This window comes from Streptomyces sp. NPDC058239, from assembly GCF_042882185.1.
Classification (GTDB): domain Bacteria; phylum Actinomycetota; class Actinomycetes; order Streptomycetales; family Streptomycetaceae; genus Streptomyces.
This window is the reverse complement of sequence record NZ_JBHVWS010000004.1, coordinates 293498-348375: the sequence shown is the minus strand read 5'-3', so window position 1 is coordinate 348375 and position 54878 is coordinate 293498. Positions and strand designations below refer to the sequence as shown.

51 protein-coding genes and 3 pseudogenes are annotated in these 54878 nt (G+C 69.9%); 17 read left to right on the top strand and 37 right to left on the bottom strand.

Annotated features, from left to right (window positions below; all coding sequences use genetic code 11):
* Positions 1-65: 65 nt before the first annotated feature.
* From ACFVYE_RS08675 to ACFVYE_RS08645, 7 genes are all read right to left on the bottom strand, one after another.
* A complete protein-coding gene (locus ACFVYE_RS08675) occupies positions 66-851 on the bottom strand; it encodes an ABC transporter ATP-binding protein (RefSeq protein WP_383976620.1) in 786 nt (261 codons plus the stop codon).
* A complete protein-coding gene (locus tag ACFVYE_RS08670) occupies positions 844-1773 on the bottom strand; it encodes an ABC transporter permease (protein ID WP_383976618.1) in 930 nt (309 codons plus the stop codon). Before ACFVYE_RS08670 ends, ACFVYE_RS08675 begins: the two co-directional genes overlap by 8 nt.
* Before the next feature lie 107 nt (positions 1774-1880).
* Entirely contained in the window at positions 1881-2753 is an 873-nt protein-coding gene (locus ACFVYE_RS08665) for a glycosyltransferase family 2 protein (protein WP_383976621.1), read from the bottom strand.
* Positions 2754-2761: 8 nt separating this feature from the next.
* Positions 2762-3547, bottom strand: a complete 786-nt coding sequence (locus tag ACFVYE_RS08660; protein ID WP_382226947.1) for a CDP-alcohol phosphatidyltransferase family protein — start codon at positions 3545-3547, stop codon at positions 2762-2764.
* On the bottom strand, positions 3525-4586 hold the full coding sequence (locus ACFVYE_RS08655; protein WP_383976616.1) for an iron-containing alcohol dehydrogenase family protein: 1062 nt from the start codon (positions 4584-4586) through the stop codon (positions 3525-3527). Before ACFVYE_RS08655 ends, ACFVYE_RS08660 begins: the two co-directional genes overlap by 23 nt.
* A complete protein-coding gene (locus ACFVYE_RS08650) occupies positions 4574-5311 on the bottom strand; it encodes a sugar phosphate nucleotidyltransferase (protein ID WP_389604725.1) in 738 nt (245 codons plus the stop codon). Before ACFVYE_RS08650 ends, ACFVYE_RS08655 begins: the two co-directional genes overlap by 13 nt.
* Positions 5308-7092, bottom strand: coding sequence for a DUF5941 domain-containing protein (locus ACFVYE_RS08645; RefSeq protein ID WP_383976612.1), 1785 nt, complete (start codon positions 7090-7092; stop codon positions 5308-5310). Before ACFVYE_RS08645 ends, ACFVYE_RS08650 begins: the two co-directional genes overlap by 4 nt.
* A gap of 274 nt (positions 7093-7366) precedes the next feature.
* On the opposite strand from ACFVYE_RS08645, the gene galE reads away from it, so the two are divergent.
* From galE to idi, 4 genes are all read left to right on the top strand, one after another.
* Complete coding sequence (galE, locus tag ACFVYE_RS08640; protein WP_383976610.1) at positions 7367-8347, top strand: UDP-glucose 4-epimerase GalE; 981 nt, start codon at positions 7367-7369, stop codon at positions 8345-8347.
* A 167-nt stretch (positions 8348-8514) separates the two neighbouring features.
* A complete protein-coding gene (locus tag ACFVYE_RS08635) occupies positions 8515-9456 on the top strand; it encodes a cation diffusion facilitator family transporter (protein WP_383976608.1) in 942 nt (313 codons plus the stop codon).
* A gap of 207 nt (positions 9457-9663) precedes the next feature.
* Positions 9664-10932 (top strand): bifunctional class I SAM-dependent methyltransferase/N-acetyltransferase, encoded by a 1269-nt coding sequence (locus ACFVYE_RS08630; protein WP_383976607.1) that lies wholly within the window; start codon positions 9664-9666, stop codon positions 10930-10932.
* Between the two features lie 147 nt (positions 10933-11079).
* Positions 11080-11673, top strand: a complete 594-nt coding sequence (gene idi, locus ACFVYE_RS08625) for an isopentenyl-diphosphate Delta-isomerase (protein ID WP_327271596.1) — start codon at positions 11080-11082, stop codon at positions 11671-11673.
* A 39-nt stretch (positions 11674-11712) separates the two neighbouring features.
* On the opposite strand, the gene ACFVYE_RS08620 is transcribed toward idi, so the two are convergent.
* Both ACFVYE_RS08620 and ACFVYE_RS08615 read right to left on the bottom strand, forming a co-directional pair.
* Positions 11713-12168 (bottom strand): ATP-binding protein, encoded by a 456-nt coding sequence (locus tag ACFVYE_RS08620; RefSeq protein ID WP_383979655.1) that lies wholly within the window; start codon positions 12166-12168, stop codon positions 11713-11715.
* Positions 12169-12302: 134 nt separating this feature from the next.
* A complete protein-coding gene (locus ACFVYE_RS08615) occupies positions 12303-12926 on the bottom strand; it encodes an HdeD family acid-resistance protein (RefSeq protein ID WP_383979657.1) in 624 nt (207 codons plus the stop codon).
* An 80-nt stretch (positions 12927-13006) separates the two neighbouring features.
* On the opposite strand from ACFVYE_RS08615, the gene ACFVYE_RS08610 reads away from it, so the two are divergent.
* Entirely contained in the window at positions 13007-13765 is a 759-nt protein-coding gene (locus ACFVYE_RS08610) for an enoyl-CoA hydratase/isomerase family protein (protein WP_389604721.1), read from the top strand.
* A gap of 11 nt (positions 13766-13776) precedes the next feature.
* Here ACFVYE_RS08610 and ACFVYE_RS08605 read toward each other — a convergent pair whose 3' ends face one another.
* Together ACFVYE_RS08605 and ACFVYE_RS08600 are read right to left on the bottom strand one after the other, a co-directional pair.
* Positions 13777-14415, bottom strand: coding sequence for a DJ-1/PfpI family protein (locus tag ACFVYE_RS08605; protein ID WP_383973911.1), 639 nt, complete (start codon positions 14413-14415; stop codon positions 13777-13779).
* Positions 14416-14434: 19 nt separating this feature from the next.
* Positions 14435-15397, bottom strand: coding sequence for a GlxA family transcriptional regulator (locus ACFVYE_RS08600; RefSeq protein WP_383973913.1), 963 nt, complete (start codon positions 15395-15397; stop codon positions 14435-14437).
* Positions 15398-15530: 133 nt separating this feature from the next.
* Here ACFVYE_RS08600 and ACFVYE_RS08595 point away from each other — a divergent pair, with 133 nt between their 5' ends.
* Positions 15531-16394 (top strand): hypothetical protein, encoded by an 864-nt coding sequence (locus tag ACFVYE_RS08595; RefSeq protein WP_383973915.1) that lies wholly within the window; start codon positions 15531-15533, stop codon positions 16392-16394.
* Positions 16395-16518: 124 nt separating this feature from the next.
* Positions 16519-18942: a Tex family protein gene (locus ACFVYE_RS08590; RefSeq protein ID WP_383973917.1), complete on the top strand. Its 2424-nt coding sequence runs from the start codon at positions 16519-16521 to the stop codon at positions 18940-18942.
* Between the two features lie 125 nt (positions 18943-19067).
* On the opposite strand, the gene ACFVYE_RS08585 is transcribed toward ACFVYE_RS08590, so the two are convergent.
* The 4 genes and pseudogenes from ACFVYE_RS08585 to ACFVYE_RS08570 all read right to left on the bottom strand — a co-directional run.
* Entirely contained in the window at positions 19068-20705 is a 1638-nt protein-coding gene (locus tag ACFVYE_RS08585) for an ABC-F family ATP-binding cassette domain-containing protein (protein ID WP_383973919.1), read from the bottom strand.
* Positions 20706-20845: 140 nt separating this feature from the next.
* Positions 20846-22612 (bottom strand): BCCT family transporter, encoded by a 1767-nt coding sequence (locus ACFVYE_RS08580; protein ID WP_383973921.1) that lies wholly within the window; start codon positions 22610-22612, stop codon positions 20846-20848.
* 74 nt (positions 22613-22686) lie between these two features.
* Complete coding sequence (locus tag ACFVYE_RS08575) at positions 22687-23994, bottom strand: M14 family metallocarboxypeptidase (RefSeq protein WP_389604717.1); 1308 nt, start codon at positions 23992-23994, stop codon at positions 22687-22689.
* Positions 23991-24800, bottom strand: a pseudogene (locus tag ACFVYE_RS08570) (CocE/NonD family hydrolase C-terminal non-catalytic domain-containing protein); the annotation flags it as partial. The pseudogene ACFVYE_RS08570 and the gene ACFVYE_RS08575, both read right to left, overlap by 4 nt.
* A 240-nt stretch (positions 24801-25040) precedes the next feature.
* Between ACFVYE_RS08570 and ACFVYE_RS08565 the strand changes: the two are divergent.
* Positions 25041-26534 (top strand): M1 family metallopeptidase, encoded by a 1494-nt coding sequence (locus tag ACFVYE_RS08565; RefSeq protein WP_383973925.1) that lies wholly within the window; start codon positions 25041-25043, stop codon positions 26532-26534.
* Positions 26535-26694: 160 nt separating this feature from the next.
* Positions 26695-27744, top strand: coding sequence for a LacI family DNA-binding transcriptional regulator (locus ACFVYE_RS08560; protein WP_383973927.1), 1050 nt, complete (start codon positions 26695-26697; stop codon positions 27742-27744).
* Here ACFVYE_RS08560 and ACFVYE_RS08555 read toward each other — a convergent pair.
* On the bottom strand, positions 27707-28624 hold the full coding sequence (locus ACFVYE_RS08555; protein WP_389604714.1) for an oxygenase MpaB family protein: 918 nt from the start codon (positions 28622-28624) through the stop codon (positions 27707-27709). The genes ACFVYE_RS08560 and ACFVYE_RS08555 overlap by 38 nt on opposite strands.
* A 290-nt stretch (positions 28625-28914) precedes the next feature.
* Here ACFVYE_RS08555 and ACFVYE_RS08550 point away from each other — a divergent pair, with 290 nt between their 5' ends.
* Positions 28915-29865 (top strand): oxygenase MpaB family protein, encoded by a 951-nt coding sequence (locus ACFVYE_RS08550; RefSeq protein WP_389604712.1) that lies wholly within the window; start codon positions 28915-28917, stop codon positions 29863-29865.
* A gap of 179 nt (positions 29866-30044) precedes the next feature.
* Here the strand turns inward: ACFVYE_RS08550 and ACFVYE_RS08545 are convergent, their stop codons facing one another.
* The 3 genes from ACFVYE_RS08545 to ACFVYE_RS08535 all read right to left on the bottom strand — a co-directional run bounded on the left by ACFVYE_RS08545 (position 30045) and on the right by ACFVYE_RS08535 (position 32040).
* A complete protein-coding gene (locus ACFVYE_RS08545) occupies positions 30045-30677 on the bottom strand; it encodes a TetR/AcrR family transcriptional regulator (protein WP_383973932.1) in 633 nt (210 codons plus the stop codon).
* A 637-nt stretch (positions 30678-31314) separates the two neighbouring features.
* The gene (locus ACFVYE_RS08540) at positions 31315-31791 is read right to left on the bottom strand and encodes a macro domain-containing protein (RefSeq protein ID WP_383973936.1); all 477 of its coding nucleotides are present in this window, start codon (positions 31789-31791) and stop codon (positions 31315-31317) included.
* A 45-nt stretch (positions 31792-31836) separates the two neighbouring features.
* Complete coding sequence (locus ACFVYE_RS08535; RefSeq protein ID WP_383973938.1) at positions 31837-32040, bottom strand: hypothetical protein; 204 nt, start codon at positions 32038-32040, stop codon at positions 31837-31839.
* A gap of 167 nt (positions 32041-32207) precedes the next feature.
* Here ACFVYE_RS08535 and ACFVYE_RS08530 point away from each other — a divergent pair, with 167 nt between their 5' ends.
* Entirely contained in the window at positions 32208-32939 is a 732-nt protein-coding gene (locus ACFVYE_RS08530; protein ID WP_383973940.1) for a MerR family transcriptional regulator, read from the top strand.
* Between the two features lie 22 nt (positions 32940-32961).
* Here the strand turns inward: ACFVYE_RS08530 and ACFVYE_RS08525 are convergent, their stop codons facing one another.
* The 5 genes from ACFVYE_RS08525 to ACFVYE_RS08505 are packed head-to-tail and all read right to left on the bottom strand — an operon-like array spanning position 32962 to position 39743.
* Complete coding sequence (locus ACFVYE_RS08525; protein ID WP_383975432.1) at positions 32962-35133, bottom strand: 3-hydroxyacyl-CoA dehydrogenase NAD-binding domain-containing protein; 2172 nt, start codon at positions 35131-35133, stop codon at positions 32962-32964.
* A gap of 38 nt (positions 35134-35171) precedes the next feature.
* The gene (locus ACFVYE_RS08520) at positions 35172-36386 is read right to left on the bottom strand and encodes an acetyl-CoA C-acetyltransferase (protein WP_383975435.1); all 1215 of its coding nucleotides are present in this window, start codon (positions 36384-36386) and stop codon (positions 35172-35174) included.
* A 36-nt stretch (positions 36387-36422) separates the two neighbouring features.
* Positions 36423-37565, bottom strand: a complete 1143-nt coding sequence (locus ACFVYE_RS08515; protein WP_383975438.1) for an acyl-CoA dehydrogenase family protein — start codon at positions 37563-37565, stop codon at positions 36423-36425.
* A gap of 10 nt (positions 37566-37575) precedes the next feature.
* The gene (locus ACFVYE_RS08510; RefSeq protein WP_383975441.1) at positions 37576-38601 is read right to left on the bottom strand and encodes an LLM class F420-dependent oxidoreductase; all 1026 of its coding nucleotides are present in this window, start codon (positions 38599-38601) and stop codon (positions 37576-37578) included.
* Positions 38601-39743: a CaiB/BaiF CoA transferase family protein gene (locus ACFVYE_RS08505; RefSeq protein ID WP_383975444.1), complete on the bottom strand. Its 1143-nt coding sequence runs from the start codon at positions 39741-39743 to the stop codon at positions 38601-38603. The genes ACFVYE_RS08510 and ACFVYE_RS08505 overlap by 1 nt, the downstream gene beginning before the upstream one ends.
* Positions 39744-39947: 204 nt before the next feature.
* Here ACFVYE_RS08505 and ACFVYE_RS08500 point away from each other — a divergent pair, with 204 nt between their 5' ends.
* Both ACFVYE_RS08500 and ACFVYE_RS08495 read left to right on the top strand, forming a co-directional pair.
* A complete protein-coding gene (locus tag ACFVYE_RS08500; protein WP_389604708.1) occupies positions 39948-41138 on the top strand; it encodes a saccharopine dehydrogenase family protein in 1191 nt (396 codons plus the stop codon).
* Positions 41074-41289: pseudogene (locus ACFVYE_RS08495) on the top strand (peptidoglycan-binding protein); the annotation flags it as partial. The gene ACFVYE_RS08500 and the pseudogene ACFVYE_RS08495, both read left to right, overlap by 65 nt.
* Before the next feature lie 76 nt (positions 41290-41365).
* Here the strand turns inward: ACFVYE_RS08495 and mmpA are convergent.
* From mmpA to ACFVYE_RS08480, 3 genes are all read right to left on the bottom strand, one after another.
* Complete coding sequence (gene mmpA, locus ACFVYE_RS08490; protein ID WP_383975449.1) at positions 41366-41509, bottom strand: morphogenic membrane protein MmpA; 144 nt, start codon at positions 41507-41509, stop codon at positions 41366-41368.
* Positions 41510-41558: 49 nt separating this feature from the next.
* Positions 41559-42236, bottom strand: a complete 678-nt coding sequence (locus ACFVYE_RS08485) for an endonuclease V (RefSeq protein ID WP_383975451.1) — start codon at positions 42234-42236, stop codon at positions 41559-41561.
* A gap of 125 nt (positions 42237-42361) precedes the next feature.
* Positions 42362-43462, bottom strand: a complete 1101-nt coding sequence (locus ACFVYE_RS08480) for a WD40/YVTN/BNR-like repeat-containing protein (RefSeq protein WP_389604705.1) — start codon at positions 43460-43462, stop codon at positions 42362-42364.
* 184 nt (positions 43463-43646) lie between these two features.
* Here ACFVYE_RS08480 and ACFVYE_RS08475 point away from each other — a divergent pair, with 184 nt between their 5' ends.
* The 3 genes and pseudogenes from ACFVYE_RS08475 to ACFVYE_RS08465 all read left to right on the top strand — a co-directional run bounded on the left by ACFVYE_RS08475 (position 43647) and on the right by ACFVYE_RS08465 (position 46292).
* A complete protein-coding gene (locus ACFVYE_RS08475) occupies positions 43647-44063 on the top strand; it encodes an SsgA family sporulation/cell division regulator (RefSeq protein ID WP_389604703.1) in 417 nt (138 codons plus the stop codon).
* A gap of 297 nt (positions 44064-44360) precedes the next feature.
* Positions 44361-45080, top strand: a pseudogene (locus ACFVYE_RS08470) (ATP-binding cassette domain-containing protein); the annotation flags it as partial.
* Between the two features lie 237 nt (positions 45081-45317).
* Complete coding sequence (locus tag ACFVYE_RS08465; RefSeq protein WP_383975457.1) at positions 45318-46292, top strand: acyl-ACP desaturase; 975 nt, start codon at positions 45318-45320, stop codon at positions 46290-46292.
* Positions 46293-46417: 125 nt separating this feature from the next.
* Here the strand turns inward: ACFVYE_RS08465 and ACFVYE_RS08460 are convergent, their stop codons facing one another.
* From ACFVYE_RS08460 to ACFVYE_RS08450, 3 genes are all read right to left on the bottom strand, one after another.
* Positions 46418-46918, bottom strand: a complete 501-nt coding sequence (locus tag ACFVYE_RS08460; protein WP_383975460.1) for a tetratricopeptide repeat protein — start codon at positions 46916-46918, stop codon at positions 46418-46420.
* Between the two features lie 113 nt (positions 46919-47031).
* A complete protein-coding gene (locus tag ACFVYE_RS08455) occupies positions 47032-47286 on the bottom strand; it encodes a WhiB family transcriptional regulator (RefSeq protein WP_351072723.1) in 255 nt (84 codons plus the stop codon).
* Positions 47287-47359: 73 nt separating this feature from the next.
* Positions 47360-48160, bottom strand: a complete 801-nt coding sequence (locus tag ACFVYE_RS08450) for a VOC family protein (RefSeq protein ID WP_383975464.1) — start codon at positions 48158-48160, stop codon at positions 47360-47362.
* A 219-nt stretch (positions 48161-48379) separates the two neighbouring features.
* Between ACFVYE_RS08450 and ACFVYE_RS08445 the strand changes: the two genes are divergently transcribed.
* Entirely contained in the window at positions 48380-48871 is a 492-nt protein-coding gene (locus ACFVYE_RS08445) for a hypothetical protein (protein WP_383975466.1), read from the top strand.
* A gap of 61 nt (positions 48872-48932) precedes the next feature.
* On the opposite strand, the gene ACFVYE_RS08440 is transcribed toward ACFVYE_RS08445, so the two are convergent.
* The 7 genes from ACFVYE_RS08440 to ACFVYE_RS08410 all read right to left on the bottom strand — a co-directional run bounded on the left by ACFVYE_RS08440 (position 48933) and on the right by ACFVYE_RS08410 (position 54805).
* Complete coding sequence (locus ACFVYE_RS08440; RefSeq protein WP_383967799.1) at positions 48933-50006, bottom strand: LLM class flavin-dependent oxidoreductase; 1074 nt, start codon at positions 50004-50006, stop codon at positions 48933-48935.
* Between the two features lie 4 nt (positions 50007-50010).
* Positions 50011-50898 (bottom strand): ABC transporter substrate-binding protein, encoded by an 888-nt coding sequence (locus tag ACFVYE_RS08435; RefSeq protein WP_383967796.1) that lies wholly within the window; start codon positions 50896-50898, stop codon positions 50011-50013.
* Positions 50899-51654 carry an ABC transporter ATP-binding protein gene (locus ACFVYE_RS08430; RefSeq protein WP_389604699.1) on the bottom strand — a complete coding sequence of 252 codons (756 nt, stop codon included), beginning with the start codon at positions 51652-51654 and terminating at the stop codon, positions 50899-50901. It lies immediately after the preceding gene.
* Entirely contained in the window at positions 51651-52481 is an 831-nt protein-coding gene (locus ACFVYE_RS08425) for an ABC transporter permease (protein ID WP_383967790.1), read from the bottom strand. Before ACFVYE_RS08425 ends, ACFVYE_RS08430 begins: the two co-directional genes overlap by 4 nt.
* Positions 52478-53500, bottom strand: a complete 1023-nt coding sequence (locus ACFVYE_RS08420) for an NrtA/SsuA/CpmA family ABC transporter substrate-binding protein (RefSeq protein WP_383967788.1) — start codon at positions 53498-53500, stop codon at positions 52478-52480. Before ACFVYE_RS08420 ends, ACFVYE_RS08425 begins: the two co-directional genes overlap by 4 nt.
* Positions 53501-53514: 14 nt before the next feature.
* Positions 53515-54543 carry an ABC transporter substrate-binding protein gene (locus ACFVYE_RS08415; RefSeq protein WP_383967785.1) on the bottom strand — a complete coding sequence of 343 codons (1029 nt, stop codon included), beginning with the start codon at positions 54541-54543 and terminating at the stop codon, positions 53515-53517.
* A 151-nt stretch (positions 54544-54694) separates the two neighbouring features.
* Entirely contained in the window at positions 54695-54805 is a 111-nt protein-coding gene (locus tag ACFVYE_RS08410; protein WP_383967782.1) for a putative leader peptide, read from the bottom strand.
* Positions 54806-54878: the final 73 nt, after the last annotated feature.

Genomic DNA, 54878 nt, shown 5'->3' with positions numbered 1-54878 from the left:
CCCCCCCCCCCCCCCCCCACCCCCCGGCCCCCCCCCCCCCTCGCTGTCACGGGACCCGGGAGCAGCTATTTCCCGGTCTCGCGCTCGTACGCCTTGAGGACCTCGTCCGTCGGTCCGTCCATCAGCAGCTCGCCCTTTTCCAGCCACAGCACCCGGTCACAGGTGTCCCTGATGGACTTGTTGCTGTGGCTGACCAGGAAGACGGTGCCCGCCTCCTTGCGGAGCTCCCTGATGCGCTTCTCGGAGCGGATCTGGAACTTGCGGTCACCGGTCGCCAGCGCCTCGTCGATCATGAGCACGTCGTGGTTCTTCGCGGCGGCGATGGAGAAACGCAGCCGGGCAGCCATACCGGAGGAGTACGTCCGCATCGGAAGGGTGATGAAGTCGCCCTTCTCATTGATGCCGGAGAAGTCGACGATGCCCTGGTAGCGCTCGCGGATCTCCTCGCGCGACATACCCATCGCGAGACCGCCGAGCACCACGTTGCGCTCGCCGGTCAGATCGCTCATCAGCGCCGCGTTCACGCCGAGCAGCGACGGCTGGCCGTCGGTGTACACCTTGCCGTGCTCGGTCGGCAGCAGACCGGCGATGGCCCGCAGCAGGGTCGACTTGCCGGAGCCGTTGGTCCCGATGAGACCGATGGCCTCGCCGCGGTAGGCGGTGAAGGAGACACCGCGGACGGCGTGCACCTTCCGCACCCCGCGCGACTCGCCCTTGCCGCGGCGCAGTATCCGGCTCAGCGCCGCGGTGGCGCTGCCCCTGCCTCCGCCCGCGCCATTGACCCGGTACACGATGTGCACATCGTCGGCGATGACGGTGGGGACGCGCCCCGAAGTGTTGTCCTCAGCCACGGCCGTACCGTTCCTCTGCCTTCCAGAAGTACACAAAGCCCACGACGCCGACGAGGACCGCCCAGGCGAGCGCCACGACCCAGACGTGCGACGGCAGGTTCTCCGAGCCGTAGCCGTCGATCAGCGCGAAGCGGATCAGGTCCATGTAGATGGCCGCCGGGTTGTACTGGAGCACGTTGGCGATCCAGTCCGGCTTGTCCTTGAGCATCACCGGGATGGAGAACATGACGCCCGACGCGTACATCCAGGTCCGCATGACGAACGGCATCAGCTGGGCGAGGTCGGGGGTCTTGCTGCCGAGCCTGGCCATGATCATCGCCAGTCCGGTGTTGAAGAAGAACTGCATCACCAGCGCCGGAATGATCAGCAGCCAGGAGGGACCCGGATAGCTGCCGAAGGCGACGGCCACGACCGCGAGCACGATCATCGAGAACAGCAGCTGCTGGAGCTGCTGCAGCGAGAACGAGATGGGCAGCGAGGCGCGCGGGAAGTGCAGCGCCCGGACCAGTCCGAGGTTGCCGGAGATGGCCCGTACACCCGCCATCACCGAGCTCTGGGTGAAGGTGAAGACAAAGACGCCTGTCACCAGGAACGGGATGAAGACCTCCTGGGTCATTCCCTTCCTGGTACCCAGGATCAGCCCGAAGATCAGGTAGTAGACCAGGGCGTTGAGCAGGGGTGTGGCCACCTGCCACAGCTGGCCGAGCTTCGCCTGGCTGTACTGGGCGGTCAGCTTCGCCCTGGAGAACGCCATGATGAAGTGGCGGCGGCCCCAGAGCTGCCGGATGTACTCGAAGAGCCCTGGCCGGGCGCCGCTCACCGTCAGGCCGTACTTGGTGGCCATCTCGGCCGAGCTCAGGCCGCCGTCGGCGGATGGTGGGGTGCTCAGTGCGACCGCACCATCATGGGTTGTGTCACTCACCAGATGAAACTCTCGTATTCAGGATGCGCAGCCAGTCGCGGGCGCGGCTCGGAGCGGACAGGTCCCGTGGAGAAAACGTACGACTCATGCTCTCAGAGGAAAGCCTCTCAGATCACGGGAGGTCGGCCGAGTCTGGTCAGCCGCCATACCGTGCGCCACCTCATCGGACGGCGGGTTCCGCACGGCGTGGACCAGCCTTCCCGGAAGCCGCCGAACCATGCCTTGAGAGCCGGGCCGGAGGGCTTGCGCAGCAGGGTCAGCAGCAGCCACACGCCGAGGTAGACGGGGACCAGCGGCGCGGGCAGATTGCGCCGGGCCAGCCAGACCCGGTTGCGGGCCACCATGCGGTGGTACACCGCGTGCCGCGACGGGGCGGTCGTCGGGTGGTTGAGAACCATGTCCGCGCGGTAGTCGATCATCCAGCCGGCGTCCAGTGCCCGCCAGGCGAGATCCGTCTCCTCGTGCGCGTAGAAGAACTGGCCGGGCAGCGGCCCGACCTCGGCGATGACCTTGCTGCGTACGGCGTTGGCGCCACCGAGGAAGGTCGTCACGCGCGAGGAGCGCATCGGATCGGCGGCACGCAGCCGCGGCACGTGGCGGCGCTGGGTGACGCCGGTGTCGGGGTCGGCGATACGGAAGCTGATGATGCCCAGCTCGGGATCTGCCTCGAACGCCTGCCGGCACAGCTCGGCGGTGTCGGTGAGCGGCAGCAGCCCGTCGTCGTCGAGGAAGAGCAGAGCGTCCACATCGGCGCCGGACGTGCCGAAGGCCTCGATCCCGACGTTGCGACCACCCGGGATGCCGAGGTTCTCGGGCAGCTCGACGGTGCGTACACCCGCGGGGACGTCCGGTACGGGGGCGCCGTTGCCGACGACCACCACTTCGATCCGGTCGCCGTCCTGCTTGGCGACCGAATCGAGGAGGGCGCGCAGCTCTTCGGGACGGTTGCCCATCGTGATGATGACCGCGCCGAGCTTCATGGGGGTGCTCACTTCAGCCTGCTCGACGCCAGGATCGAAACGAGGTGCAGGAGGGTCTGGACGATGGCGATGCCGGCCAGGATCGCGATGCCGAGGCGGCTGAAGAACAGATCGCCGTGGACCACATCGAGGATCGCGGCCACCAGAATGAAGAGGCTGGCCTCGATGCCGCCGACGAGGCGGTGGAACTTCAGCGCGGCAGCGGCGCGGCGGGCGAGCGCCAGACCGGAGGAGCGCGGCACGGACGCCTCGTCCTTGACGGCGGGCAGTCCGCTGCGCTGACGGGCGACGTCGACCAGGTCGGTCTCGGCCTTGATCAGGATCGCGCCGAGCGCGGCGAGCGTCCCGAGGAACGCCCACAGCCAGTTGGTCGAGGTGCCGTTCTGGTGGAAGACGTCCGCACCCCGGATGCCGAAGCCGACCAGGAGGGCCGCCTCGCAGAGGTAGTGGCCGATCCGGTCGAGGTAGACACCGGTGATCGAGGTCTGCTTGCGCCAGCGGGCGACCTCCCCGTCGACGCAGTCGAGCAGGAGATAGATCTGGAACAGCACGACCGCCAGGATCGCGCCGGTCAGCCCCGGGATCAGCAGGGCGGCGCCGCCTATGACGCCCACGACCACCATGAGGTAGGTGAGCTGGTTCGGCGTGATCTTCGTGTTCACCAGGTACGGGTCCATGTGCAGCGAGATCTCTCGCATGTACATGCGCCCGGCCCAGTGCTCACCGCTGCGCCGGTCCTTCACTCCGTCCGGGTGAACGACCGGGCGGAGTTCAGCTACTGATGGTCTTGGCATAGTCGGCGTACGCGTCCCTGATCTGGTCGGTGGACAGGTTGAGGTGTTCCAGGATCGTGAAGCGTCCCGGGCGGGTCTGCGGGGCGTAGTCGACGGCCTGGACGAACTCGTCGGCGGTGAAACCGATGTCTTCGGGCAGGACGGGCAGTCCGTGGCGGCGCAGTGTGACCGCCATGAGCAGCGAGTCCTCGCGCGCACCGCGCAGATGCATGGCGAAGCAGGCGCCGAGGCCGACCTGCTCGCCGTGGCTCGCCGCACGCTTGGGGTACAGCAGGTCGAAGGCGTGGTTGATCTCGTGGCAGGCGCCCGAGGCCGGCCGGGAGTCCCCGGCGACCGACATCGAGATGCCGGTCAGCACGAGGCCCTCGGCCAGCACCTTGAGGAAGGCGTCGTCACCGATCCCGCCGGGGTGGCGCAGCACCGCCTCGCCGGCCTGCCGGGCCATGGCCGCGGCGAGTCCGTCGATCTCCTCGCCGTTGACCTCGTGGGCGAGTTCCCAGTCGGCCACGCAGGAGATGTTGGAGACCGCGTCGCCGATGCCGGAGCGCACGAAGCGGGCCGGTGCCTCGCGGACGATGTCGAGGTCGATGACGACGGCGATCGGGGTGGGTACTCCGTAGGAGCCCCGGCCGTTGTCGTTGTCCAGTGTCGCGACCGGCGAGCAGAGACCGTCGTGGGCGAGGTTCGTCGCCACCGCGACCATGGGCAGGCCGACGCGCGCCGCGGCGTACTTCGCCACGTCGACGATCTTGCCGCCGCCGAGGCCGACCACGGCGTCGTACCGGTTGCCCTTGATGTCGTCGGCGAGCTTGACGGCCGAGTCGAGGGTGCCGTCGGTGACCGGGTACCAGTGGGCGCCGGGCAGCGCGGGGGCCAGCCGCTCGCGCAGGGCGCGCCCCGAACCGTCGCTGATCGCGACGGCGAGTTTGCCGGAGGCGGAGATCCGCTGGTCGGCGAGGAGACCGGCCAGATCGTCCAGGGCGCCGCGGCGGATGTCGACGACGACCGGGGACGGGATGAGCCGGGTCAGTACTGGCACGCGATCTCACGGCCCTTCGCGAGGTCGTCGTGGTTGTCGATCTCGACCCACGTCACTTCGCCGATGGGGGCCACGTCGACGGTGAAGCCACGGTTCACGAGCTCCTGGTAGCCGTCCTCGTAGTAGAGGTCGGGGTCGCGCTCGAACGTCGCCTTCAGGGCGTCGGCGAGCTCCGCGGCGGCCTCCGGCTCGATGAGGGTGACACCGATGTACTCACCGGTCGCGGTGGCCGGGTCCATCAGCTTGGTGATGCGTCGCACACCCTTGTCGCCCTCGGTGATGACCTTCATCTCCTCGTCGGCGAGGTGCTTCACCGTGTCGAGGGCGAGGATGATCTTCTGGCCGTTGCCCCGGGCGGCGAGCAGGGTCTTCTCGACAGAGACCGGGTGGACGGTGTCGCCGTTGGCCAGGATGACGCCGCGCGTCAGGACGTCACGGGCGCACCACAGGGAGTAGGCGTTGTTCCACTCCTCGGCCTTGTCGTTGTCGATCAGGGTGAGGGTCACTCCGTACTTCGCCTCGAGCTCGGCCTTGCGGTCGTACACGGCTTCCTTGCGGTAGCCGACGACGACGGCGACCTCGGTGAGGCCGATCTCCGCGAAGTTCGCCAGCGTCATGTCCAGGACCGTCTTCTCGCCGTCGACAGGCACGAGAGCCTTCGGGAGCGTGTCGGTGTAGGGGCGCAGACGCCGTCCTGCACCGGCTGCCAGTACGAGGCCGATCATGCGGGTTCTCCTTCGTCGTGTACGGCGGGTGCTCCGGAGGACACCCAGAAGCGGATGGACTCCACGAGCACCACCAGTGCCACAGCCACCGCGAGAGCGGTGAGTGCCACGGTGAACGCTGAATGCTGAGTGAGTACGGCGGCGAGTACGGCCACCACCAGAGTGCGGCCCTCGTGCCCACCGATCGTGCGTACCAGCCACTGGGGCGGCGCGCCGGTGCCGCCGCGAATGCGGTACACCGTGTCGTAGTGATGGTAGGCGACGGCCGAGACCAGCCCGAAGGCTGCCGGAAGGGCTCCCGGTACATCGCTGCGGGCGGCGAGAACGAGGACGGTGCAGTACTCCGCCGCCCTGAATATCGGGGGTACGAGCCAGTCGAGGGCGCCCTTGAGGGGGCGGGCCACGGCTATGCCCGAGCAGATCGCGTAGAACACCGCGGCGAAGATCATCTGCTTGCTGCCGAACGGCTGCTGCACAGCTGCGGCGATCAGTGCACCGGCGCCGACGAGCGCGATCACAGGTGCGCTCCAGGCGCCCCCGATCCGGGGGCCCCGTACCGCCACGATCTGGGCAATGGGACCGGAGTCGGCCAGGTCGGCGAGTGCCCGGGCGGCGCGGTCGGTGCGCTCCGCCTTGCGGGTCAGCGAGCGCAGCAGGCGGCCCGCGGTGGTGTAGCAGGCCGCAAAGGCGCAGCCGATGAGCAGGGCGTAGAAGACGATCCGGGGCGTGGTCACCGCGGTCAGTACCGCGATCATCGCCCAGCGCTCGCCGATCGGCAGCACTATCATCCGGCGCAGCCAGACCGTCCAGCCGACGCTGTCGAGCCGGTCGGAGAGGGCTGCCGTGGGGCTCGAATTGGCCACCGCGTCATGGTTCGCCTCGTTGAACGAGAAGTCGATGACATGGCGGCAGGCCTGGAGCACCATCGCGCCGAGGGCCAGTGCCCATACGTCGTCACCGCCGCGGGCGGCGCCGAGCGCGAGGCCCGCGTAGTACGCGTACTCCTTGGCCCGGTCGAAGGTGGCGTCCAGCCAGGCACCCATCGTCGAGTACTGCAGCGAGTAGCGGGCAAGCTGCCCGTCGGTGCAGTCCAGGACGAAGGAGAAGAGCAGCAGCAGTCCGGCGGCGATGTAGCCGCCGCGGGTGCCGGTCGCGGCGCTGCCCGCCGCGATCAGCGCGGTGAGCAGGGATGCGGTGGTGACCTGGTTCGGAGTGAGACCGCGGCGGGCGCACCAGCGGGCGATGTAGCGGGAGTACGGGCTGATGAAGAACGTGGTGAAGAAGCCGTCGTGGGCCTTCACGGCGCTGCGCAGCCGTACCGCCTCGTCGTCGACCGCGGCGACGGCGCTCTGCGCGGTGGTGCGCGCGGGCTCGTCGACCGGGACGGCGGCGACCAGCGAGCCGAGCTCGGGGCGCTGCACAGCGGTGCCTTCGGCGTCCATGGTGACGGCGAGGCGGCCCGGCACGGTCCGGTCGGTGACCGTCGCAGTGGCCGCGCCCGGGCCGGTCGGGACGCCCGCCCCGACGGCCGCGGCGGTGGTGCTCAGGGCGCGGACGAGCGCGGGGCGCGCCTCCGGCTGCGCGGTGAGCGCACCGGGCACGGTGGCGGCGGGGAAGCGCGGGTCGGTCAGCCCGAGCCGGAGGGCATGGACATGGCCGACGAAACGGGGGTCGACCAGTGCGACGCGGCGGTCGGCGGGGACGGCCGAGAGCAGCCGTGCGGCCTCGGCCACATCGGCGGCGATCTGTACGTCGAAGCCCAGTGCCCGCAGATCGTCCACGAGCGACGATCCGGGTACCGGTGCACCGGTGAGGATGGCGGTCGACAGACGAACTCACTCCTTGGTGCTGACGGGGTCGGCGCGCGACAGTGCGGCCCACAAGCGGGCCGGCGGCATGTCGGCAGAGGCTATCGGATGAACGGAAGCGGGAGTTCACTGCCCGTTTGTGCTCCGTTCGGGGTGGACCGGCATCATGCGGCGCCGTCCGCGATCATCATCGTCGATCCCCGCCTCAGCTGACAAAACGCGATGGCATACACCTAGGCTGACCCGCATGACATGGCTGATCACAGGCGGAGCGGGATATATCGGTGCACATGTAGTGCGGTCCATGACGGGTGCCGGTGAGCGGGTGGTCGTCCTAGACGACCTTTCGACCGGTGTCGTCGAGCGGCTCCCGGCGGATGTTCCGCTGGTCCGGGGCTCGGCCGCCGACCGTGCGCTGCTCGACCGGGTACTGGCTCGGTACGACGTGACCGGTGTGGTGCATCTCGCAGCGAAGAAGCAGGTCGGCGAGTCCGTCGAGAAGCCGCTGCTGTACTACCGGGAGAACGTGGCCGGGCTGACCGTCCTCCTGGAGGCCGTCGTCGCCGCCGGTGTGCGGCGCTTCCTGTTCTCGTCCTCGGCCGCGGTGTACGGCGTACCGGATGTGGAACTCATCACCGAGGACACTCCTTGTGCTCCGATCAATCCGTACGGTGAGACGAAGCTCGCCGGGGAGTGGCTGGTCCGGGCGACCGGAAGGGCACACTCCCTGTCCACCGGCTGTCTGCGCTACTTCAACGTGGCCGGAGCGGCCGCGCCGGAACTGTCGGACACCGGTGTCTTCAATGTGATTCCGATGTTCTTCGACCGGCTGACCCGCGGCGAGTCCCCCCGGATCTTCGGTGACGACTATCCGACACCCGACGGCACCTGCATCCGCGACTACATCCATGTCGCGGACCTCGCCGACGCGCATCTCGCCATCGCCCGGAGGCTGGCCGAGCAGGACGCCGGGGACCTGACCGTGAACATCGGCCGCGGCGAGGGCGTCTCGGTGCGTGAGCTCGCCGATCTGGTGGGCGAGGTCAGCGGCCGGCCGGAGAAGCCGGAGATCGAGGCGCGCCGCCCCGGCGATGCGGCGAAGGCCGTCGCGTCCGCCGTCCGGATGTCCGAGGAGCTCGGCTGGACGGCCCGGCGCGGGGTACGCGAGATGGTCGAGTCGGCCTGGCAGGGTTGGTGCCTGCACCACCCCGAGGCACGGGGCAACTGAGCCGCCGGCGATCACTCCCACAGCCCTGACCTGCAGCCATTTCCGCAGGTCAGGGCATATGACAACGGTGTTCAGTGCCGTGTTGCCCGATACCCCCCACCCGTAGTTCACTGGCAGTGCTCGGGCGGATCGCGTCCGAGTCCGCGAGACGACCGGGAGGCGTCCCCATGGGGGCAGGGCACGACCACGGGCACACACACGGCGGGCCACCGCCCACCGGCACGGCAGCTGCCGCGTACAAGGGACGGCTGCGGATCGCGCTGTGCATCACGCTCACCGTGATGGTCATGGAGATCGTCGGGGGGCTGCTCTCCGACTCGCTCGCCCTGATCGCCGACGCGGCCCATATGGCGACCGACGCCCTGGGGCTGGGCATGGCGCTGCTGGCGATCCACTTCGCCAATCGGCCGGCCGGGCTCAATCGCACCTTCGGCTTCGCCCGCGCCGAGATCCTCGCCGCCCTGGCCAACTGTCTGCTGCTGCTCGGTGTGGGCGGCTTTCTGCTCTTCGAGGCGATCCAGCGCTTCATCACCCCGGCCGAGACCAGGGGCGGACTGACGATCGTCTTCGCCCTGGTCGGCATGGTCGCCAACATGGTCTCCCTGTCGCTGCTGCTCCGGGGCCAGAAGGACAGCATCAATGTGCGCGGCGCCTATCTGGAGGTGCTCGCGGACACGCTCGGCTCGTTCGCCGTGCTGATCTCGGCAGGAATCATCCTGGCCACGGGCTGGCAGGCCGCCGACCCGATCGCCTCGCTGGTGATCGGCCTGATGATCGTCCCCCGTACGGTGAAACTGCTCAGAGAGACGCTCAATGTGCTGCTTGAGGCGGCGCCCAAGGGCGTCGACATGGCTGAGGTGCGGGCCCACATCACCGCCCTGCCCGGAGTGCTGGACGTCCATGACCTGCATGCCTGGACGATCACGTCGGGGATGCCGGTGCTCTCCGCCCATGTGGTGGTGCGCCAGGACATGCTCGATTCGATCGGTCACGAGAAGCTTCTCCACGAACTGCAGGGCTGCCTCGGTGTCCACTTCGACGTGGAGCACTGCACATTCCAGCTGGAGCCGAGCGGCCATGCCGAGCACGAGGCCAAGCTCTGCCACTGAACTGCCGTTCAGCAGGGCCGTGTAGGGTATTCGGCGGGGTGCGTGGGCCTCCCCGTGTCCGAGAGAGGAGCTGAGGTTGATGACCGTCGCGACGGCGCCTGCCCGGCGCAGCATCCGGTCCCTCTTCATCTCCCTGGTTCTCGGCTAGCGCCCGACTCGCACCGGGTCGACACGTTGGCCGGAGCCCTCACACAAGGGTTTCCCACGTTGACCGACAACGATCACGCCGTCCGTTCCGAGGCGTTCTTCTCCCTGCACCACAACCTGCCCCGACAGAGCCCCGGCTCCGATGCCACCACCCGGCGGCTGCTGGGGCTCACCGGCCCGTTGCCGCACCGTCCGCGCGTGCTCGATCTGGGCTGCGGGCCCGGCCGCGCCGCACTGCTGCTCGCCGCCGAGGCGGGCGCAGAGGTGACCGCCGTCGATCTCCACGAGCCGTTTCTCGACGAATTGCGCGAGGCGGCCGAGGCCCGTGGGCTCGGCGACCGTATCCATACGGTCCGGGCCGACATGGCCGAGCTCTCCGGTCCCGGCTTCCCGGACGGGGCGTTCGATCTCGTCTGGGCCGAGGGGTCCGCGTACATCATCGGTTTCGACACCGCTCTGCGTGACTGGAAGCGGCTGCTCGCCCCGGGCGGCTCCCTCGTCGTCAGCGAGTGCGTCTGGACGACGGACGCGCCGACGGACGAAGCCCGCGCCTTCTGGGAGCAGGAGACCTCGCTGCGCCCCGTGGCGGACAACACCGCGGCAGCCGTGGCGGCCGGCTACCACGTCCTCGGGGTGCGGGTGCAGCCCGACAGCGACTGGGACGAGTACTACGTCCCGCTCGCCGAGCGTGTCGAGGCCGCCGACACGTCGGCTCCAGGTATGGAGTGGGCGCTCGCGGCGAGCCGCGAGGAGCTGGCCATGCGGCGCGACCACGGTACGGAGTACGGCTACGCCTGCTACGCACTGCGCCCCGCCGACCCACGCTGGACGACCCGGCCGGAGACGGCGGCGGACATCGAGGCCGTGCACGCGGTCAACGCCGCCGCGTTCCCGACGCCGGACGAAGCCGCTCTCGTCGACGCGCTGCGCACCGATCCGGCGGCCTGGCTGCCCGGCCTCGGGTACGTCGCGCTGGACGGCCCGGACGGCGACATCGCGGCGTACGCGCTGCTGACCCGGTGCCGGGTCGGGGACGCGCCGGCTCTCGCGCTGGCCCCGGTGGCGACGGCCCCGGACCGTCAGCGGCAGGGTGCCGGGCAGGCCGTGGTGCGGGCCGCGCTCGACGCGGCCCGGCTGCGGGGCGAGCCGCTCGTCCTGGTACTCGGTCATCCCGAGTACTACCCGAGGTTCGGTTTCGTACCGGCGTCCCGGTACGGGATCCGGCCGGGCTTCGACGTCCCGGACGAAGCGATGATGGCTCTGGTGCTCGACGACTCCGTGCCGGTGCCGCAGGGCACGATCCATTACCCGGCGGCTTTCGGCGTCTGACGTGCCGTCCGGCCCCGCCGCACCCCGTGGTGCGGTGGGGCCGGACATGCCAGGACCCGAAGTGCGGACAAGCGGCTTTTGTACGGCAGACTTGAGCGGACTCGACGGGACCGGCGCACGGGGCCGGGACCATAGCGAAGGATGGGTATGCCGACCACACCAGCCACCGCGGCGAACAGCTCGTCGAACGGCACAGCAGAAGCGATCATGCTCGAACTGGTCGATGAGAACGGCACCACCATCGGTACGGCGGAGAAGCTCGCCGCTCACCAGCCGCCCGGTCAACTGCACCGGGCCTTCTCGGTGTTCCTCTTCGACGAGCAGGGCAGGCTGCTGCTGCAGCGCCGCGCGCTCGGCAAGTACCACTCCCCCGGTGTCTGGTCGAACACCTGCTGCGGCCACCCCTACCCGGGCGAGGCGCCCTTCGCCGCCGCCGCCCGGCGTACGTACGAGGAGCTGGGGGTCTCGCCCTCCCTGCTGGCGGAGGCGGGCACGGTCCGCTACAACCACCCCGACCCGGCCTCCGGCCTGGTGGAGCAGGAGTTCAACCATCTCTTCGTGGGAATGGCGCAGGACCAGTTGCACCCGGACCCGGAGGAAGTCGGCGAGACCGCGTTCGTGACAGCCGATGAGCTGACCGAGCAGCATGCCCGGGCGCCGTTCTCGGCCTGGTTCATGACGGTGCTGGATGCCGCACGGCCTGCGATCAGGGAGCTGACCGGACCGTCCGCCGGCTGGTAGCGGGCGGAGGGCACCGGTTGCCGCAGCGAGTGCGGGTGGTCAGAGCTGCGGGCGCAGCGGCAGTGCCGCCCAGATGATCTTTCCGCCGCCTGCGGTGTGTTCCACATCGCAGGCGCCGCCCGCTTCCCGGGTGATCTCCCGGACCAGGAGCAGGCCGCGCCCGCCGGTCTGCGCGTAGTCCGTCTCCAGGGCCGTCGGACGGTAGGGATGGTTGTCCTCGACGGACACTCTGACCCATTCCGCGCCGACGGCCACCTCGACGGCGAGCTCCGGCGAGAGCAGCGCGGCATGCTTCACGGCATTGGTGACCAGCTCGGAGACGATGAGCAGCAGACCCTCGGCGATGTCATCGTCCATCGGCACGCCCTGGCGGCTCAGCAGATCGCGTACGGCGTGCCTGGCCTGCGGTACGGAGACGTCCACGGCCGGGGCGGTGAACCGCCAGACTCCCTCGTACGACACGGGCCGGGCGGGGACACTCCCGCGGCTCTCCATAGTCCGGTACCCGCTCTCGACTCGATGGTGACTGCACGTCGAGTACAGAGTGCGGGGCGTAGTTGGTCCGGACCGTGCTGCTTAACAAAAGTCCACTTCTATCGACATGTTTTGGCCGGAGACGCTCGAAACCATCAACTCCTGGACCGGTTCTGATCCTCTCCGGTGGGCGTGTCCGGTAGCTCTCCGGCCACCTGTTGATCCGAGACCATGGAGACGATACGGCGGCCGCCGACCCCGATCGCGATCAGGCCGAGCCCGTCGAAGAGCAGCGCCAGTGAGAAGAAGAGGCCGAGCACATAGAGGCTGCTGTGCGGCCAGTCGAAGAGCACCAGCAGCCCCAGCAGCAGGCCGAAAGCTCCTTGCAGCAGCGTCCAGCCGAACTGCGGACCACGCACCACGACGCTGCCCACCAGCCGGAACAACCCACCGGTCAGGAAGAGCAGCGCGGCGAACATGGTCAGCGCCTCGGCCGTGCCGTGCGGATGACGGATGACGACGACTCCGGCGGCGATGTTCAGTGCGGCCACCACGACGCCCAGCCAGAAGTAGTTGGTGCCGCGGGACTCGATGGCGTGGAGCAGCCCGACGAGGCCGCCGATCAGCAGAAGCCAGCCGAAGAGGAGCATCGAGGTGAGCGTCGCGACGCCGGTGTAGACGAGGCCGACCAGACCGGCCGTGGCGAGAAGGGCACCGAGCAGCGCCAGCCGGCCGAAACTACGGCTCAGCTTCTTGCCCTCGACTGCGGGATCGGCCACTGGAAGCTCCTCACGGTGCGTGCCTGTCCGACGACCCCTTCTTGATCATAGGTTCGAACGGTACGGATAGCATCCGGCGCATGGACCCTACGGAGCCCCGGCTGGAGCACACCGTCGCGGGCGGTGTCGCCACTGTCGTCATCAGCAACCCCGCCAAACGCAATGCGATGACGGCCGCGATGTGGAGCACGCTGCCCGGTCTCCTGGAGCGGCTGGCCGCCGACCCCGCGGTCCGGGTGCTGGTACTGACGGGCGCCGGGGACACCTTCTGTGCCGGTGCGGACATCGCCTCGCTCCGGGATCCGGCGGTCGATCCGCAGGCGCTCGCCGTGCTGGCCGAGGAGGCGCTGGCCGCCTTCCCCGGGCCGACGCTGGCGGCGGTCCGCGGCTACTGCGTGGGCGGCGGCAGCCAGCTCGCGGCCGCCTGTGATCTGCGGTTCGCCGAGGAGGGTGCGTCGTTCGGCGTGACACCGGCCAAGCTCGGGATCGTGTACGCCGCGTCGTCGACCCGGCGGCTGGTGGCACTGATCGGGCCGGCCGCCGCGAAGCATCTGCTGTTCTCCGGCGAGCTGATCGACACCGCACGGGCGCTGCGGACCGGTCTGGTGGACGAGGTGCTGCCGGCCGGTGAGCTGGACAAGCGGGTCGACTCCTACGCACGGACCCTGGCAGCGCGCTCGCAGCTGACGCAGGCGTCAGCGAAGGAGTTCGCCACCGGGCGCGAGGACCGGGACGCCTACTGGGCGGAGCAGGCGCGGCGCAGCGGCGACACCGCGGAGGGTGTCGCCGCGTTCCTGGAGCGGCGCGCGCCGCGCTTCACCTGGACGACGGGGTCGTGACGCCCCCGCGGCTACTGCTCGAGGATGAAGCGGCTCTTGGCGCGGAACTCCTCGACCAGTGCCGCCGGGGCCTTCGCCGGTGAGCCCGCGTCGTACGGCGGCTGCGGGTCGTACTCGGTCAGCAGCTGTACGGCCATGGCATGCTCGTCGTTCGCGATCCGGCCGAGCAGGGTCAGCCCCATGTCGATGCCGGAGGAGACGCCCGCTGCCGTGACGTACTTGCCGTCGAAGACGACGCGTTCGCCGGTCACGTCCGTGCCGAAGCTCTTCAGAATGTCCAGCGCGAGCCAGTGCGACGTGGCGCGGCGGCCCTTCAGCAGTCCGGCCGCGGCGAGCAGCAGAGAACCGGTGCAGACGGAGGTGGTCCAGGTGCTGGTGGCGTCGGCCGCGCGCAGCCAGCCGAGCAGTGCCTCGTTCTCCATCTGGTCGCTCTGGCCGGGGCCGCCGGGGACGACCACCACATCCGGTGCAGGTACATCGGCGAAGGTCTTGTCGGCGACGAGCGCGAGGCTGCCGTTGTCGTTGCGCACCGGTCCGGTCCGTTCGGCGACGAACACGGTCTCGGCGCCGGGGGTGCGGGCAAGCATTTCGTAGGGGCCCACGGCGTCGAGCGAGGTGAAGCGGTCGAAGAGGACGATGGCGATCTGCATGGGGGTTCCTTTCGTTCGGTCAGTCGATGGCGGGCCGGGTCCGGAAGCGTCGGCGGTATTCGGCGGGTGCCGTGCCGAGGGCCTTGGTGAACGCGCGGCGCATGGCCTCCGGGGTGCCGTAGCCGCAGGCGCGTGAGATGCCGGTTACGCCGTCGGTGGTGTCCTCCAGCAGCCGACGGGCGTGTTCGAGGCGTACCCGGTCGACGTAACGGCCCGGTGTGAGGCCTGTCTCGGCCCGGAAGGCGCGGGCGAAGTGGCGGGGCGAGAGGCGGGCGCGGGCGGCGAGCGCCTCGACGGAGAGATCGTCGCCGGGGTGCTCGGTGATCCAGTGCTGGACCTCGCGCAGCGGTTCGCGCCGGGCGGTCTGGGCGGTGAGCTGGGCACTGAACTGAGCCTGATTCCCGGGTCTGCGCAGAAAGACCACCAGGTGGCGGGCGACGGTGAGCGCGATGTCCCTGCCGTGGTCCTCCTCGACGAGTGCGAGGGCGAGGTCGATACCGGCAGTGACTCCGGCGGAGGTGGCCAGTCTGCCGTCGCGTACGAAGATCGGGTCCGGGTCGACCTCGACGGCCGGGTAGCTGCGGGCGAGGTGCTCGCAGACCGTCCAGTGCGTGGTCACCCGGTGCCCGTCCAGCAGTCCGGCCGCGGCGAGCAGCAGCGCACCGGTGCAGACGGAGACGAGCCGTTCGGCGTGCGGGGCGTGGTCCCGCAACCAGTCGACGAGCGCCGGGTCGGGGGTTCGGGTGCCCTGGCCGCCCGGGACGAGGAGGGTGTGCGGCGGTTCTGCGTCGGCGAGGCCGCCGTCCGGGACGAGGGTCAGGCCGCTGCTGGTACGGACCGGGGCGCCGTCGAGGGAGGCGGTGCGCAGTCCGTACCCGGCTCCGGGGAAGTGGGAGGCCCCGGCGAAGACCTCCACCGGGCCGGTCACATCGAGGCTCTGGACGCCGTCGAAGAGGACGACGAGTACGGATCGCTGCGTCATGACTGCCATCCTGGGCATCCAGGAGCATGGCCGCAATGACGAAAATCCCATGTTTTCTGCCATGCCGGGCTCACAGGATTGGGCGTCGCCCCGGGGTTACGGAACGTACTGACCAGTCGGTAACGTTCTCGTCATGAGTACTCTGCCGCCGCGCGCCGGACGCCGCTGCCACAACGCCATCAACCCGTTGCACTCGACGGTCTACTTCTCCCCCGACCTCGGCAAGGAGCTCGGAGAGCTCGGCATCGACGACTCGAACGCCGCCTACTTCGCCGCGCGCGGGGCGGCGCTGGGCGCCGTCGGCCCCGGCACGGTCACCGCGGCCTTCTACAACTTCAACCACGACCTCGTCGCCCGGCACCTGCCCGCCGTCTGGTCCGTCGCCTCGCCGCAGGCGGTCCTGGACGCCCGGCTTCGCGCCGCCGACTCCACGCTGCGCCGACTGCTGGGCGAGGAGATCATCGCCTCCCCCGAACTGGCCGAGGCGGCCGAACTGGCGCTCCGCGCCGCCGAGGCGTGCACCCGACACGCCCGGCCGCTCTACGCCGCCCATGCCGATCTTCCGGTGCCCGAGCAGCCGCATCTGGCGTACTGGCACGCGGGGACGCTGCTGCGCGAACACCGCGGCGACGGCCATCTCGCAGCTCTCCTCGCGGCCGGTCTCGACCCGGTGGAGGCCCTGGTCAGCCACACGGCGACCGGCAAGGGAATGTCCCCGCGCTGGGTCCTCGCCACCCGCGGCTGGCGCCGCAGCGACTGGGAGGAGGCGTCCGAGCGGCTGCGCGGACGTGGACTCCTGGACGGCGAGGGCGAGTTGACGCAGGCGGGTATCGCACTGCGGGCAGATCTGGAGGACGCCACGGACCGGATGGACCAGGCCCCGTACGAGCATCTGGGCGAGGAGGGTGTGGCGCGGCTGACCGAGCTGGCGCGCGGATTCCTGCTCACGGCGGCCTCGGCGGGCGCATTCCCGGCCGATCTGATCGGCAAGGGCTGAGCCGCCGACCGGCGGACAAGTGGGGTGGTCGGGCGACACGGCGCCCGGCCACCCGGCACAATGCAGGCGAAGGGGCCCCGCCCCGGTAAGCACAGCCAGTACGAGAAGGCGAGTCGGTAGAACCGTGACGACGTCCATCGAAGGCAGGATCGCCGAGGAGCTCGGCGTACGCGAGCGGCAGGTGAAGGCGGCCGTCGAGCTGCTCGACGGCGGGTCGACCGTGCCGTTCATCGCGCGCTACCGCAAGGAAGCGACCGAGATGCTCGACGATGCGCAGCTGCGCACGCTCGAGGAGCGGCTGCGGTATCTGCGGGAGCTGGAGGACCGTCGTACGGCGATCCTCGACTCGGTACGCGAACAGGGCAAGCTGGACCAGGCGCTGGAGGCGCAGATCCGGGCCGCCGACACCAAGGCGCGCCTTGAGGACATCTATCTGCCGTTCAAGCCCAAGCGGCGCACGAAGGCGCAGATCGCCAGGGAGGCGGGGCTCGAACCGCTCGCCGACGGCCTGCTCGGCGACCCGTCGGTGGAACCGCTCGCCGCCGCAGCCGCCTTCGTCGACGCCGACAAGGGCGTCGCGGACGGTGCGGCCGCGCTGGAGGGGGCCCGCGCCATCCTCACCGAGCGGTTCTCGGAGGACGCCGATCTGATCGGTGAGCTGCGTGAGCGCATGTGGTCGCGCGGGCGGCTGGCCGCCAAGGTGCGGGACGGCAAGGAGGAGGCGGGGGCGAAGTTCGCCGACTACTTCGACTTCGCGGAGCCGTTCACCGCGCTGCCCTCGCACCGGGTGCTCGCGATGCTGCGGGGCGAGAAGGAGGACGTGCTCGACCTGGTCATGGAGCCGGAGGAGCCCTCCGGGACGCCCGGCCCTTCGACGTACGAGAACATGGTCGCCCGGCGCTTCGGGGTCGGCGACCGCGGCCGCCCCGGCGACAAGTGGCTCGGCGACACCGTGCGCTGGGCCTGGCGGACCCGGATCCTGGTGCACCTCGGTATCGATCTGCGACTGCGGCTGCGTACGGCGGCGGAGGATGAGGCGGTACGCGTCTTCGCGTCGAACCTGCGCGATCTGCTGCTTGCCGCGCCGGCCGGGACTCGGGCCACACTGGGGCTCGACCCCGGTTTCCGCACGGGTGTGAAGGTCGCCGTCGTCGACGCGACCGGCAAGGTCGTCGCGACGGATGTCATCCACCCGCACGTCCCGGCGAACAAGTGGGACCAGTCGCTGGCCAAGCTGGAGCAGCTGGCGAAGGCCCACTCCGTCGACCTGATCGCGATCGGCAACGGTACGGCGTCCCGCGAGACCGACAAGCTCGCCGGTGAACTCATCGACAAGCACCCCGAGTTGAAGCTCACCAAGGTGATGGTGTCGGAGGCGGGCGCCTCGGTGTACTCGGCCTCGGCCTTCGCCTCGCAGGAGCTCCCCGACATGGACGTGTCATTGCGCGGCGCCGTCTCGATCGCGCGGCGGCTGCAGGACCCCCTCGCAGAGCTGGTGAAGATCGACCCGAAGTCGATCGGTGTCGGCCAGTACCAGCACGACCTGTCCGAGGTGAAGCTGTCGCGCTCGCTGGACGCGGTCGTCGAGGACTGTGTGAACGGTGTCGGTGTCGACGTCAACACCGCGTCGGCGCCGCTGCTTTCACGGGTCTCGGGGATCGGCTCGGGGCTCGCCGAGAACATTGTCGCGCACCGTGATGCGAACGGGCCGTTCCGGTCACGCAAGGCGCTCAAGGATGTGGCGCGGCTGGGCCCGAAGGCGTACGAGCAGTGCGCGGGCTTCCTGCGCATCCGGGGCGACGATCCGCTGGACGCGTCGAGCGTGCACCCGGAGGCGTACCCGGTGGTGCGGGCGATGGTGAAGCGGACAAGCAGTGACGTCGCCTCACTGATCGGCAACACGAGTGTGCTGCGGTCACTGCGGGCCGACGACTTCGTGGACGAGAAGTTCGGTCTGCCGACCGTCACCGACATCCTGAAGGAGCTGGAGAAGCCGGGGCGTGACCCGCGTCCCGCGTTCAGGACGGCCACCTTCAAGGAGGGCGTCGAGAAGATCGGTGATCTGGCGTCCGGGATGGTGCTGGAGGGCGTCGTGACCAATGTCGCGGCGTTCGGTGCGTTCGTGGACATCGGTGTGCATCAGGACGGCCTGGTACATGTGTCGGCGATGTCGCGCACCTTCGTTAAGGACCCGCGGGATGTCGTGAAGCCGGGCGACATCGTGAAGGTCAAGGTCATGGATGTCGACATTCCGCGGAAGCGGATCTCGCTGACGCTGCGGCTGGACGACGAGGCGTCGGCGGGGGGCGCGTCCCAGGGCGGCGGACCCAGGCGGGAGCGGGGCGAGCGAGGCGGCCAGGCCGGTGGCCAGGGTGGCCGGCCGCCGCGCCAGCGGCAGGGGCAGGGCGGTCAGGACCGTGACCGGCGCGGTGGCGGTGGTGGCGGCGGCTCTGCCCGTCCGGCGCCGGCGCCGGTGAACAGCGCGATGGCGGATGCGTTGCGGCGGGCCGGGCTGACGGATCCGAAGCAGGGCGGTAAGAGGGGCTGACGTCGGGGTTGGGGGTGGGGTGCGGTCCGCTGCGCGAGGCCGCCCCCTCCCTGCCCGAAACCGGGGCTCCGCCCCGGACCCCGCTCCTCAGACGCCGGACGGGCCGAAATTGCCCGAGGAGCCCCTCACAGCTCCTTCACCTTGCCGTCCACCACCTCGACGCGCCGCGTCGTCCGTACCGCTTCCAGCATTCGGCGGTCGTGCGTGACCAGCAGCAGCGTCCCCGTGTACGACTCCAGCGCCGATTCCAGCTGCTCGATCGCGGGCAGGTCGAGGTGGTTCGTCGGCTCGTCGAGGACGAGGAGGTTGACGCCCCTGCCCTGGAGCAGGGCGAGCGCCGCCCTCGTGCGTTCGCCCGGTGAGAGTGTCGTCGCGGGACGCATCACATGGTCCGCGCGCAGGCCGAACTTGGCGAGCAACGTACGGACTTCGGCCGGTTCGGTGTCGGGGACGGCCGCGCAGAACGCCTCCAGGAGCGACTCCGAGCCGTGGAACAGCTTGCGCGCCTGGTCGACCTCTCCGACCACCACTCCCGAGCCGAGCGTCGCGTGCCCGGCATCCAGCGGGAGGCGGCCCAGAAGTGCGGCGAGGAGGGTGGACTTGCCCGCTCCGTTGGCACCGGTGATGGCGACCCGGTCCGCCCAGTCGATCTGCAGGGATGCCGGGCCGAAGCCGAAGTCGCCGCGTACGACCTGCGCTTCGCGGAGAGTTGCGACGACCGAGCCGGAGCGGGGTGCGGCGGCGATCTCCATCCGCAGTTCCCATTCCTTGCGCGGCTCGTCGACGACATCGAGCCGTTCGATCATGCGCTGCGTCTGCCTGGCCTTCGCGGCCTGCTTCTCGCTCGATTCGCTGCGGAACTTGCGGCCCATCTTGTCGCTGTCGGTGGCCTTGCGGCGAGCGTTCTTGACGCCCTTGTCCATCCAGCCGCGCTGCATCTGCGCGCGGCCTTCGAGGGCGGAGCGCTTGTCGGCGTACTCCTCGAACTCCTCACGGGCATGCCTGCGAGCCCGCTCGCGCTCCTCCAGATAGGCCGCGTATCCGCCGCCGTACAGATTGATCTGCTGCTGGGCCAGGTCCAGTTCGAGGACCTTGGTGACCGTACGCATCAGGAATTCGCGGTCGTGGCTGATGACGACCGTGCCTGCGCGCAGCCCGGAGACGTAGCGCTCCAGCCGCTCCAGGCCGTCCAGGTCGAGGTCGTTGGTGGGCTCGTCGAGCAGGAAGATGTCGTAGCGGGAGAGCAGGAGGGAAGCCAGGCCCGCGCGGGCTGCCTGCCCCCCGGAGAGTGCGGTCATCGGCAGGTCGAGGCCGACGGTCAGTCCGAGGTCGGCGGCGACCTCCTCGGCACGCTCGTCCAGGTCCGCCCCGCCGAGAGCCAGCCAGCGTTCCAGGGTCTCGGAGTACGCGTCGTCCGCGCCCGGCGCCCCGTCGACGAGGGCCTGCGTCGCCTCGTCCATCGCGGTCTGGGCATCGGCGACGCCGGTGCGGCGGGCCAAAAACTCCCGCACGGTCTCCTGCGGACGCCGCTCCGGCTCCTGCGGAAGGTGGCCGACGGTGGCGGTGGGCGGGGAGAGCCGCAGCTCGCCCTCCTCCGGCCGGTCGAGTCCGGCGAGCAGCCGGAGCAGGGACGATTTACCGGCGCCGTTGACACCGACGAGACCGATCACATCACCGGGCGCGACGACGAGGTCGAGCCCGGCGAAGAGTGTGCGGTCGCCGTGTCCGGCAGCGAGGTCTTTGGCGACGAGAGTGGCAGTCATCAGGGTGTCGATCCTAATCGCGGCCGGAGAGGGCGGAGCAGCCCGGCCGGTCACGATTCGCAGAGCAGGTGCGGCGCGGGTGCGGATGGTGGGGGCGTGGAGGCCGGACCGCCGAGCTGCCGGCCGGGCGGCGGGCGTCGTCAGCCGTCCTGCGGGCTCGGCGGGCCGGCGGGGCCCTGTTCCGGGCCCCGGTCCTCGTGCAGCCCGGTGGTGATCCGGCTGCCGCCCGGGCCGATCCGGATCTCGAAGTCGCCGGCATACTTCGCATGCCCTTCGATGACCGCTGATTCGACGGCTTCCACGCCGAACTCACGTCGTACGATCAGCGGGTCCTGACGCAGGTCACGCATCAGAGCCACGCACATACCGATCATCACGAAGGTGAACGGCGCGGCCACCAGGATTGTCAGGTTCTGGAGTCCGGCGAGCGCATCGCCCCTGCCGTTGCCGATGAGCAGCATGATCGCCGCCACCGCCCCGGTGACCACACCCCAGAAGACGACGATCCACTTGGCCGGTTCGAGGATGCCCTTCTGGGAGAGCGTGCCCATCACGATGGATGCGGCGTCCGCGCCCGAGACGAAGAAGATGCCGACCAGGATCATGACCAGCAGACTCATCGCCGTTGCGATCGGGAACTGCTGGAGCACTCCGAAGAGCTGGGCCTCCTGGGTGACGGCGGTGCCGAGCTTGCCGGCCTCCTGCAGATTGATCGCCGTACCGCCGAAGACCGCGAACCAGACCAGGCTGACGGCACTGGGCACCAGGATGACTCCGCCGATGAACTGGCGGATGGTGCGGCCACGGCTGATGCGGGCGATGAACATGCCCACGAAGGGCGTCCAGGAGATCCACCAGGCCCAGTAGAAGACGGTCCAGTTGCCGAGCCACTCGGCCACCTCGCCCTTGCCGGTCGCCTCGGTACGCCCGGCGAGCTGGGCCAGATTGCCGAAGTAGGCGGCGATCGAAGTGGGCAGCAGGTCGAGCACGATGATGGTGGGACCCGCGATGAAGACGAAGACGGCGAGGGTCAGGGCGAGCACCATATTGGTGTTGGAGAGCCACTGGATGCCCTTCTCCACGCCGGAGATCGCCGAGGCCACGAAGGCGACAGTCAGCGCCCCGATGATCAGCACGAGGAGTCCGGTGCCGGTCTTCTCCCTCCAGTGCAGCTCATGGAAGCCGCTGCCGATCTGGAGGGCGCCGAGACCCAGTGATGCGGCGGAGCCGAAGAGGGTGGCGAAGATGGCGAGGATGTCGATCAGCCGGCCGAGACCGCCATGGGCGTGCCGGGAACCGATCAGCGGCTCGAAGACGGCGCTGATCGTCTGCCTCCTGCGGCGCCGGAAGGTGCTGTACGCGATGGCCAGGCCGACCACTGCGTAGATCGCCCAGGGGTGGAGCGTCCAGTGGAACAGGGTGGTGGCCATTGCCGTCTGCATCGCCTCGGCGGCGTCGGCGGGGCGGGTGCCGGGCGGCGGGCTGGTGAAGTGGGCGAGCGGCTCGCTGACTCCGTAGAACATCAGGCCGATGCCCATACCGGCGCTGAACATCATGGCGACCCAGGACACGGTGTGGAATTCGGGCTCCTCCCCTTCCTGTCCGAGTGCGATCTTCCCGTAGCGGCTGATGGCGAGCCACAGGGCGAAGACCACGAAGCCGGACGCGGCGAGCATGAAGGCCCAACCACCATTGTGGATCAGAGCGTTGAGCATGGAGCTGGAGACGTCCTCCAGCGAGTCGGTGGCGGTGGCTCCCCAGACCACGAAGGCGAGCGTGAGGACGGCGGTGACCGAGAACACCACCCGGTCGGTCGTGGGGTGCCGGTCCCGGTTCGGGTCACCGGGGAGGTCCGCCGTCACCGGCAGATCGCCCCGGCCACCCGTTCTCTGTTCGTCCTGCGACACGAATGGCACCTTTCACGGAAGCTGTGATTTCGCTCTCCGTAGGCAGTACCACACGCGGCGCTCATCTCATGGGATCAACAAGCGGTATCGGCTTGACCGCTTGCGAGGTGATATGTCGCCCGCTCGTCCAGGAGGAGGGGGACCAGATTCCGGGCCGACTGCCGCAGCGGTACGTACGCTCCGTCACCGTCGGGCCGGGAGACGACACCGTGCAGGGCGAGTTCGTCCTTGATGTCGTCGAACTGGGCCTTGGTGAGCCGGTATCCGCACGGCGGGTCCTGGAGGACCTGACCGGCTTGGGGTGACTCGTTGTCGGCACCGCCGAGATAGATGGGACCGCGGTCCCTGAGCCCCGCGGCGCGGGATGCGGCAGTGGCGGCCTCGATCCGGCCGCGCCGCTCGTCGGTGAAGGCGAACAGGCCGTCCAGCGCGGCGAGTTGCGATTTCACGCGGCGTCGGCTGTTGAGTGCCGGGTCGGCCTTCTCGGCATCGGTGAGCGCGTCGACGCGGGATTCTATGAGCAGGCCGACGGCGTGCTTGATACCGGAGGTGTTGCGCAGGATGCGTTCCTGTCCGTCGCCTGCGGTCTGTTTGATCGGGTCGCCGGTGACCGGGTCGGTCCAGATGCCGTAGAGGCCGCTGCTGTAGCCGGCCTCCTTGGCCGTAGGGCGTACATACCCTTCGGCGAGGGTCTGCGATTCACCGTGCACCCGGTCGGAGGCGTTGAGGTTGCGGGGCCACAGGACGAAGAGGTCCTTGTCGTAGTACGGCGGGGTGGCCCCGTACTCGTGCAGGTCGTAGATCACATCGGGCTTCCGGTCGCGGATGACCGCCGCCATGGCACGGGCCTCGGCGGTCTGCAGCGCGATGTGGTCGCGATTGATGTCGACGCCGTCAAAGTTGCCGCGGGTGTTCGCGGCGCGCCCGTCGGGGTTGGCGGTGGGCACGACGAGGACATTGGTACGGGAGAGGAAGGCGCGGGTCGACCGGTCCTGGGCGTAGGCCAGGTCGCGAATGGTCGTCAGACACGCTTCGCGGCCGGATGGTTCGTTGCCGTGCTGACTGCAGATCAGCAGCATCGTGTCGGCGGTGGGCCGATGGTTGCCGATGCGGACAAGCTGGAGCGGGCGGCCCTGCTTCGTCGTGCCGATCCGGTCGACGGAGACCCTGTCGCTGCCCCGGTCGACGGCTGTCAGGAAGGACTGTTCCTCCGGCTGACCGGTCCAGCGGGCCCCGTTGCTGATTTCGAAGCCGGTACGGGGCTGGGTGTGCGCGGCCTCGGCGGGCACGGCGACCAGGGGTACGGCCAGGACGGCGGCCGCGGCCGCCAGGACCAGGTTGCGGCGGACGGTCCGGCGGGCGGACGGGATACGGGGTGTCATGAGCGGCTGCCTCCCGGGATGCGATGGGCAGGACGCGGCGGCGCCACGCCCTCGGAGTGGACTGCGCGGGGGGTGGCTGTCGCGGGTGCGGAACCCGCGGTGGCACGTACGAAGGCTCCGGCGCCGCCGACGAACGGCAGCTTCGCGGACGTACGGGCCAGGTCGAGGGTGAGGGTGGGCCTGGAGTCCGGCGGGCCGATGAGGTCCCGGTCGGTGCCGGCGAGGATCAGTGCGAGGCGGTGTCCGGCCGGGACGACATGGTCGGTGGCCGCCAGGTCGACGGGGATCGTGCGGGCCCTGCCCGGGATCAGGGGACGGCCGTGTCCGGCGGAGGCGTTGGTGCCGAGGTCTGCCCAGCCGCGGCTGATGACGGTCCGGTCGACCGCGACAGTGTCGGCCATCGGTTCACGGTCGGTGCCGTTGTCGTAGCCGAGAAGGTGGTGGTCGAACCAGCGGTGCAGTGTGTCGGCCCACTCGGCGCGCCGGCAGTCGAACGGGTCGACGTGTCCGGTCTGCGAGAGCCGGATCTTGCGCTCCACGCCCTGGTCCGCGAGGGCGTCCCACCACTGGCCCAGGTGCTTGGTGCGGACGTCGAGGTCCTGCATGCCGTGTACGGCGAAGAGGCCGGCCCGCACTTTGCGGGCGTCCTTCACGTAGTCGCACTCGCTCCAAAGCTTCGTCAGGTCGCCGGTGCGAGGCGCCTCGTCGACGAACTGCTGCTGGACGGCGGCGCAGCGCCCGCGCGCCTCGGGGCTCTCCACATGGCCGGAGAGCCGGTCGGGGCCGCTGTTGTGGAGAGGGGCGCCCAAGCGGGTGCCCCGCGCACATATCGGCATGGGCGGAAGGTACCCCGGTCAACTCCTGGGCAACAGGGGGCGATCAGCGGTGAACATTACGTGCCCATGACGTATCGCTGCCGTGTGCCATGTCGGCCGAATGGCGATTGTGTGACAGCTGTGGCCATGGACACGACTGATGCGGCAGTCGCTGAATAGTGTCGACGTGACGGTTCGAAAGATCATTCGCCCCGACGACTTGGAGCATTCGTGCACCGCAGATTCATCGTCCCGAGCGCACTCGCGGCCTCCCTGCTGCTGGCGATCCCGGCCTCGGCCGCCGACGGCACCGCGGGCGCCCCGGGCATCGGCGACCCCTATTACCCGGCCAGTGGCAATGGCGGCTACGACGTTTCCCACTACGACCTGCGGCTGAAGTACCAGCCCGCGACCGACCTGCTGGAGGGCACGGCGACGATCCTCGCCACGACCACCCAGGAACTCTCCCGTTTCGACCTCGACTTCGGTCTGGACGTCTCCGAGGTGCGGGTGAACGGCAAGAAGGCCGGTTACGCCAGGAGCGGCGACCAGGAACTGGAGATCACCCCGGCCGCAGCCCTGGCGAAGGACAAGGCCGTCACGGTGGTCGTGCGGTACGCCGGGAAGCCGTCGGAGCTGAAGATCAACGGCTGGACCTCCTGGGCCCGCACCCCGGACGGCGCGGTGGCAGCGCAGGAGCCGGACTCGGCCGTGTGGTGGTTCCCCAGCAATGACCACCCGCTGGACAAGGCCACGTACGACATCTCGGTGTCCGTGCCCGACGGCACCCAGGCGATCAGCAACGGCGTGCTCCAGTCGCAGAGTTCGAAGCTCGGGTGGACCCGCTTCAACTGGCGTGCCGGCAAGCCGCAGGCGACGTATCTGACGACGCTGGCGATCGGCAGGTTCGACATCACCACGGACACCACGTCGGACGGGCTGCCGGTCGTCAACGCGTACAGCAAGGACCTCGGCGCCAACGGCGGTGCGGCCCGCGCCAGCATCGAGCGGACCACCGAGGTCGCCGAGTGGCTGACGGAGGTCTTCGGACCGTATCCCTTCGATGCGCTCGGCGGTTACTCCCCCAATGTGAAGAGCGGGTTCGCGCTGGAGACACAGACCAGGCCCTTCTACAGCCCGAAGCAGTTCGCGAACGGTGCGAACGTCTCGGTCGTCGTGCATGAGCTGGCGCACCAGTGGTACGGCGACAGCGTGTCCGTCAAGGGCTGGAAGGACATCTGGATCAACGAGGGCTTTGCCCGCTACAGCCAGTGGCTGTGGTCGGAGAAGGAGGGCGAGGGCACCGCGCAGGAGCTGGCGGACTACACCTACGCCCAGCATCCGGCGGACGACACCTTCTGGACGGTGAAGCCGGGCGACCCGGGCCCCGACAACCAGTTCGACGCTGCCGTCTACGACCGGGGCGCGCTGGCGATCCAGGCGCTGCGCAACAAGGTGGGCGACGAGACGTTCTTCGAGCTGCTGAAGGGCTGGCCGGCCGAGCATGCCTACGGGAACGCGAGCGTGGGGGACTTTGTGACGTTCGCGGAACGGGTCTCGGGCCGGCCGCTCGCCGGCCTCTTCGACACCTGGCTGTTCCAGCCGACGCGGCCTCAGGCCCCGGCAGCGGCCGCGGCGCGGGCTCTGCGCGCAACCACGCAGCCCGTGCAACCCGCATCATGGAAGCAGATCGCGGCCACGAACACGATTCACGACCACCGCTGACGGTCCGCGGATCGGCTCCGGGCACCGTCGCCCCGCTCTCCTGGGCGAGGCGACGGTGCCCGGCGGACGGCCGGGGCGGACGGTTAGGCTGATGGCGTCGGTGCTGTCCGGCCGGCCCCGGCCGTATCCGGCCCGACCCCGTGCGTACGAGGAGCGTCCCTTGCCCGGTCCGACCCCCGGTTCCCCTCGCGATGTCCGCCCCACGCTGGAAGCCGTGGCAGCCCTCGCCGGAGTCTCACGGGCGACGGCCTCCCGGGTGGTGAACGGCGGGGCGGGAGTGCGGCAGCCGCTTGTGGAACAGGTACGCAAGGCGGTCGACGAGCTCGGCTACGTTCCGAACCACGCCGCGCGGACCCTGGTCACCCGGCGCAACGGCGCGGTCGCCGTGATCATCGACGAGCCGGAGTTCCGGATCTTCTCCGACCCGTTCTTCTCCCAGCAGATCCGCGGCATCAGCCGTGAACTGAACGTATACGACTCCCAGTTGGTACTGCTCCTGGTGGAAGGCAGCGGGGACTTCGACCGGGTCGCCCGCTATCTGGCCGGCGGCCATGTGGACGGCGCGCTGGCGTTCTCGCTGCACATGGACGACGAGCTCCCTTCAATCATCCGCCGGTTCCGGGTGCCCACGGTCTACGGCGGCCGCCCCGGCCGGCCGGGTGCTGCGTCCGAACTGGCCGTACCCTACGTCGACTGCGACAACCGGGGCGGCGCGGCCGAGGCCGTACGCCATCTTGTCTCCCTCGGGCGCCGGCGGATCGCACACATCGCCGGACCGCGCGACCAGACATCGGCACTCGACCGGATCGACGGCTACCGCGATGTGCTGCCCGAAGGCGATCCGGCACTGCTCGCGGAAGGCGACTTCACCGTCGAGGGCGGCGCACGGGCGATGGCGCAACTCCTTGAGCGCCACCCCGATCTGGACGCGGTCTTCGCTGCCAACGACCTGATGGCGTCGGGCGCCCTGCGGGTGCTGCGCGAACGCGGTCGCAGGGTGCCGGAGGATGTGGCCCTGGTCGGCTTCGACGACATGGTGTCGATAGCCGAGGCCGCCGAGCCACCACTGACGACGGTCCGTCAGGACATCGAGGGAATGGGCAGGTTGATGGTGCGGATGCTGATGCGGCGGCTGAACGGCGAGGGTGAGGGTGACGAGCTCGAACCGGTGATCACACCGACCCAGCTGGTGCACCGGGCTTCCGCCTGAGCCTTCCGTCGCCCCGGACGGCCCCGCGATGCGCCGCCCGCGCCCTGCGCGCGTACGGCAGATAGCGCAGCCGCTCGGGCAGCATGGGCACGACGCGCCGCACCACCCCGCAGAACCGCCGCAGCTTCCGCTCCTGTGCATCCGTCCACTCGAGCCCGATCGCCGCCCGTGCGTCCGGCGGCATCAGCCCGATGGTCACGAAGCGGCGGAACCGGGCCAGCGGCGGGAGCAGCACCGGCCACAGCGCCTTCAGCAGCAGCCGGACCGGCAGCGGCCCACGGTCCGGCGGCGGTACGGGGCGGTCGGTGGCGATCAGGTCCTCGACGACGACGGTCAGCTCGATCTCGTCGGCGAGCACCTTTCGGAAGTACGGCCAGAACTCCTCGATCGTCTTTGGCATGTCCCGGTCGTGAATGCCGAGAATCCTGCCCACCTGGAGCCACTCCCGGTACAGGGCCCGTTCCTGCGCGCCGGTGAGCGGCCGGACGAGATAGCGCGCGGCGTGCTGGTAGACGGGGAAGCCCGTGGCGTGCACCCACGCATAGTTCGCGGGGGACAGCGCATGGTAACGGCGCCCCCGGGTGTCGGTGCCCTGGATGGTGCGGTGCAGCTTGCGGAGCCTGCGGCCTTCCTCGGCGGCCGCCTCGCCCCCGTACACCCATAGCTGGAGCGATCGCAGCGACCTCTCGCCACGCCCCCAGGGGTCCGTGCGGAAGACGGAGTGTTCGTCGACGCCCGCACCGACCGCCGGGTGGGCGACCTGGAGAGTGAGGGCGGCAGGGAGCATCAGGAGGGCGCGGATGTCGCCGGAGAGGCTCCAGAGCACACCGCCGGGCGGCGGCGGGGCGGGGGTGTCGCCTCTGGCTGCTTCGGTGTTCATGCGTCGCTCCCGGCGGTCGGCGGGGCGTGCGGCTCGGTGCCCGACCCTTGTGTGATCCAGTATGCGATCGCTTCCGAGCCGGTGCGCACGGGCCCCCGGGATGCCTTCTTCGGCGCTTGCGCGTCGACGGTGTTGACGCGACCGATGAAACAAGTCGATAGTCTTTGTATCTTTGACTCCTTGAATGCGATGAACCGTCAGATCTCCTTGCATCCAAGCGAGTTGATCAAAAGAGGAGATGAAAGAGGCAGGGCTCGCACGAAATCGGCACACGGACAGGAGGGCGCACCATGGGCCGCTACAGCCGTCTGCGCGAGATCCGCCGAATGGATCCCGCGCGCGATTACGCCGAGATCCTCCGGCTGATCTCGCAGTACGAGTTCCCCTGGGACTACCGGCAGGGCGTGAGCGTCGCGTTCCTCCGCGACTACGGGGTCCCCCGGATCTCCGTGCTCCTCGACCGCACTCAGGAGTTCGAGCGGTCCGGGCAGAAGCGCTACGACGACACGGTGCTGTTCGGGTACGAGATGGCCGCGGACGGCTTCGACTCGGAGCGCGGCCGGGCCGCGGCGCGTCATCTCAATCGGATCCACGGCAAGTACCGCATCCCGAACGAGGACTTCCTCTATGTCCTCGCGACGACGGTCGTGGGCCCGAAACGCTGGATCGACCGGTTCGGCTGGCGCCCGCTGTGCGCTCAGGAGGCCCAGGCGCTGGCGGAGGTCGGCCGGAAGATGGCGGCGATGATGGGCATCGAGGGGGCTCCGGAGTCGTACGAGGGCTTCGAGCGGCTCCTCGACTCGTACGAGGAGCGGATGTTCGCGTACGCCCCGGCCAACCGACGGGTTGCGAACGCCACGTTCCGGATCATGGCCGGCTGGTATCCGCGGCCACTGCGCCCTCTCGTGGCGCGGTTCTCGCTCGCCGTGCTGGACGAGACGCTGCTCGTGGCGCTGGGCTTCCGTCCGCAACCGCACTGGGCGCGGTCGTCGGCCGCGGGAGCTCTGCGGCTGCGTGCGCGTTGCGTACGGTGGCTGCCGGCCCGGCCGCACTGGCTGCCCTCGCGCCCGCAGCCCCGTTCGTACCCCTTCGGCTGGCGGCTCGACGACCTCGGCCCGCACTGGGCGCGCAGCCGCCCTCTGGAGCCCCTGCCCGACGAGACGGGTCCTTTCCCCGCCGCAGGCGGTTCCAGGACGATTCTTCCGGATCATCCGAGGGCCCGGCCGACGACGGACGCGTGAAGCCGCCGAAACCCGCTCGGCGGTCGTCCCGGGGGCGGCGCTGGTACTGCGCGTGGAGACCGCGGTGGATCAGCCGGGCCGCGCCGTTCAGTCGTTCTCCTGCGCCATGCGCGTCGGGACACGCAGGGACAAGGCGCAACATGATCAGCCGGTTCCAGCTGTGATCCGGACGAAACGGCCTAGCCCGCGGCAAGCAGCGGCACCAGATATCGGCGTGCGAACGCCCGCACCTGCGCGTCGTCGTCGAGCTCGAAACAGCTGACGGGGTTGAGGAGGAAGGAGACCGTGATCCGCACCATCAGCTCGGCAACCGGTGTCGGATCGCTCACCGGCCGGCCTTCCGCACGCCGGGCATGGCGCAGCCGGTCGGCCAGGTACTCACGGATGGCGAGGAAGGCCGGCCCGCTCTCCAGGGTCAGAAAGGGAAGCATGGTCTCGGGCTCCAGCCTCAACAACCCGCCGATGAGCGGATGTTCACGAATGTGCCCGAGGACGGCGGCGAAACCCTCGACGAGCCGGTCCTCCGTCGTGGGCAGTGCGGCGACCGCATCATCCACTTCCACGACGAAACGCCGGTACTCACGCAACAGACAGGCCGAGACCAGGCTGTCCTTGTTACCGATCCGCCGGTACACGGTGACCCGCGACACCCTGGCGCGTTTGGCGACGTCATCGACGGTCGAACGGCGCAGCCCGAAGGTCATGAACTGCTCACGCGCGGCGTCGAGGATCTGCTCGCTCAGCGCGTCCGACGGCGGTGTCTCGCTGAGCGCCCGGGCCAGCAGCGTCTCGCTCGTTCTCCGTGCCGCCATGGGCCCTCCCCGTTCCGCCGCTTCCACCCACCATAGAAGCCGATACACAGTGACCTGCCCCGTTTCTCTGTAACTCTCCCCGCTCCAAGGCTCTTCCCCCGCAAGGCTGCCCAGGCTTTCCCGCAGGGGGCTGCGCTCGGCAGGGGGCGCCCGGCGCGAACGAGGACACATGGACACCGGCTGCGCGCCGGGTGTCCCGCGGGGTCGTCCCGCACGGTTCAGGTCCCGGGTCGGCTCGCGGCCCGCCACGCAGCAGCGAACCGGCGGACCGTCGCGAACCTCTGTTCCGGATCGGTGTGGGTGGCCCGCACCAGGACCTCCGGTCGAGCCGGGCTGCCTCGCCAGGCGGATTCCCAGTCGCCGGCATCCAGCAGCAGCCGCGCGGCCGAGGACGAAGACGGAGGTCCGTGTATCGATCAGGGCCCCGCGCCGGAACTCCTCCGGTGTCATGAACCGCCGCGAGCCCGGCAGTCGTTCATCGTCCAGGACGAAGGGATCCGGTCGGTACTCGCCGCGGTCGATCGGATGCAGGGCGACTGAGTCGATGTCGTACAGAATGGCGCCGTCATAGAAGTCGACCGCTACGTACCTGCGTCCTCCACGCGAGATGTGCGCTCAGGATCAATGCGGCAGTGCACTAGTCGAAGTCGTACACCGTCACCGCTATGTCTCTGCTCAGCAGCCGCTTCTCTATCAGTGGCTCGATCCGGGACCACTTGCCGCCCGCCAGCCCGCAGCCGATCCGCGGCATATGGACCGAAGCCCCCAGCTCGACGGCCCGGTCGGCCACGGCCTCCAATGCCGTGTCGATCGCCTCGTAGCGCACGGGTACCCCTTTGCTGCCCGTGCGCATCCCCCGCTGGCCCACCATGTTCGCCACCCAGAGGTATGGACTCACCTGGACGAACTGGGTCGCACCCAGGGCGAAGTCGTTGCCCGCGCGCTCCCGGTGCCAGTGGCGGTAGGCCCTCTCCGGTTCGGGCCAGCGGCGCGAGATGGCCACGACGAAGCCCTTGCCCCAGCCGCCCAGGTCGTTGCATACATGCGCGATCAGCTTGACGCCCTTGCCCTGTGGGGCGGTGGCGTCCCCCCGTACGTATGTGATCTCCGACATGACACCAGCCTAGGAGCCACCACTGACAATGCGCCCCGAGCCCGGTCACGTGCGCTGTACCCGGTGGCGAGTACGGCGGTCCTGAGCCGTACCTGCTGCCAGGTGAGGGTCGTCCGATCCGTTCCGTCGCCGCCCGCCCGCCCGCCAGGAGAGCGCCGGCCGGTCGCCGTGGTCCTCGGCGTTGTGCAGGAGCAGAGCGGGCAGGGTGAGTTGCCCGGGTTCCGCGGGGAGTCGCAGGATCGTGGTCACCGCCGCCTCCTGCCACCATCGGCCGGAGCCTGCGGGTCCGTACCGGAGTGGGACTGCGCCGGAATGCTGCCGGACACTTTCACAACAGTGGTGAGACAGCAATACTGTTGAACCAGATTGGTGCAGACGCAGCAGTTCGCCGCTGGGTCGGAACACGAGGAGCAGACATGGCGACCGGGACCGAGGACCCGACGCTCACCGTCGACGAGCTGGCGGCGCGCGCCGGTGTCACCGTACGCACCGTGCGTTTCTACAGCACTCGGGGTCTGCTGCCGCCTCCGGTGATCGGGCCGCGTCGCGTCGGGCACTACGGGCATGAGCATCTGTCCCGGCTCGCGCTCATCGAGGAGCTCCAGCACCAGGGCATGACGCTGGCCGCGATCGAACGCTATCTGGAGCAGCTGCCGCCGGATCTGAGCGCACACGATCTGGCGATCCACCGGGCGCTGGTGGCGTCCTGGGCGCCGGATTCGGCGGAGGATGCGACGCGGGCGGAGCTGGAGCGGCGTGCGGGGCGGGCGCTGACCGAACAGGACATAGCGCGGTTGGCCGCCATGGGGGTGCTGGAGCGTGCGGAGCCGGCCGATGGCACCTACCGGGTGGACCCGGGGCTGCTGCGGCTCGGGGTCGAGCTGCTCGGTGTGCCGATCGCGCACGAGACGATTCTGGCCGCGCGCACGGTCCTGCTGGAGCACTCCCGGTCCGCAGCGCAGGAGCTGACCCGGCTGTTCCGGGACGAGGTGTGGAATCCGTACCGGGAGCGGGAGTCGGACCCGGAGCATGTGGCGGCGATGAAGTCGCTGTCGGCCGATATGCAGCCGATGGTGCTGCAGGCGCTGGTGACCGCGTTCCAGCGGTCGCTGAAGGAGGAGCTGCGGGCCGCGTTCACGGCTCAGTGAACGCGGCCCGCGGTGTCGGGCGTCAGTCGTGGAAGGTTTCGCCCTTCTCCGCCTTCTCCACGAGCAGCGCGGGCGGCAGGAAGCGGTCGCCGTACCGCTCCGCGAGCTCCCGGGCGCGTGCCACGAAGCCGGGCAGGCCGCCCTCGTAACCGTTGATGTACTGGAGCACGCCGCCGGTCCACGGCGGGAAGCCGATGCCCATGATGGAGCCGATGTTGGCGTCGGCGACGGAGATGAGGACGTTCTCCTCCAGGCAGCGGACGCTGTCCAGTGCCTCGGAGAACAGCATCCGCTCCTTCATGTCGATGAAGGGGATGCCGGTGTCGGGCCTCGTGAAGTGCTCACGCAGGCCGGGCCACAGGCGGGTGCGCCTGCCGGCCTCGTCGTACTCGTAGAAGCCCGCGCCGCCGCTGCGTCCCGGGCGGTCGAACTCGTCGACCATCCGGTCGATGACCGCGTCCGCCGGGTGTCCGGCCCAGGTGCCACCGGCCTCCTCGACGGCCCGCCTGGTCTCGTTGCGGATCTTGCGGGGCAGGGTGAGGGTCAGCTCGTCCATCAGGGAGAGCACCTTGGCCGGGTAGCCGGACTGTGCCGCGGCCTGCTCGACCGATGCGGGCTCGACGCCCTCGCCGACCATGGCGACGCCCTCGTTGATGAACTGGCCGATGACGCGCGAGGTGAAGAAACCCCGGGAGTCGTTGACGACGATCGGCGTCTTCTTGATCCGGCGGACCAGGTCGAAGGCGCGGGCCAGGGCCTCGTCGCCGGTCTGCTCGCCCTTGATGATCTCGACCAGCGGCATCTTGTCCACGGGCGAGAAGAAGTGCAGCCCGATGAAGTCGGCGGGGCGCGAGACGCCCTCGGCGAGGACGGTGATGGGCAGGGTCGAGGTGTTGGAGCAGAGCAGGGCGTCCGGCTCGATGATGTCCTGGATCTCCTGGAACACCTTGTGCTTGAGCGCGGTGTCCTCGAAGACCGCCTCGATGACGGCGTCGCAGCCCGCCAGATCGGCCGGGTCGCCGGTCGGGGTGATGCGGGCCAGCAGCTCGTCGCGCTCGGCCTCGGTGGTACGGCCCCGGGAGAGCGCCTTGTCGAGGAGCTTCTCGCTGTACGCCTTGCCCTTGGCGGCGGCCTGTGCGGAGATGTCCTTGAGGACGACGTCGATGCCCGCGCGGGCGCAGGAGTACGCGATGCCCGCGCCCATCATCCCGGCGCCGAGGACGGCTACCTTGCGGACCTGGCGCTCCTCGATGCCCTTGGGACGGCTCGCCCCGGAGTTGACGGCCTGGAGGTCGAAGAAGAACGCCTGGATCATGTTCTTCGAGACCTGGCCGGTGACCAGCTCGGTGAAGTAGCGGGCCTCGATGGTCAGCGCGGTCTCGAAGTCGACCTGCGAGCCCTCGACGGCGGCGGCCAGGATGTTGCGGGGTGCGGGCATCGGGGCGCCCGCGATCTGCTTCTTCAGGTTGGCCGGGAAGGCGGGCAGATTCGCGGCGAACTTCGGGTTGGACGGGGTGCCGCCGGGGATCTTGTAACCCTTGACGTCCCAGGGCTGCTGGGATTCGGGGTGGGCGTCGATGAAGGCCCGGGCCTTGTCGAGCATCTCCTCACGGGTGGCGGCGACCTCGTGGACCAGTCCGTTCTCCAGGGCGCGCTGCGGGGTGTACTGGGTGCCCTGGAGGAGGACCTTCAGCAGCGCGTCGGCGATGCCCATGAGGCGTACGGTGCGGGTGACGCCGCCACCCGCGGGCAGCAGGCCGAGGGTGACCTCGGGCAGGCCGATCCGGGAGCCGGGTGCGTCGAGGGCGACGCGGTGGTGCGAGGCGAGCGCGATCTCGTAACCGCCGCCGAGCGCCGCGCCGTTGATGGCGGCGACGACCGGGATGCCGAGGGTCTCGATGCGGCGCAGCGAGTTCTTGATGGCGGTGCCGGTATCGAAGGCCTGCTGGGCATTCTCGGGACCGACCTCGATCATGTCCTTGAGGTCGCCGCCCGCGAAGAAGGTCTTCTTGGCGGAGGTGTAGATGATGCCGCGGATGGAGTCCTTCTCGGCCTCGGCACGGTCGGCGATGGCCGCGATGGAGTCCTTGAAGGCCTGGTTCATCGTGTTGGCGGACTGGTTCGGGTCGTCGAGTACGAGGGTGACGACGCCGGTCTCGTCCTGTTCCCAGCGGATGGTCGTGCTCTCGGTCATTGCTCTTCTTCTCCGTAAGCAGGGGTGGCCGGGGACGGTCAGAGACGCTCGATGACGGTGGCGATGCCCATGCCGCCGCCGACGCAGAGGGTGGCGAGGCCGTATCGCTTCTCGCGCCGTTCCAGTTCGTCGATGAGGGTGCCGAGGATCATCGCACCGGTGGCGCCGAGCGGGTGGCCGAGCGCGATCGCGCCGCCGTTGACGTTGATCCTGTCGAGGGAGAGCCCCATGTCCCTGGCGAAGCGCAGCACGACGCCGGCGAACGCCTCGTTGATCTCGACGAGGTCGATGTCGTCGATGGTCAGCCCGGCCTTGGCGAGGGCCTTGCGGGTGGCGGGCGCGGGGCCCGTCAGCATGATGGTGGGCTCGGAGCCGGAGACGGCGGCGGAGACGATCCGGGCGCGCGGTGTGAGTCCGTACCGCTCACCGATCTCCTTGTTGCCGATCGCGACGAGCGCGGCGCCGTCGACGATGCCGGAGGAGTTGCCCGCGTGGTGGACGTGGTCGATCTTCTCGACCCAGTGGTACTTCTGCAGCGCGACCGCGTCGAAGCCGCCCATCTCACCGATCGCGGCGAAGGACGGCTTGAGCGCGGCGAGCGAGTCGGCGGTGGTGCCCGGCCGCATGTGCTCGTCGTGGTCGAGGACGGTGAGACCGTTGCGGTCCTTGACGGGGACTACGGAGCGCGCGAAGCGGCCGTCCTTCCACGCTTCGGCGGCGCGCTCCTGGGAGAGCGCGGCGAACTCGTCGACGTCACGGCGGGAGAAGCCCTCGATGGTGGCGATGAGGTCGGCGCCGACGCCCTGCGGGGCGAAGCCGGTGTCGAAGCTGGTCATCGGGTCCATCGCCCAGGCACCGCCGTCGGAGCCCATCGGGACGCGGGACATCGACTCGACGCCGCCCGCGAGGATCAGGTCCTCCCAGCCCGAACGGACCTTGGCGGCGGCCAGGTTGACGGCCTCCAGGCCCGAGGCGCAGAAGCGGTTCTCCTGGACGCCCGCGACGGAGTCCGGAAGACCGGCCGCGATGGCGGCGATCCGTGCGATGTCGGAGCCCTGGTCGCCGAGCGGGCTGACCACGCCGAGGACGATGTCGTCGATGGCTGCCGGGTCCAGGCCGGGGAAGCGGCTGCGGATTTCGTGAATGAGGCCGACGACGAGGTCGATCGGCTTGGTGCCGTGCAGGGCGCCATTGGCCTTGCCGCGGCCGCGCGGGGTGCGGATCGCGTCGTAGACAAACGCTTCGGTACTCAAGACAGCAGCCTTTCGAGGGTGGTTGTGCGTCAGGGGTCAGGCGAGCAGCGAGCGGCCGATGATCTCCTTCATGATCTCGGTCGTGCCGCCGTAGATGGTCTGGATACGGCCGTCGGTGAACGCCCTCGCGACCGGAAATTCCGTCATGTAGCCGTAACCGCCGTGGAGTTGGAGGCAGCGGTCGGCGACGCGCTTCTGCAGCTCGGTGGCCCACCACTTGGCCATCGAGGCGTGTACGGCGTCGAGCCCACCGTCGGAGTGTTCGACGATGCACCGGTCGATGAAGGTGCGGGTGACGGTGCACTCGGTGGCCATCTCGGCGATCTCGAACCGGATGTGCTGGAGCTTGGAGAGCGGCCGTCCGAAGGCCTCGCGCTCCTTGACGTACTGCGTGGTGATCTCCAGCAGATGTTCGGCGGCGGCGATTCCGGCGACCGCTATGCCGATGCGCTCCTGCGCCAGGTTGGTCATCAGATGGATGAAGGCGCCGTCCCGCTCACCGAGCAGATTCTCCTTGGGGACACGGACGTCGTTGAAGAACAGCTCGGCGGTGTCCTGGGACTTCTGGCCGATCTTGTCGAGGTTGCGGCCCCGCTCGAAGCCCTCCGCGCCGCGTTCGACGACGATCAGCGAGAGCCCCTTCGCACCGCCCTGAGGTGTTGTCTTCGCCACGACGACCACCAGGTCGGCGAGGATGCCGTTGGAGATGAACGTCTTGGAGCCGTTGAGCAGCCAGTGGTCGCCCTTGTCCTCGGCGGTGGTGCGGATGCCCTGGAGGTCGGAGCCCGCGCCGGGTTCGGTCATGGCGATGGCGGTGATGATCTCGCCGCTGCAGAAGCCGGGCAGCCAGCGCCGCTTCTGCTCGTCGGTGCCGAGGCCGGTGAGGTAGGGGCCGATGATGTCGTTGTGCAGCCCGAGTGCGAGTCCGGGGGCACCGGCCCGGGTGAACTCCTCGGCGAGTACGGCGCTGTAGCGGTAGTCGGTGTTGCCGCCGCCCCCGTACTCCTCGGGTACGGCGAGGCCGAGCAGTCCCTGCCGGCCGGCCGCGATCCAGGCCTCGCGCGAGACGATGCCGTCCTTCTCCCACTGTTCGTAGTGCGGGAGGACCTCCTTGGTGAGGAAGGTGCGGACGGTCTCGCGGAACGCGTCGTGCTCTTCGGTGAAGATCTGCCGCTGCACTGCGAGCCTCCTACAGCCAGTTCTTCACGGTGGAGATCAGCCGGGCCGGTTCGGGGCCGACGGGGGTGACGTTGAGCATCGTCACGCCGGCTTCACGGAAGGCCTCGATCCGGTCGCGTACGTAACCCTCGGGACCGCAGAGCGACATGAGCTCGCAGAATTCGTCCGGGACGGCGGCCTCGGCCTCCTTCTTCTTCCCGGAGAGGTAGAGCTCCTGGATGAGTGCGGCTTCCTTCTCGTATCCGTAGGCGACGGCGAGGTCGTTGTAGAAGTTCTTGCCCCTGGCGCCCATTCCGCCGACGTACAGCGCGATCTGCGGGCGTGCCAGATCCCGGAGCGCGGCGGCGTCGTCACCGATGGCGAGGAGTCCGCCCGCGACGGTCTGGAGGGGGCCTCGTGCCGGGTCGCGCCTCGCCGCGCCTTCGGCGAGCGCCGTGCCCCACACCTGCCGGGCCTTCTCCGGGATGTAGAGCGTCGGCAGCCAGCCGTCGGCGATCTCGGCGGTCAGCCGGACATTGGCGGGGCCCAGGGAGGCGATGTAGAGCGGGATCTCCTCGCGCACCGGCCGGGTGAGGATCTTCAGCGGCTTGCCGAGACGGCCGCCCTTCTCCTTCGGCAGCGGCATGTCGGTGATGCCGTGGTGGTCGATGACCTCGCGGCGCCAGATCCGGCGGCAGAGTTCGACGGTCTCGCGGGTCCGGCCGAGCGGCTTGTCGTACGCCTTGCCGTGCCATCCCTCCACGACCTGCGGCCCGGACGCGCCGAGCCCGAGCAGCGCCCGGCCGCCGGAGATCGCGTCGAGTCCCGCACCGGTCTGGGCGATGAGGGCGGGGGTGCGGGAGTAGACGTTGAGGATGGCCGCACCGATCTTCATGCGTTCGGTACGGGCGGCCAGATAGCCCATGATCGTGGGCGAGTCGAAGCCGTACGCCTCCGCGACCCAGACGGCGTCGAGTCCGGCGGGCTCCAGCGCGGCGACCTGGTCACAGGCTTCGCGCGGGTCGCCCGCGTAGTTCAGCGGCAGGGAGAGTTCCATCAGTCGGTGGTGTCCTTCCGGGTCCTCGTGATGCTGGGTACGTCCCAGTCGGCTGCGACGGCCTCGGTGTCCGTGCCGGGCCGCGCGGGTCCGCTGCGCACGGATGCGGGGGTGGCGGAGAAGCGGGGCGCGGGGGCGGGCTGGGTGAGTCCGCCGTGCTCGACGAAGGTGGAGCGGGCGGCGATGTGCGGATGGTGGGGCGCCTCACGGAGCGAGAGGACGGGGGCGACGCAGGCGTCCGTGCCCTCGAACACCTCGGTCCACTCCGCGCGCGTACGGGTCCTGAACCGGTCGGCGACGAGCGTGCGCAACTCCTCCCAGCGGGCGATGTCCGCCCGGTCCGGGGCCTCGTCCTCGATACCGAGGAGCTTGCTGAACTCGTCGTAGAACCGCTGCTCCAGTGGGCCCACCGCCATGTACTGGCCGTCGGCGGTCTCGTACGAACCGTAGAACGGGCAGCCGCCGTCCAGGAGGTTGGAGCCGCGCCGGTCCTGCCAGCCGCCGGCCGCCAGCATGCCGTGGATCATCGTGGCGAGATGGGCGGCGCCGTCGACGATCGCCGCGTCCACGACCTGGCCCCGGCCGCCGGGGGTGCGGGCGTGCTGGAGGGCGGCAAGGACGCCGACGACGAGATAGAGCGAGCCGCCCGCGTAGTCGCCGACCAGATTGGCCGGGACGGTGGGCGGCTCACCGGGCTTGCCGATCATGGAGAGGGTGCCGGTGAGGGCGATGTAGGCGATGTCGTGCCCGGCTCGTTCGGCGAGCGGCCCGTCCTGGCCCCAGCCGGTCATCCGTCCGTAGACGAGCTGCGGATTACGGGCCAGCGCGGCGGCCGGCCCGACACCGAGGCGTTCGGCGACGCCCGGCCGGTAGCCCTCGATCAGGATGTCGGCGCGCTCGACCAGATCGAGCACCTTGTCGGCCCCGTCCTCGGCCTTGAGGTCGACGAGCACGGAGCGTTTGTTGCGGTTGGTGAGGTCGTACGCGGGGTCGATGCCGAGCCCCGGGCCGCCGGGCCGGTCGACCCTGACGACATCGGCGCCGAGGTCGGCGAGAAGCATCGCGGCGAACGGGCCGGGACCGATGCCTGCCAGCTCGACCACGCGCACGCCTGCCAGCGGGCCGTGCTCTGTCGTTGCCATCAAACCCCCAGCGGTGTGACACAACTGATGTAACAGCGATGATGCTAAGAACGCACCGCGCTCCGCACAACCCTTTGGGCCGAGCAAGCGCTTAGTTCTTTCCCCTGGATCCTCCCCCACGATCGCCGCCCGGCCGCACACCGCCACGAACCCCTCCGCTAACCTCTGCCTGCTACATCGGCGCCGGCCCCTGCGGAGGCACTTGTGAACAGGCAGAACGGGGCACAACGCCCCTATGACGTAGTCCTCTTCGGTGCCACCGGCTTCGTGGGTGCCCTCACCGCCGAATATCTCGCCGCCCACGCACCCGCCTGCTGCCACTGGGCCGTGGCCGGACGCAATCGGGCCAAACTGGAGCAACTACGCGAACGCCTCACCGCGATCGACCCGCGCTGCGCGGATCTCCCGCTGCTGCACGCCGACGCCGACGACGAGCACTCGCTGCGCGAACTCGCCGAATCCGCCCATGTGGTGGCCACGACGGTCGGCCCCTATGTCTGGTACGGCGAGCAGCTGGTCGCGGCCTGCGCCGAGGCCGGGACGGACTATGCGGACCTCACCGGCGAGGCGGAGTTCGTGGACCGGATGTATCTGGAGCATGACGCGCGGGCCCGCGAGACCGGAGCCCGGCTCGTGCACGCCTGCGGTTTCGACTCGGTACCGCATGACCTCGGGGCGTACTTCACCGTCCAGCAGCTGCCGCAGGGCGTGCCGCTGACGATCGACGGATTCGTCCGCAGCAACGCCGTCTTCTCCGGCGGTACGTTCGCCTCCGCGCTCACCGCGATGGGCCGCGGCCCTCACATGCTGCGCGCCGCGCAGGAACGCCGGCTCCATGAACCCCGTCTGGTGGCCCGCCGCGCCCGCGCCCGGCTCGGCGCCCCGCACTTCAGTACGGAGACCGGTGCCTGGGCGCTGCCGCTGCCGACGCTGGACCCGCAGGTCATCGAGCGTTCGGCGCGGGTCCTCGCCCGGTACGGCCCCGACTTCCGCTACCGCCACTTCGCCTCCGTGAAGCATCTGCCCGTGGCACTGGGCGGCACCGCCGCGATCGGCGCCCTCCTCGGTGCCGCGCAGGTACCGGCGGCGCGGTCCTGGCTGATGGACCGGTACGAGCCGGGCGAGGGCCCGGACGCGGAGCGCAGGCGGCGCAGCTGGTTCACCGTGCGCTTCGTCGGCCAAGGCGGCGGGCACCGGGTCTTCACCGAGGTGTCGGGCGGCGACCCCGGCTACGACGAAACGGCGAAGATGCTCGCCGAGTCCGCGCTCTGCCTCGCCCTGGACGAGCTTCCGTCGACATCGGGGCAGGTCACCACGGCCGTCGCGATGGGTGACGCACTGCTGGGGCGGCTGCGCGCGGCCGGGCTGCGTTTCCGGGTCGCGGCGGCTCGCTGAGCGGACCGGCGCCCGGCCGGGGTGGGTGCGGTCGGCGTTGCCGGTGTCCGGCCGCGTCGACGCCGACTACGGACCGGCCACGGCGGGGGCGGTGAAGAAGTTCCAGGCATCCCGGGACCTGCCCGTGACAGGCATCGGTGACGAGGACACCTGGCGCGCGCTGCTCAACGCCCAGGGCCCGGACCGGCACAAGCCGCCGCGGCGGGGTGGCGGTGCGCCCTCTCGGGTCAGAGTGCCCAGGACACCAGCGTGCAGATCATCGAGACGGCCCAGACCGCTCCCGCGAGCATGCCGAGAGTCATCCCCACCGCGACCCGGCGCTGAGCGAGATAGACGGTTCCTGGTCGCGTGGACGTTCGATGTTCGGTCATGTGCACCAGTCTGCCCGTCATGATCGATCGACGTCATCCGTACACATACTCAGGCGGTCGCTTCCCGCAGGGCCTGACGGCACAGCGCGTCGGCCCTGCGGGTGGTCTGCGGCTGACGGAAGTCGCGGGCCAGCAGCAGGGTGTGGGCGCAGGCGTTGTCCAGGCCGGTCCGGTGCCCGACGGAGACGAAGACCGGCTTGATCCCGTCCTGGGTGCGCAGCGCCCGACCCACCTCCTCCTCGCCGTCGAGCAGCGGCGACCAGTCGCCCCGGCGGGGGCCCGGCTGCTCGTACGAGAAGGTGAACGGGTTCTTGGCGACGCCGATCACCGGGAGTCCGGTGAGTACCCCGAGGTGACTGGCGAGTCCGAAGCGGCGCGGGTGCGCCATGCCGTAGCCGTCACAGACCACGAGTCCGGGGTCGGTCTGCAGGGATTCCAGCGCGGCCAGCACGGTCGGGATCTCCCGGAAGGCGAGGAGTCCGGGGATGTACGGGAAGGTGACCCGGCCGACGGCGGTGGCCTCGGCGACCACGTCGAGCGTCGCCTCGTCGAGGACGACCGCTGCCGCCACGACGACATCGCGCTCGTCGTCGTAGGCGACGTCGACCCCCGTGACCCGGCCGGTGCCGGGCGGTGGGCCGGGTTCGTCGAGCACCACCCGGGGGCGCAGGGCGTCCTGTACGGCTCGGGCTTCGGCCTCGTCGGCGGGCATCGGGAGTGTTGTCATAGTGCTGTCAAGTTTAGGCAGTGGGCACGACGGGCGGCGGGCCGGGCGGGACTTCGCGGACACGGCCCGGGGCCGACGCGTCCTCGTCAGCGGCAGTCCTCCGGGCCCCGATCCGCCGGGCGCCCCTAGAACCCCGCGCGCGCCACTCGTCCGCTCTCGCCCGCGGCCCAGCAGCCGCCGTCCGGTGTGCAGTCGACCGTGTCGTACGACCCCGTGTCGACCGTGCGCCAGGTTCGGCCGCCGTCCACGGTGAGGTCCGTGCCGGTCGGGCCGACCGCCAGCGCACCCGACCTGCTGTGCGGGAGCCAGGCGACGCCCGAGCGGTAGGCGGCCGGCGGGGTGGCGGACTGCTGCCAGCTGCGGCCGGCATTGCCCGTCACCGCCGCGGCGTTCGGCGACGGCAGGCCGGCCCGGTAGTCGCCGCCGACCGCGATGCCGTGGTGGCGGTCGCGGAAGGCCAGGCCGAAGACGCCGCGTGCCGGGTCGCCGGCCGGGATCGTGGATTCGGTCGCGGTCCAGGTCAGCCCTCGGTCGGCGGAGTGCAGCACCCGTGCGGTGGCGGCGCCCCCGGTCGCCAGCCAGACGTCCTCGGGACCCGATGCGACCAGGCACTGACCGCTGGCGGCGAACCCCGCCTCACCGGCCTGGGCATCCGGCATGCCCGCGCTGGGCAGTACCCGCCAGCTCCGGCCGCCGTCAGCGGTCGACAGGATGCGGTACTTCCCGTCGACGGGATCGCTCATCGCAAGTCCGTGCCGGCTGTCGAAGAAGGTGAGGCAGTCGTAGAAGGCGCGGGTATCGGTGTTACGGAACGACTCCGTCCAGGTCGCTCCTCCGTCGTCCGTACGGAACACCCTGGAGGCCTCGCCCTCCCCGATGGCCAGTGCGACCGCGCGCCGGGCGTCGAATGCCTCCATGTCACGGAACTCCAGCGCCTCCTGAGCCGCACCGGGCGGTGACACATCGCGCCAGTGACGGCCGCCGTCCGAGGTGCGCAGGACTGTGCCCTTCGAACCCGCGACCCAGGCGGTGCGACGGCTGACGGCGGCGAGGCCGCGGAAGCGGGCGTCGGTCCCTGTCCCGGTGAGTGTCCAGGCCGGCCGTTCACCGGGCCGGTGCCGCTCCCCCGGTGCAGCCGCGGCTGCCGGTGTGGCCAGTGCCGCGGTCAGCGCCGCCGCACAGAGCCCCCATGACATCAGTCGTCTCGTCTTCCCCTTGGCCCTCATGGCGCTGGAAGCTAGCCCACGAGCTGCGCTCCGTCCAGGGTGCACCGGCGGCAAGTGGGCACTCGATCGGTCCGGCGGCGTGCGGTGATACAGCTCACGCCACCTTCCGATGCACGGATGAGGGACTTCCGTCGTCTCCATCAGTGCCGGGAACCGTTCATCTGGCCGAGAAAGGGAGCAGGTCTTGTCCACCGTTATCGAGCAGTCCGTGCAGGCCCGCATGGTCGCATCCGCACCGCGGATGGAGACCCTTCCCGCCACCCTGCAGTACGACCGGAGGGATCCGTTCGCCGTACGCATGGCGTTCCCCGCGACGGCGACCCTGGAGGGCACCGATGTCTCCTGGGAGTTCTCCCGCGAGTTGCTCGCGGCGGGAGTGGACTCAGCCGCCGGTGTCGGGGACGTGCGCATCAGGCCGTTCGGATATGACCGCACCGTCCTGGAGTTCCATGCCACCGAGGGAATCGCGATGGTGCACGTCCGCACGGCGGAGCTCCGCCGCTTTCTCGAGCGGGCGCAGGAACTGGTGCCGGCCGGCGACGAACACCGGTACCTGGATCTCGACCGGAGCCTGACCGATCTGCTCGGCGGGGCATGCTGACCGCGCCGTCGGGCGGGAGGCGATTTCGTACGGCGCCGGTGGCGCTGTTGCCCGGCAGGGAATCGGGTGACATCTCGGCCGAGTGGGGACGCGCGGGAGTGTGAGCGGTGGGGGACGAGGTCGGTGCGGGGGTCACCGGTGGAGTAAGGCCCAGGCCTTGCAGCCGCCGAGCGAGGTCGGTGCGGGGGTCAGCCCCCAGTCCCCGCCGTGCGAATCGACCGCGGCTGCCAGCAGCCACATGCTTTCGCTGCGGCGTTCGCGGCATTCCTCGGACTTCTCGGCCGAGCCGTGGGACGGCCGGCCTCGTACCTCGGAGCACTGGACTCCATCCGCAAGGTCTTCGCCAGGGAGAACGGTGTCGAGCCCGGCCTGTTCAGCTTCAACTCATCCGGGGCGTGCGGGCATTGCTCGGGCCGCGGCATCATTTACACCGATCTCGCATTCATGGACCCGGTGACCACCACCTGCCAGGTGTGCGAGGGGCGGCGCTTCCACGACGACGTACTGAAGCACCGGGTGGGCGGCGCGTCGATCGTCGACGTAATGGAGATGACGGCCGCTCAGGCGGCCGAGCTCTTCGACGACCGGGCGCTGCTGCGGAAGCTGCACACGCTCGACGACGTCGGCCTGACCTATCTGACACCGGGGCAACCGCTCAGCACGCTCTCCGGTGGCGAGCGCCAGCGCATCAAGCTCGCCACCCGGCTGCACCGGACGGGCAGCGTGTCCGTCCTCGACGAGCCGACCACCGGACTGCACATGGCGGACACCGGCACGCTCGTCGACCTGCTGGACCGGCTGGTCGACGCGGGCAACAGTGCGATCCGCGTGGAGCACAACCTGGAGGTGCTCAAGCGCGCGGACTGGGTGGTCGACCTCGGCCCCGAGGGCGGCAGGAACGGCGGCGAGCTGGTCTTCGAGGGGACCCCGGCAGCGCTGCTCGGCCATCGCACATCGTTCACCGCCGAGTATCTGCGCCGGGATCTGGGTCCGGAGCGCCCAGGCGCCGGGACTTGAGGGTAGTTCTCCGACTCCACAGAGCCCAACACGTCCCCTTATCGATGGATATAGGGGAGTTCGATATGCCCGGCAAATCGACGGACCGTCGACCTCCACACCCCCGCGACCTGCGCACATAACGTTACGTAATCGGACATCGCAGGGGCGGGCTTGGCGATGCCCTTACTGCCGCTTTAACCTACGGTCTCGTAACCTACGTGTCCGTAGGTAATTCTCCCGTCCCCAGGAGTCCCCGTGACGATCACCGCTCCCCACCTCGGCAGCCCGAAGGCGTGGACCGACGCCCAGCTGCTGTACGCCCTGGAAGAGGTGGTGGAGAAGGAGCTCAACCGCCATCTCAAGGTCGCCAAGGACTGGATGCCCCACGAGTACGTGCCGTTCTCCGACGGGCGGAACTTCCCCGGCATCTTCGAGGACGGTGAGGCCTGGCAGGCCGATCAGTCCAAGGTCACCGACATCGGCAAGATCGCGCTGGTCGTGAATCTGCTGACCGAGGACAACCTCCCCAGCTACCACCACGAGATCGCCTCCCTCTTCGGCCGCGACGGCGCGTGGGGCACCTGGGTGCACCGCTGGACCGCGGAGGAGGGGCGACACGGCATCGTGATGCGCGACTATCTGCTCACCTCGCGCGCCGTCGACCCGGACAAGCTGGAGCAGTTCCGGATGGCGCACATGGCGGAGGGCTTCGAGTCCGACAACCGTCACTCGATGCTGCACTCCGTCGCGTACGTCGCCTTCCAGGAGCTGGCCACCCGTGTCTCGCACCGCAACACCGGCCACCAGTCGGGCGACCCGGTCTGCGACCGCATGCTGGCGCGGATCGCGACCGACGAGAACCTGCACATGGTCTTCTACCGCAACCTCCTCGGTGCGGCCTTCGAACTCGCTCCGGACCTGACCATGCAGGCCGTGCGCGATGTCGTCGTCAATTTCCGGATGCCCGGTCACGGCATGCCCGGCTTCGAGCGGGCCGCCGCACAGATGGCGATCGGCGAGATCTACAACATGCGCATCCACCACGACGACGTGATCCAGCCCGTGCTGCGCTACTTGAAGGTCCTCGACATCGACGGCCTGGGCCCCGACGGCCTGAAGGCACAGGAGGAGCTGGGCCTGTACATGGGCGGCCTGGACAGCGAGGCGTCGAAGTTCGACGAGAAGCTGGCGGCCCGCAAGGCCCGACTGGCAGCGCGCGCCCTGGCCTGACGGCCCGCACGGCTGTCATGATCCGCCGGACGGGCCACTGCTCCGCAGCCCTGACCGGCGGCCGAGGGCCTGTCCGGCCCTGATCCGCCGGACGGGCCGTTGGCGCACAGCGCCCCGCGCCGGACTCACATCGTTTCGTGCAAGTCCTGCGCGTAGTGCTCGATCGCCCGTCGATACTGCCGCACATGCGGGTCCTCGCTGGTGGCGGCGAGCAGTCTCAGCAGCAGTTGCATGGATTCATGGTGCTCACCGGTGTTGAAGAGCGCCATGGCGAGGAACGTCCGCAGTGCCCCGTCATCGGGGAACCGCTCGACACCGCTGCGCAGGACCTCGACGGCTCTCTCGTACTGTCCGAGCACCCGATGGGTGCTTCCGAGGCCGAGCAGCGCACCCCGGCGGTCCTCCTCCGACAGCCCCGTCCCGTCCAGGCAGCGTTCGTAGAACGGCACGGCCTCGGCTTCCAGTCCGAGCACATCGTGGACCCAGGCGGTCTGGTAGGCCACTTCGGCATCGGCGGGGAAGGCGGCGGAGAGGGACAGCAGCTGCTGTCGGGCTTCCTCGGGCCGTCCGTCGGTGCGCAGCCGCACCGCCGCCGCGAGCAGAGCGTCCCTGTCGTGATCATTCATGCGGACATCGTCCCAGGCCGGCAGGGCCCGCCCGGCCGTGGGAACTCCGGCCTGGACATGCGGGTGCGGCCGGTGCCCCGGGCGGGCCGGATCGTTGCGCGGGCAGCCTGAGTTCAGGCCCGGTCGCGACCGGTTCTGCGCAGCCGCTCCCGCTCCTTCTCGGAGAGGCCGCCCCATACGCCGAAGCGCTCGTCGTTGGCGAGGGCGTACTCCAGGCAGGCCTCGCGCCCTTCGCAGGCGTTGCAGAGCTGCTTGGCCTCACGGGTGGAGCTGCCGGGAGCAGGAAAGAAGAACTCGGGCCCCGCCTGCGCGCACAGCGCTGTCTCCTGCCAGGCGAGCGCGGGGTCGGCCGCGGTGTTGATCAGCATGGAATTCACAGTGCCCGGTCGCGATAAACGACTGATCAACGCTTCATCAATGCGGCGCGCCGATGGCTTCCGGTCAGCCTTCCGGCGTCTGCGCACTCTTGATCAGAGCGAATTCCGCTCCGTCCGGATCGGCGACGTTGGCGAACTTGCCCACGCCTTCCATCTCCATCGGCTCCAGCGTCAGTTTGCCGCCCAGCCGCTCCACGTCCGCGACGGCCGCGTCGCAGTCGTCGACCTCGAAGTAGGGCAGCCAGTGCGGTCCGGCGACCGCCCGTGTCGCAACGGCGTTGAGCGGCACCAAACCGCCGAAGCTCGCGCCCTCGCCGCCACCCCTGGTCCGGATCACCGTATAGGATCCGCCGCCTCCCGGGAACGGCGTCTGCGCGGTCTCCCATCCGAACACGGTGTCGTAGAACGCGGCGGCCGCCGGGACGTCCGGGGTGTACAGCTCGGCCCAGCACAGGGAGCCCGCGACACCCGCCACGCCGAGGCCCGGATTCTCCTTCGGCTCCCAGATGCCGAAGAACGCGCCCGCCCGGTCCTTGAATCCGGCCATCCTGCCGAAGTCCAGGACATCCATCGGGGCGAAGGGCACACTGCCGCCGGCCTGCTCGACCGCCTTCGCCGTGGCGTCGGCGTCCGACGACTGGAAGTACACGGACCAGGACGGCTTCGCCTGCTCCTCGGTGACCGTCATCGCGCCGCCGGCCGTCCTTCCGTCCAGCATGAACATGCCGTAGCCGCCGGTCTCCGGGCCTCCGGCCAGATACTCCCAGCCGAAGAGACCGGTGTAGAACGCGATGGCCCCGTCGAGGTCGGGCGTGCCCAGATCGATCCAGTTGGGCGCTCCGTTGACAAAACGGGTGGTGAGCATGGCGAGCTCCTTCGATGAGGCCCGTTCTTGCGGTGGCGGGGATCCTTCCTGACTCCGAGTCTTGCACCGGGCACCGACAACCGCAGCACGCGGCCTGCGGGCGGGCCGCGCTGCCGTACGCCGTACGAGGGCGGCACACGGATGGCGAATATCCGCCGCCGCATTGCGTACGAGCACCGGCCCCGTGGATGATCTCCCCCATGACCACCAGAAAGGCCCATGCCGCGTAGGCGCCCCTTCCTCGACGAGGGGGTGTACGGGAACGACCCGCCCAGCCACCCCGGCCTGCGGCGCTGGCACAGCACGGGCGAACCGCTCCGGTCGTTCGGCCCCGGGCCCGGACCGATCGACATCTCCGACTGCGGTGCGCTCAATGTCGACGGCACGACGGCTTGGGCCTGCCCGTACATGCACTACCCACTGATCGAGGTCCGTCCCGACGGCACTGTAAGGGTCCGTACGACGCGGATGAGCGGCGTGCGCGGCATGGCGCTCGATGGCGAGCGCGTGGCGTTCCTGCACGGGGCGGGCACGCTGACGTACGGCCGGATCACCGAGGCGACCGTCGAGCCGGAGCAGGGGTCCGCGCAGCTGGTCCGGCCCGACGGCAACGCGTTGGCGAACAACGGCACGGTGTGTCGCGGCACGCGTATCCACGTCCGGGAGCGGAAGGGGACGGACGGGTGGGTGCTCGACATCGCCGGCAGCTGACGAGACCGGGCCGATTCCGTACGGCGGCCCCCGGCCGCCGTACGGAATCGGCTGCCGCGCTTCAGCCCTTCACCCCCAGCGCCGGAAGCACCGTCTCCGCCACCCGGTAGGCCTCCTCCAGCAGCGGATTGCCGGAGAGGATGAAGGTGTCGACGCCCAGGTCCTCGAACTCCTTGAGGCGTTCGATCACCTGGGCCGTCGAGCCGACGACCGCGGTGCCGGGGCCGGGGCGGAAGAGGCTCATGCCCGGCCACATGTTGGGGTGCACCTCCAGCTCCCGTGCGCGCGCGGGGACCTTGCCGCCGTGCTGGCGGAACTGACGCTGCCAGCCCACGCCGTCCTCCCCCGCGCGCTCGCCGAGCATGCGGGCGTACGTCGCGTCGCTCGTGACGTCGAGGAGCCGGTCGGCCGCCGCCCAGGCCTCGTCCTCCGTGTCGCGGACGATGAGGTGGAGGCGCAGTCCGATCCTGAGGGTGCGCCCGTACGCGGCGGCGCGCGCCCTGACCCTCTCCAGCTTCTCCTTGAGCAGGTGCGGGGGTTCGCCCCAGGTCAGGTAGGTGTCGACGTGCTCGGCCGCCATCTCGACACCGGGGTCGGATGAGCCGCCGAACCAGAGCGGGATGTGCGATTCCTGGACCGGCTTCAACTCCCTGAAGGACGCGCCCGCGTTCTTCAGGTCGTAGAAGCGGCCTTTGTGGTCGAAGACCTCACCTGCTGTCAGCCGCTTCACGATCGACCAGTACTCGGCGCTCAGCTCGTACCGCTCGTCGTGCTCCACGTGGAGTCCGTACTCCTGGAGCGACTTGGTCGAGCCGTTGACGACGTTGAAGCGCAGCCGGCCGCCGAAGAGGGTGTCGAAGCTGAGGGCCATCTTGGCGAGGAGGGTGGGCGAGATCAGACCGGGGTGGACGGCCAGCAGCGGCTTGAACCTGGTGCTGGTGGAGGCGGCCAGCGCACTGCCGAGCGGCCAGACGTCGTACAGATCGGTGGCGAGCAACGCACCGCTGTAGCCGAGGCGTTCGACCGTACCGGCGAGCTGGGCGAGGTAGCCGAGGTCCACCGGCCGCCGCCCTTCGGGCTCCCAGGGGTAAGCGCCTTCGCGCGGGATGATGTACCAGAGGACTTCGGCCGCCATGCCCTCACGCCGCCTTGTCCGCGGCGGCACCGGCCCGGGCACGGGCGACGGTGACCGGCCGGTCGATGAAGCCGGTGCGGTGGAAGATATCGGCCGCTTCCTGCTGCTCGGCGATGAAGTCGTCCGTGACGGGCTCGATCTGCCAGGGCAGGGCGCGCAGCGCGGTCTCCCAGTCGTCGGCGGATCCGCCGAGGTCGGCGGCGGCGATCTCGGCCGCCTGGCGGGGATGGGCGGCCGCCCAGTCGTCGGCGCGCTGCAGGGCACGGGTGAGCGCCTCGATGATCTCGGGGCGGCTCTCGGCCAGGTCGCGGCGGGAGAAGAAGACGGAACGGTCGGTGATGACATCGCCGGTACGGACGAGGGTGCGCAGCCCGCCGGTGCGGCGGGCCGCGGCCAGTTGGGCGCCCTGCGCGACCCAGGCGGCGACGGCACCGGTCCGCAGCAGCTCCTCGCTGTCGTCGTTGCTGCGCACGGCGGTGATGTCATCGGCGTAGGAGAGCCCGGCGTCGTCGAGCGCCTTGGCGATCAGATGGGTCTGCCAGGAGCCGATCGCGAGGTGGACGGTGGTGCCTTTGAGGTCGGCGATCGTACGCACGGGGCTGTCCTCGGGGACGAGGAGCGCGCCGTGTTCGGGGCGTGGGGCGGAGACGGCAGTGTAGACGATGTCGTGTCCGGCGGCCTGGGCGGTGACCGGCGGGGTGGAGCCGGTGCCGCCGAAGTCGATGACGCCCTGGCTGAGAAGTTCGCCGGTGCGGACGCCGTTGGTGTACGGGTGGAAGACGACGCTCTCGCCGAGCGGGGCCAGTTCCTTCTGGGCGAGGCCGAGCCGGGAGAGGTGGTACAGGTGGTAGAGGGACGGGTTGCTGCTGTGCACACCGATGGTGATGGTCATTCAGATCACTCCGACTTCGTTGCGTTCGGGGACTGTTGCGGGTTGCGGCGCCGTCTCGACCCCGAGGTCGTCGAGGAGTCGTCGGCGCAGGGCTGCGAACGCCGGGTCGCCGGGGTCGCGCGGCCGGTCGACGGTGACGGGATCGTCGGTGACGAGCCGGCCGTCGCGCAGGACGGCGACCCGGTCGGCGAGCCGTACCGCTTCGTCGACGTCATGGGTGACGAGGAGGACGGCGGGCCGGTGCTTGCGGCACAGCTCCCCCACCAGGTCCTGCATCTTCAGCCGGGTCAGGGCGTCGAGTGCGGCGAACGGCTCGTCCAGCAGCAGCAGTTCGGGTTCCCGTACCAGGGCGCGGGCGAGTGCGACCCGCTGGGCCTCGCCGCCGGAGAGGGTGGCCGGCCAGGCGTCGGCGTGCCGTTCCAGGCCGACTTCGGCCAGGGCGCGCAGCCCGTGCCCGGAGCGGTTGCGCGGCAGGGCCACCGTCACATTGGCGAGGACCTTCTTCGACGGTACGAGGCGGGGCTCCTGGAAGACGACGGTACGGGCCCGAGGGACGAGGACCTCTCCCCCGTCGTCGCCGTCGAGTGCGCCCAGGATGCGCAGCAGGGTCGTCTTGCCGCTTCCGCTCGCGCCGAGCAGGGCGACGAACTCGCCCCGTGCGATGTCGAGTCGGAGACCGTCGAGCACGGCACGGTCGCCGAAGACGCGGCGCAGCCCCCGTACCCGTACCGCGGCCGAAGGAGTCTCATCGGTCATCGGGTGGCTCCCTGCGGGGTGCGCCAGGGCATCAGCACGCGTTCCAGCAGCCGTACGACGATGTCGGCGGTGAGTCCGATCAGCCCGTAGATGAGGATGCAGACGGCGAGGATGTCGGTGCGGGCGTAGCTCTGTGCCTGGGACATCAGATAGCCGATGCCGGCGGTCGCGTTGATCTCCTCGGCGGCGATCAGTGCGATGACGCTGAGTGTCATGGACAGCCGCAGCCCGGCGAGCAGGGACGGCAGGGCTCCGGGAAGGACGACTTCGCGTACGAGAGCGAGCCGGCCCATGCCGAAGCTGCGCATGGCTTCGATGAGCTTCGGGTCGGTGTTGCGCACCCCGCTCGATGTCGACACATACATCGGGAAGGTGGTGGCGACGGCGATGAGCAGGATCTTCGCGGTCTCGTTGATCCCGAACCAGACCATGAACAGGGGCACCAGGGAGAGGAACGGGATGGTGCGAAGGGTCTGGAGGGAGGAGTCGAGGAGTTCGTCGCCCAGGCGCGTGAATCCGGTCGTGATGCCGAGGGTCAGCCCGGCGGCGAGCCCGATGAGGAGGCCGAGTCCGGAGCGGGTGAGGGAGGTGGTGAGCGCGTCGGGCAGCTGCCCGTTGCTCCACAACTCCCCTACGGCACGCAGCACTTCGGCTGGTGAGGCGAGTACGTCCGGGGTGAGGAGCCCGGTGGCGGATGCCGCCCACCAGAGCGCGAGGAGGGCGAGGGGGCCGAGCGCCCGGACGGTCACGGAGTAGGTCCGGCTGCGGGCCCCAAACCGCTGGGGGCGTGGCCGGACGAGGCCCGGTTTCAGGGTGGCGTCGCTCATTTCAGCTTCTCGATGTCGAGGAGGTGGGCGGCGACGTCCACCTCGGTCGGGGTGACCTTCTGCTCGGCATAGAAGGCGGCGACGGCCTCGAAGCGCTCGATGTCCTCGGGTCCGATGGGGCCGACCGTGCCGCCCTTGCGGGTGAAGTCGGTCTGGACCTCCTTGGCCTTGCCGGTGACGGCGGTCGGTCCGACGTCCGTGAAGACGTTCAGGTACGCGGCCGGGTTCTGCTTCTCCTTGGCGCCGGCTTCGTGGAGGTACTGGTAGAGCGCCTTCACGACCTTCGGGTGCTGTTCGGCGAAGCCCGTGCGTACGGCGTTGAGGCTGTAGTTGTCGGAGCCGATCGCGGCGCCGTCGGCGACGAAGTGCGCCTTGCCGCTGCCGATTTCGGCAACGGCGTACGTCGCCCAGACGGACCAGGCGTCGACCTTGCCCGCGTTGAAGACGGCGGCCGTCTGGTCGGGCCGCAGATAGACCCGCTTGACCTTGCCGGCGGGAATCCCGGCCTTGTCCAGGGCCTTCAGCAGCAGGTATTCGCCGGTGCCGCCCTGGTTGACGGCGACCCTCCTGCCGACCAGATCGGCGACCGATTCGATGCCGGAGCCGTTCTTGACGAGGATGCCCTCGCCCGCCGCGTCCGGGTCGACCGCGGTGAAGAACTTGAAGCCGGGGCGCTGGGCGAGCGAGGTGATGCCGGAGGTGATGGAACCGGTGGCGATGTCGAGCTGGTCGGCGTTCATCGCCTGGGCGGCCGGGGCGAACGGCCCGGCGCTGCCGGTCCACCGCACCTTGGCGCCGGCCTTCGCGAGCGCCTTGTCGAGGCTGCCGTCCTTCTTGCCGAGGGCGAGCACACCGGAGTTGCCGGGGTCGGGGATGCGGATGTCCACCGTGCCCCCGGCACCGGAGGCGCCGCTGCCGCTGTCGGCCTCGGAGGTGCCGCACGCGGTGAGGGCGAGGAGCGCCGTGACCGTGAGGAGCGCGGGGGCGATGGTCGTACGCAGTGGCCGGGAAAGGTTCATGGTGTCGGGGATCCTCATGGCTCAGGGGAAAAAAGCGGGGGGACAGCGGGCCGGGAGGCGGTGAGTGCGATGGCGCGGCGCAGCGGCTCGGGGTCGGCCCAGGCCGTGACGTCGACGGCTTCGGGCAGGAAGCCGTGGGCGCGCAGCCCGGCCTCCTGCTCGGCGAGAAGGGCGAGGCGTTCCGGCGAGAGGTCGGGGTGGAGGTTGAGGTGGGTGCCCGGCCGGTAGGCCCCGGCGACTCCGTCGGCGCCCGCCCCGGTTTCGGCGCCGAGGATGCGGGCAACCTCGCCGGGCTGTCCGGTGGCCCAGTCGGCAGCCCTGAGCAGGACGGCGAGGAAGCGGTCGACGAGGCCGGGGTGGTCGTCGAGGAGCTGCTGGTGAACGGTGATGGGGCGCGGGGTGCCGTTGTTGATCCGGAACCGGCGGTCGGCCAGCTCGTCGAGTTCGACGGCCACCTCGGCGCCCGCCCGCCGTGCGGCCTCGACGGCCAGCGCGCCCTTCACATACACGGCATCGACGTCACCGCGCCGCAGCGCCGCCAGCTCGGCAGCCCACTGGCCTTCGTACTCCGAGGCGGCTACGTCGACGATGGTGGCGTCGTCCAGTGCGAGTCCGGCGCAGGCGAGCGCGCCCTCGAAGCCGCGCAGCGCCATGGCCCGCCAGAAGTCGATGGCGATGTCGTGCACGGGAACGGCGAGCCGCAGCCCGCGCAGGGCGTCGACGCCCCGGATGCCGGAGCCGGGCCTGACCAGTACGGTCTGTCGTTCCTCGATCCAGGTGAGACCGATCAGCCGCGTCCGCTCGCCACGCGAACGGGCCCACAGTGCGGGGACGTTGCCTCCTTCGCGGAAGAGTCCCGGCAGGGCGTGGGTGAAGTGGGCGCCGCGGTCGGCATCGGGCGCGGCGTCCTGGAGGGAGCGCACCATGATGCCGTCGGGCGCGAACTCTTCGGTGAGCCACTGCCGGTCGGCTGCGATGCCGGTCGCGGTGGGTACGGGACAGCGGGTGAACCAGAGCGTCCGGGGCAGGACGGCGTGCGTCATGGAGTCTTCCCGAGGGGTCGGCGAAGCAGATGGAGTCGTGGCGCGTGGCACGTACGTCAGGGGTACGGGCATCGCGTACGACGACAGAGCTCCGGGCCGCGTCGGAAACGCGGCGGGAGAAAGGAATGGAAAGCGGGGGAAGGGAAGAGGGTCAGCGACAGGCGGCGCTGGAGACCCGCGCCAGGTCGATGTGACGGCGCAGCGTCAGGGCGAGCAGGACCGGAGCGGCGTGGGCGGGGGTCACGGTTCGGCGACCGGCCATGGCACTGCTCCCTTCTGCTCGTCGGTGGTGACGTGCAGCAGCCTGCCACGGACTCGCCCCGACTCACAACTCG

Bases quoted from the DNA above. Each gene is read 5' to 3' on its own strand.
- ACFVYE_RS08450 (WP_383975464.1), bottom strand. From the start codon at position 48,160: ATGCTCACCACCCGTTTTGTCAACGGAGCGCCCAACTGGATCGATCTG.
- ACFVYE_RS08485 (WP_383975451.1), bottom strand. From the start codon at position 42,236: ATGACAACACTCCCGATGCCCGCCGACGAGGCCGAAGCCCGAGCCGTA.
- ACFVYE_RS08525 (WP_383975432.1), bottom strand. From the start codon at position 35,133: ATGACCGAGAGCACGACCATCCGCTGGGAACAGGACGAGACCGGCGTC.
- ACFVYE_RS08440 (WP_383967799.1), bottom strand. From the start codon at position 50,006: ATGGCGGCCGAAGTCCTCTGGTACATCATCCCGCGCGAAGGCGCTTAC.
- ACFVYE_RS08415 (WP_383967785.1), bottom strand. From the start codon at position 54,543: ATGACGCACGCCGTCCTGCCCCGGACGCTCTGGTTCACCCGCTGTCCC.
- ACFVYE_RS08455 (WP_351072723.1), bottom strand. From the start codon at position 47,286: ATGCTGATCAACACCGCGGCCGACCCCGCGCTCGCCTGGCAGGAGACA.
- ACFVYE_RS08610 (WP_389604721.1), top strand. From the start codon at position 13,007: ATGGACCCTACGGAGCCCCGGCTGGAGCACACCGTCGCGGGCGGTGTC.
- mmpA (WP_383975449.1), bottom strand. From the start codon at position 41,509: ATGACCGAACATCGAACGTCCACGCGACCAGGAACCGTCTATCTCGCT.
- ACFVYE_RS08605 (WP_383973911.1), bottom strand. From the start codon at position 14,415: ATGCAGATCGCCATCGTCCTCTTCGACCGCTTCACCTCGCTCGACGCC.
- ACFVYE_RS08595 (WP_383973915.1), top strand. From the start codon at position 15,531: ATGAGTACTCTGCCGCCGCGCGCCGGACGCCGCTGCCACAACGCCATC.
- ACFVYE_RS08425 (WP_383967790.1), bottom strand. From the start codon at position 52,481: ATGAGCGACGCCACCCTGAAACCGGGCCTCGTCCGGCCACGCCCCCAG.
- ACFVYE_RS08550 (WP_389604712.1), top strand. From the start codon at position 28,915: ATGGGCCGCTACAGCCGTCTGCGCGAGATCCGCCGAATGGATCCCGCG.
- idi (WP_327271596.1), top strand. From the start codon at position 11,080: ATGCCGACCACACCAGCCACCGCGGCGAACAGCTCGTCGAACGGCACA.
- ACFVYE_RS08665 (WP_383976621.1), bottom strand. From the start codon at position 2,753: ATGAAGCTCGGCGCGGTCATCATCACGATGGGCAACCGTCCCGAAGAG.
- galE (WP_383976610.1), top strand. From the start codon at position 7,367: ATGACATGGCTGATCACAGGCGGAGCGGGATATATCGGTGCACATGTA.
- ACFVYE_RS08445 (WP_383975466.1), top strand. From the start codon at position 48,380: ATGCCGCGTAGGCGCCCCTTCCTCGACGAGGGGGTGTACGGGAACGAC.
- ACFVYE_RS08460 (WP_383975460.1), bottom strand. From the start codon at position 46,918: ATGAATGATCACGACAGGGACGCTCTGCTCGCGGCGGCGGTGCGGCTG.
- ACFVYE_RS08410 (WP_383967782.1), bottom strand. From the start codon at position 54,805: ATGGCCGGTCGCCGAACCGTGACCCCCGCCCACGCCGCTCCGGTCCTG.
- ACFVYE_RS08540 (WP_383973936.1), bottom strand. From the start codon at position 31,791: ATGTCGGAGATCACATACGTACGGGGGGACGCCACCGCCCCACAGGGC.
- ACFVYE_RS08600 (WP_383973913.1), bottom strand. From the start codon at position 15,397: ATGACGCAGCGATCCGTACTCGTCGTCCTCTTCGACGGCGTCCAGAGC.
- ACFVYE_RS08650 (WP_389604725.1), bottom strand. From the start codon at position 5,311: ATGATCGGCCTCGTACTGGCAGCCGGTGCAGGACGGCGTCTGCGCCCC.
- ACFVYE_RS08620 (WP_383979655.1), bottom strand. From the start codon at position 12,168: ATGGAGAGCCGCGGGAGTGTCCCCGCCCGGCCCGTGTCGTACGAGGGA.
- ACFVYE_RS08585 (WP_383973919.1), bottom strand. From the start codon at position 20,705: ATGACTGCCACTCTCGTCGCCAAAGACCTCGCTGCCGGACACGGCGAC.
- ACFVYE_RS08420 (WP_383967788.1), bottom strand. From the start codon at position 53,500: ATGAACCTTTCCCGGCCACTGCGTACGACCATCGCCCCCGCGCTCCTC.
- ACFVYE_RS08435 (WP_383967796.1), bottom strand. From the start codon at position 50,898: ATGACCATCACCATCGGTGTGCACAGCAGCAACCCGTCCCTCTACCAC.
- ACFVYE_RS08575 (WP_389604717.1), bottom strand. From the start codon at position 23,994: ATGACACCCCGTATCCCGTCCGCCCGCCGGACCGTCCGCCGCAACCTG.
- ACFVYE_RS08635 (WP_383976608.1), top strand. From the start codon at position 8,515: ATGGGGGCAGGGCACGACCACGGGCACACACACGGCGGGCCACCGCCC.
- ACFVYE_RS08430 (WP_389604699.1), bottom strand. From the start codon at position 51,654: ATGACCGATGAGACTCCTTCGGCCGCGGTACGGGTACGGGGGCTGCGC.
- ACFVYE_RS08555 (WP_389604714.1), bottom strand. From the start codon at position 28,624: ATGAACACCGAAGCAGCCAGAGGCGACACCCCCGCCCCGCCGCCGCCC.
- ACFVYE_RS08480 (WP_389604705.1), bottom strand. From the start codon at position 43,462: ATGAGGGCCAAGGGGAAGACGAGACGACTGATGTCATGGGGGCTCTGT.
- ACFVYE_RS08510 (WP_383975441.1), bottom strand. From the start codon at position 38,601: ATGGAACTCTCCCTGCCGCTGAACTACGCGGGCGACCCGCGCGAAGCC.
- ACFVYE_RS08660 (WP_382226947.1), bottom strand. From the start codon at position 3,547: ATGCCAAGACCATCAGTAGCTGAACTCCGCCCGGTCGTTCACCCGGAC.
- ACFVYE_RS08505 (WP_383975444.1), bottom strand. From the start codon at position 39,743: ATGGCAACGACAGAGCACGGCCCGCTGGCAGGCGTGCGCGTGGTCGAG.
- ACFVYE_RS08545 (WP_383973932.1), bottom strand. From the start codon at position 30,677: ATGGCGGCACGGAGAACGAGCGAGACGCTGCTGGCCCGGGCGCTCAGC.
- ACFVYE_RS08530 (WP_383973940.1), top strand. From the start codon at position 32,208: ATGGCGACCGGGACCGAGGACCCGACGCTCACCGTCGACGAGCTGGCG.